The organism is Streptomyces sp. NPDC029169, from assembly GCF_055563935.1.
In genome coordinates, this window is sequence record NZ_JBVHXA010000021.1 from 1 (window position 1) to 56265 (window position 56265).

The following is a 56265-nucleotide window of genomic DNA, read 5'->3' on the forward strand; positions in this document are numbered from 1 at the left end:
CACCCGCACCAGCCACTTCGCACGACTTCGCCCCGCCGACCAAACGATCGACGGGGCGAAGAAGGCATAAGGCCCCGGATAAACCAACAGCATCCATCCCGCTCGGGGCCCCTTTCGCATGCGCTCATCTCAGTAGTGCTCGCCGTACTTGGCCGCCTCCAGCGCCCACCCGTCAACGATCTCCTGCGTGCTCATCGACTCCACCCCGGACGGCAGCTCCTTGCCCGACCTGGCCAGAGCCTCACGCCACAGCTCGATGTAGTCCGAGCGCGTCTTGACCGGCTCGGTGTGCACCGACACCGACGAGTCCTCCTGAGCGGCCCCGACCGTCACCGCCACGGCGCCACCTACGACGGCCAGCGCGCACACACCCATCACGATCCGCTTCATGCCCAGCATCGTGTCATGCGCATCCCGAAGTGGGAGCTGGGCAGGGTGTAGCTCTCGTAGAGGGACCGGGTTAATCAAGCGCAGGACGGCGTCGGGGCGGCCACGGCACGTTCCTGGGACCGGCGGGTCGGCAGGACTCACGGCCGGCCCGCCCCTCGGAGTCGACGCAGTTGCAGCACGACCCAGGACAGGACCAGGAAAAGCGGCAGGGCGATCCCCACGAGCAGCGCCCCGCCCGTGAACGCGCTCGCGAGGAACCGCCCGCCCAGATGCGCCACGCCCTCGTAGTAGAGGACGACCACGGCCATCAGCAGCACGTACCCCCCGAAGGCGGTGCCCACCACCTGACGGACCAGCCCCCGCCAGCCGCGCCCGGTCGCCCGCGGAGTCTCGGACGGCCGACGCCGCAGGATGCGCAGCCCGAGGGCGAGATACCCCATGACCAGCACATAGCCGGTCACCATGAGCGTGATGTTCAGCGATACGGGCAGCACGGCGGACTCCCTTCATCTCGGCGCGTCCTGGAGGAGGAAGTGCCAGCCCCGGACGAAGAAATGCCACCCGAACCACAGCCACAGCGCGAAGAGCGCCCAACGTCCGACGGGATAGCGCATGACAGCGCCCATGGCATCGCTGAGCGTGGGGAACTCGTCGCCTTCGCGCACCAGCCCGATGCCCTCCCAGGCGAAGATGGCCCCGAACAGCACGCCCCAGACGAGATACCCGACCACAGGGTGCTCCGCCACCGCGACCTCCGCCACTCCGTACCTGCGTGTGCCTCCGTACCCGCCCGATCATCCGCCACGCCCGCCCGCGCCCCCACGACGAACACACCCGAGCACCTCGGACGACCGGACGGAGGAACGAAGAAGTACCCCCCGCCCGTGGTGAGCAAGCACGTCGGGTCGGTTCATGTGACTCCGGATCCGCTGGACTGACTCAGTCGAGCCAGTCCAGCGGATCCTCCGAAGCGGTGTTGCCCTCCATGAGCGTCGTGAAGGAGACGGGCAGCCCGAGTGCGGCGAGCCGGTCGGCGGACTCGGCCGAGAGCGTCAGCCGCTCGTCTGCCTGCACGGTGCCCGCGATCGACACCTGGGCGAAGCAGCCGGCTGCGGACAGCGCCTTGATCTCGTCGAGGCGCGGCCCGACCTGAGAGGTCAGCGCCGCGATCTGCTCACTCGGATCGGCCGAGAAGTGCTCGTCGAGGGTGTAGGCCCACCAGCCCGGCCCGTGATGGACCGACGCGCCGGTCTGCTGCTCCGCGAGCCGGGCGAGGCCGAGGGAGCGGTCGACGGCCGAGGGGTCCAGACTGCTCCCGGTGAGGGCCAGGGAGGTGGTGATCGAGGTCCACATGGCGGTCACCGGTCGCTCGTGCTGGGGGCGAGGGTCAGGGGAACGCCGAGGCGGGCCACTCGGCGCATCTGCTCGGGGGTGAGGGCGATCTGCGAGTCGTTGTCCACGTATCCCCTGATGGTGAGTGTCACGGAAAGGCCGTCTGCCAGGAGTTCGCTCACAGCATCGGAGTGCGGCTCGACTGCCGTCAGGATGGTGTCGAGCTGTTCCGTGAACATCCTTGTGGAGCGCTCGTCGCATTGGAGTCGCCATTCCCCGTCGATATCTCCTGGTGGTCCCCACCGGCTGGGGCCGGGGCGCCGGGTTCCCGTCGGTTGGATATTCAGCTTCTTGGTCACTTCGTCCGGGTCGAGATCGGGTCCCCTGACGACGAGAGACACATCGGTCAGTACCCAAGTCGCGCCGTGCTGGTGATCCGCGCTCACTGCGCCGTTCCTTTCCTGGGTTCGAGTCCGCTCGTGCCTACGCGTCCTGCCATTCGAGCTCCCGGCAGGCCGCCCAGTGGTGGAACCCCGGCGCAGCCGCAGCGACACGCGAGGACCCCACCCGCGATCACGCGGGACAAACGGGGCGAACCAGCAAGCCGATCAAGCAATCACAGCCGCTGACGAATCGAGGCCGGCAATCGGATGTGCCGAAACCTTGGGGTGGGCAGAGCGCCGCGTCTTCATACCGCACTGAGCTGGCGGAACTCATGTGTAGCGCGGGAGAACTAAGGACGAGAGGATGTTCGACTGTAGCTCGACAAGGAGGATTGCTCCATTTGGCCCGGGACCCATCAGATGGGGTCATTCGCCCTCCGGTCCTCGCTTCGTGTCCAGGACAAGGCTTTGGATCTTCTCCCGCAGCTCGCTGTCCGTCAGGTCGCCGGGCTCTCTGAGTTCAGGGTCGGGTGTGTAGTCCTCAAGCACCATGAACACTCGATCGAGAAGATCGGCCAAGTCTCCGCTTGCCCGTTCGCCCTGAGAATGTGCGGCCCTCCGGGCTTCCCACCATCCGTCCGCGAATTCAGCTGCGGTGCATGTTCCCTGAGTAAAGGTGCTGAGCAGCGACATCAGGCGAGCTGAAGCAGTGCCCGGTGTGACATCGCTGGGGTGCGACCACGCTCTGTGTGCAGGCGGGTAGGTGATGGCGATCCTCTGAAGATTTGGCCACCGATTCTTCATCGCTCGTGCGTAGCGCCCGAATTGAGCCCGCGCCGCATCGACTCCTTCAGCCACTGCGCCGGTCAGGAACGCCTCAGTACCGGCAATCAGCGTGTATCCCGGTTCGGGAAACAGTACGGCTCCTTGCAGGTCCGGGGTGTACAGAATCGCAGGAGGCGCAATACCTGCGAGGCCGGTCTCGGTGGGCTGACGCGGTACCGCCGCGGCTGAAGTGACGTGGGCGACGGCCTCAGGCGGGGCGTCGAGAATGTACTGCGTGCCCACAGCCCGGCACCCTGCTTCGATGCGACGAATCATAACGGCGTCCAGGTGGGTGCCCGCGGGAGCAGGGGCCACGCTCTTGCCGGACAGCCACGCTTGCGCGAAGCCTCCGTCCGGTCCGAGCAATGGGCCTTCCCCCTCGGGCCAACCGTCATTATGTGATGGTGTCACCACAAGAACCCCTTATGAATGATTCCGTCGAACTGCTTGTCACTCAGGCGCCAAGCGGACCAGAAATTCCCGTCTGTATGGAGCATTACCATCTTCTGTGACGACGGATCGATGAACCCGACCGCCTGCCCCTGGTTTCGGTAGTTATATCGATAGATCTTTGCACCGTCGGAGGTCATGTGCTCCCGCATGCTCTCTTCGAACCGCTGCAGGTTCGCCTTGTTCAGGTTCCCTGGACTGTCCAAGAAGTCGCCGGCGTGGGCATGGAATTTCTTACTCATCACCTTTTGACTTGAGAAATCTGCCTTGTCCTCCCAGGCCCCCTTGGCGTCCTTCGGACACGGGGCGAGCCCCAGCGGGTCGCTCCACGTGTGCGGGTTGTCGACGTACGTCGCCGGGTTCGGGGCCGGTCCGAGGCCCAGGGGGTCCGGGGTGAGGTAGCGGGCCGATTCCGGGTCGTAGTAGCGGAAGTGGTTGTAGTGGAGGCCCGATTCGGGGTCGAAGTACTGGCCTGGGAAGCGGAGAGGGATGTAGGTCGAGGCCGATCTGTTCCAGGTTGTCGTGCCCCAGAGGGTGGTGCGGGTGCGCCAGGCCACGTCGCCCGATTCGGAGACGAGTTCCGTCGGGGCGCCGATCAGGTCCGTGACGATGGCGAAGAAGCGGTCGTCCGTGGAGTCCGTGCGGCGTTCTGTCTGGGCCAGGGGGCGTAGGCCCGCGTGGTCCCAGGTGAGGGTGACGTCCTCCGTCGTCTGTTCGCAGAGCGTCGTGCCGTCCCAGGTGAAGTGGATCTGCTCCAGGGCCGATTGCTTCGATATTCGGCGGCCCAGGGGGTCGTACACATACCGCCAGACCGTGCCGTCCGGGGTTGTCACCGAAGTCAGGCGGTCCTCCGCGTCCCACTCGTAGCGCCAGGTGTCCGGTTTCCGGGAGAGGCGCGTTTTCTGGCGGAGGACCGTGCGGCCCTGGGCGTCGTGTTCGTAGCGGGTCGCGCCCGCGCGGGTGATGCGGGTGCCCGTGTACGCGCGCGGGCCCGAAGAGGCGTGTTCGGCGTGGCCGACTGGCCAGGTCGCCTCCGTCTGGTTCCCCGCCTCGTCGTACGCGTACCGCTCCGTCCAGTCGCCGGCGTGGACCGCCGTGACGCGGCCCGCCCCGTCCAGGTCGAAGCGGCGCGTGCCCGAGAGGGTGTCCGTGACGCCGATGAGGTTGCCGTCGGGGCGGTAGGCGTACGTGCGCTGTTGGAGCCGATTCCCCCGTGACGTGACGTCCTGGGTCGTCAGACGGTCCATCTCGTCGAACGACGACATCAAGGAGACGAAGTCGCCTACCGTGCGCCCCACTTCACGGCCCGCCTCGTCGTACGTGAACGACAGCCGTTTGCCCGACGCCGTCAGTTCCGTACGTCGCCCCGCCGCGTCGTACGACCACGTGCTCGTCGAACCGCCAGGGGTCCTCCGGCCCGTTCGCCGTCCCACGGCGTCGTGTGAGAACGAGAGTGTCCGGCCGTTGACGGTCTCGGAGACGAGGCGGCCGTAGCGGTCCCGGAGGCGCTCCAGCGTCGCGTCCGGGCCGGTCGCCGCCGCCAGTTGGTCGAAGACGTCGTACTCGTAGGTGCTGACCGCTCCTTCGGCGTCCTTGCGGACGATCCGCCCCAGGCTGTCGCGGTCGAACCGGATCGTCTGGGCGAGGCCGTTCGTCCGGGAGACCAGACGGCCCGACGCGTCGTAGTTGTAGCTCAGTGCCCGGCCGTCGAAGTCCGTCTCCGTGGCCAGTCGGCCCGCCGCGTCGTAGGCGTAGTCCCAGGTCAGGCCCTGCGGGTTGGTCACCCGTGTCAGCCGCAGGTTCGTGTCGTGGGAGAACTCGTAGCGGACGCCGTCCGGGCCGGTGCGGGAGGTCAGCAGGTCGAAGTCGGTGTACGTGAAGCGGGTCGTGCCGCCCATCGCGTCCGTGTGACTGAGGCAGTTGCCCTCGCCGTCGTACGTCCAGGACTCCACCGTGCCGTCAGGCGCCGTCCGGCGGGACGGTCGGCCCTCCACCGTCCACTCCATCCGGGTCTCCGCGCCGAGAGCGTCGGTGATCCGGACCGTACAGCCGAAGGCGTCGTGCTCGTAGCGCGTCGTGGCGCCCAGGGGGTCTGTGATCTCGACGGGGAGGCCCCGGCGGTCCAGGACCAGGCGGGTGGTGGCACCGAGTGGGTCCGTCACCGCGGTGAGCCGGCCCGCCTCGTCGTACGCGAACTCCGTCGTCGCGCCCGAGGAGTCGGTCAGCGACGTGCGGTTGCCGCGCTCGTCGAAGGTCTGGCGCGTGACGTTGCCGTCCGTGCCGACGATCCGTATCGGCAGTCCGTTGTCGTCGTACTCGGCCCGCGCCTGCCGTCCGTCCGGGCGTTCCAGCACCGTCATGCGCCCGTGCTCGTCATAGGTGGAGCGGCTGACGTGGCCCAGCGGGTCCGTGCGTGACAGCTGGCGGTTGTGACGGTCGTACGCGAAGCGGGTCACCGCGCCCAGTGCGTCGATCTCCGCGACGACCTGTGCACGGTCGTTGATCAGATGACGCTCGGTCTGCCCCATGCCATCGGTCATGGTGGTCAGGCGGAGCCCGGTCGCCGGGTCGACATCGTCCCAGGTGAAGGTGGCTTCGAGGTGTCCGTTCGCGCCTGACTGGTAGGTGCAGCGGTCCTGGTCGTCGTAGACGTAGTCGTACCGGCTGCCGTTCGTGTCCGTCCACGACGTGATGCGGCCCTGCTCATCGCAGTCGAAGCGCAGGGGACGGCCGGAGGAGTTGGTGACCTCGGTCAGGTGGCCGTCGGTGTAGCCGTAGCGCAGGATCTCCTGGTCGGATCCGTCCGCCGCCGCCCCCGCGAGGTGGAGGGCGGTCACGCGGCCTTCGCTCGTGGTGAGCTTCAGGTGGTAGCCGCCGTGGTGGACGATCGCCGTCGGGGCGCCCGCCTCGTCGTGTTCGAAGGCGATCCAGCGGCCGTTGCGGTCGTCGATCTGGGCCAGGAGCGCGAGTTCGTCGCTGTGGTCGACGAAGTGCCACACCCTGCCGGTGCCGGGGTCGGTGAGCGTATAGCCGTCCTCGACCCGGTCCAGGGGCCACTGGCGGCCGTGCGTGGGCATGACCGGGACGCCGGGGGCGGGGTGCGGATAGGCGAGCAGGCTGCCCTGATCACAACTGAAGATGACGCCTTCCGAGTCGATCTCCAGCCTCTGGTCCACCGTCGACGACCACGTCGGGCCGAACCAGCGACCCGAGCGGCGCGAGGAGTCGAAGGTGCGCCGGAAGACGAGCGGCAGTGAGCCGGGCAGGGTGATGTCCGTCTGGGGCAGCAGCATGCGGCCCGTCGCGATGTCGATCGGGTCGTTCTTGCACGCCGTCTCGCCACACGTCTTGCCGTTGCTGTGCGGGTCCTTCTCGTGGTCTCCGCGGGTGCCGTCCGGCTTGCTCCCGTCGGGCAGGTGCCTGGTGCCGTTCAGGCCGGCCCGTAGACCGCCCCGGACCACCCCTGCGCCCTTGGTGCCGATCAGCTCGGGAAACAGGCGGCCGAAGAACTCCGACGGGTCCCCCTTCGCCGCCTCCCAGGCGTTCTTCAGCGCCCTGTCCGGGTTCGCCGCCGTGGACACCACACCGGCGAGCGTCATGTTGAGGCCCTTGTAGTACTCCGCCGGGTGGGTCAGGTTGTACACGTCCATCGGGTTGAGCGAGCGGACGAAGTTGATCAGGCCCGCCGTGCCCTTGATGATGCCGCCGCCGAAGTGGGCGAGCTCGATGCCCTGGCCCACGCCGTAGTCCATCAGCTCGAGCTTGGCCTTCTCGCGGCCCGTCGGCTCCTTCGGCGCGTGTGCCAGAGCGGCGTGCACCGCGGCCTTGGCGGTCTCGCCGGCCTCGTTCCGCGCGGTCCGGGCGTCGTGCAGGATCTCCCGCGCGCGCTGCCGCTTGGCCTTGCCCGGGTCGGAGAACGTGCCGGGATGGGGCAGCGGACTGTCCCCGTTGCGGGCCGCGTTGTAGGCGTCGACCTTCTTGTTGTGCGTGTCGACGGCCGTCTTGGAGTCCTTGTCGCCCTCCTTGTACAGCGCGATCGCCTCACGTGCCTTGCCCTGCGCGCTGACGATCGCCTTGGAGTACGTCTCCAGTGCCTTGGCCGCGTTCTCCATCGCGTCCGCCGCATGCAGCCAGTCGGTCGGCAGCGTCTGGAACTTCTCCCGGAACGCGTTGGCCGCCTCGCCCTTCCATTGGCTGGGGTCCAGCTTCTTCATCCCGCCGCCGACCAGGTCGAAAGCGCGTTGGAAGTCCCGCAGGTTCTTCACCGTCGCCGCTATCTGCTCCGGCTTGCCGTGGATCAGTTCGTTCGCTTCCTCGGTCTGCCCGAGCTGCTGTTCCCCGACCTCCGCACCAAGGGAGGAGGCGGTCTCGTCGCCCCAGTCCTCGACGACTTCGGCAAGGCCGTCATGACCGTAGTGCCGCAGGCCCTGACCGGCCTTGTCGGTCACATAGTCGACACCCTCGCCGACGATCTCCTTGCCCTTGTCGATGCCGTGATCGATCTTGTCGATCGCCTTGTCGGCCAGATCGCCCAAGTCCACCATCAGCGGCTCTCCCCCCACCGCGGCTGCTCTGCCTGATCGATCGTCGCCTGATCGGGATCGAGCATGTCCTTGAACTCCTCATCCATCCGGTCACGCGCCGCCGGATCGATCAGGCCCTGACGCTCCAGCGAGTCCAACTGCGCGTCCGTGACGTCGTAGCCCGTGTTCTTCCAGGTCTGCTTGACCTCCTGATGGGCCTGGGTGAACGACTCCGGGCTGTAGTCCGCGTTGTCCCACGTGTGCTGGTCACGGATGGTGTCCCAGCTCATCTGCTTGACCTCGTCCTCGGACAGATGCGGGTTTCCGTTGAGCGAGTTCACCCCGATCTTGAACGAGTCCTTGACGTACTGCTCCTGCTCCGCGAACGAGCCCGCCGACAGGCCGACGCCCTGTGCAAAACCGTTTCCCCGCAGGGTCAGCGCACGTACGCCCCACTCCCACCGGTTGCAGAACGTCTCGAACTCCGACGTCAGACCGCCGTGCCCCAACTCAAGCCCCGACAAGGCCAGATCGGAGAACCCGCGGCCCACCGACGCCTCGCCGATCATCCCGAGCTCCTTCAGCTCGGAATGCGCCAGATTGATGCCCTTCGCGATCTCCGCCAGCGCCGCCGCCGGCGCCGCGAGCACAGGCTCACTCCCACTCACTGCGTCCCCGTTCCCCCGAGATCCACTGCCACCTCATCCGGGACGATCCCCGCCACCGGCGGAAACACCATCCCGTCCGTACTGCCCGCATCCAGCGCCACCCCGCCCGGCCCGGGCAGCATCGGCACCATCACATCCAGCAGACGCGCACCCAGAATCGTCCGGTACGTCCACTCGCGCGTCGCGTCTCCCCGCGCCTCGGCGAACCGCGCCAACGCCTCCTCGTCCGAGAACGCGCAGATCCACCGGACTCCGTTGAAGTCCGCGGTCCACAGACTTCCGTAGTCGTCGAACGGCACCAGCACGGCAGTACGCCGGAATTCGCCGAGCAACCGCGCAAACTCCCGCCGAGCCGCCGCCACTTCGTCGGCCTGTTCCCCGTCCGGCACGGTCGGCGCCGGCACTGGCGGGGTCACCGGAACCGTCTCCGGCTCCCCCACCGGCGCAACCCCAAGCTCGGCCAGCTTCGAGACCCGTTGAGGCCTCGTCACATCGTCCCCGTTGTCAGTCACTTACGCATGCTGCCATGCGCACATTCACGCGAGCAACGAAGAAAGGGTCGACCCCTGTCGCCCCCTGTCGGCTCCACGGTCAGCCGAGCGGGCGGCGCGTCTCCTCGCGGACCTTGAGTGTGGTCCGGGCCGCCTTCGTCAGGTCGATGGACTCCGCGCTCAGGCCCGCTGATTCCGTCGTCATCTCGGCGACGGCGGCGTTGGTGTTGTCGTCCGCCCATGCGCACATGGGGTAGGTCACCCGGCCTCCGCCCGCCTGCTCCGTGGCGAGGACCTGGCATGTCACCGTCGTGTTCGCCCCGGACGGGGTGACGTCCTTCGGCGGGACGATCACGCTGGTGCCCTCCGCCTCGCGGGCGCCCTTGAGGATCTTCTCCCTGGCCAGGTCCGGATCCTTGATCCGCCCGTACAGACCGGAGACGACCAGGACCCCGGCCCCTTCCGCCCCGGCGGCCGTGTACTGGCCCATCACGCCCTTCGGGTCGCGGATGACGGCCTCGCTCGCGTTGTCGAGCCCGGCGTCAGCCTGGCCCGAGCGGTCGTCGGCGAGTGTGTACCGGCCGTCGAGAAGCGTCTTCGGGAGGGTCAGTCGGTGCGTCGCGGCGGGGTAGGCGGCTCCAGAGCCCGAGCCGCCGCGGAGGCCCCCGTTACCGATCCACGACAGCGTCAGAACGCCGACGATGGACGCGGCGACGATCCCGAGGATCAGGCCGGTCCGGTTCTTCGGCGGCGGCGGCGGGAGTGGCGGTGGGGGCGCGCCCCAGGCGCCCTGCGGCGGGTAGTACGGCGCTTGCGCAGGGCCGGGGCCGTACGCGTTCGGCTGCGGGTACGCCGGGGGCGGGGGGTTCTGGTGCGCGTACGGCCCTGGGGGTGGGGGGTTCTGGTGCGCGTACGGCCCTGGGGGTGGGGGGTTCTGGTGCGCGTACGGCCCTGGGGGCGGTGGCATGGACATGATCCACACCGTATGCCAGTCGCCATCGCGACCGGTCCTGTTCGGCCACCCGAACGCCCGCGCCCGCCGCCGCGTCCGTCCGCGTACGACGAAGGCCGCTTCCCCCTCACCGGAGGGGGAAGCGGCCCCACGTCAGTCCTTCTTCGGCTCCTCCAGGCGCGGGAAGAGCACCGCACCCTTCGTCACCGTCGTGCCTGCCGGGAGCCTGCCCCATTCGCCGGCCGCCGCAAGCGGCTGGGTGGCGAGGGTGCCGAGGGAGGCCTCCGCGCCCAGGGAGTCCCAGAGCTTCTGGGAGGTCTCCGGCATGATCGCGTTCAGCAGGACCGCGACGCCGCGCAGGGACTCGGCCGCCGTGTAGAGGATCGTCGCCAGGCGGGCGCGGCCCGCCTCCGACTCGTCCTTCGCGACCTTCCACGGCTCCTGCTCCGTGATGTAGCCGTTGACCTGCTTCACGAAGTCGAAGATCGCCAGGATGCCGCCCTGGAAGTCCAGCTCCTCGCCGATCTTCTGGTCCGCCGTCGCGACGGCCTTCGCCAGGCCCTCGTGGATCGCCTTCTCCGCGTCGCCGTCGGCCGTCGCGGCCGGCAGGGCGCCGTCGAAGTACTTGCCGACCATCGCCGCGACGCGGGACGCCAGGTTGCCGTAGTCGTTGGCCAGCTCGCTCGTGTAGCGGGCGGCGAAGTCCTCCCACGAGAACGAGCCGTCCTGGCCGAACGCGATCGCCCGCAGGAAGTACCAGCGGTACGCGTCCACGCCGAAGTGCGAGGTCAGGTCCTGCGGCTTGATGCCGGTCAGGTTCGACTTCGACATCTTCTCGCCGCCGACCATCAGCCAGCCGTTCGCGGCCACCCGCCCCGGCACCGGCAGGCCCTGGGCCATCAGCATCGCCGGCCAGATGATCGCGTGGAAGCGGAGGATGTCCTTGCCGATGAGGTGGACATTGGCCGGGAAGGTCTCGTCGAACTTCTCCGGGTTCTCGTTGTAGCCGACCGCCGTCGCATAGTTCAGCAGGGCGTCGATCCACACGTAGATCACGTGCTTGTCGTCCCACGGGACCGGGACGCCCCAGTCGAACGTCGAGCGCGAGATGGAGAGGTCCTCGAGGCCCTGCTTGACGAAGTTCAGCACCTCGTTGCGGGCGGACTCCGGCTGGACGAAGCCGGGGTTCGACTCGTAGAACTCGAGCAGCTTCGGGCCGTACTCGCTCAGCTTGAAGAAGTAGTTCTCCTCCTTGAGGATCTCCACCGGCTTCTTGTGGACGGCGCACAGCTTCGTGCCGTCCTCCACCTCGATGAGATCGCCCGGGAGCTTGTACTCCTCACAGCCCACGCAGTACGGGCCCTCGTACCCGCCCTTGTAGATCTCGCCCTTGTCGTACAGGTCCTGAACGAACTCCTGGACGCGGTCCGTGTGCCGCTTCTCCGTGGTGCGGATGAAATCGTCGTTCGCGATGTTCAGGTGCTCCCAGAGGGGCTTCCAGGCCTCCTCGACGAGCTTGTCGCACCACTCCTGCGGGCTGACGCCGTTCGCCTCCGCGGTGCGCATGATCTTCTGACCGTGCTCGTCCGTGCCGGTGAGGTACCACACCTTCTCGCCGCGCTGACGGTGCCAGCGCGTGAGCACGTCGCCTGCGACGGTCGTGTAGGCGTGGCCCAGGTGAGGAGCGTCGTTGACGTAGTAGATGGGGGTCGAGACGTAGTACGCCTTCGCCCCCTGCTTCTCGGATCCAGTGGCCGCCATGGTCGAAATCCTAACGGCCACTTCAAGATCCACTCACATCGATATGGGGGCGGGGGTGGGTGGAGGCGTTCGCGGAACGTTGGGGGCCGTGGAAAGCAGGGGGTGAGGGAGGGACGTATGCGCGTACTGGTCGCCGAGGACGTTCCCCGAGCTGGTGGCGAGTGTGCGGGGGCGGGGGCCTGGTGGTGACGGTGACGGTGACGTTTTCGCCGGTCACTGTCACCACCAGGACCTCAGGCTCTGGCTAGAGCTCCCAGCCGGAGAGCAGCCCGCGGTAGAACTCGGCGTGGGCGGTCTCGGACGGGGTCGCGCCGGCGAGGAAGGTGCCGGTGCGGGGGGCGGTGAGCTTACGGAGGTAGTCGAAGGCCTTGTTGTCCTCCTCGCCCCACGCGACGAACTGCCAGTGGATCGGGCGCTCGGCTGCCTCGGCGAGCGCCTGGGTGGCGGCCGTCCTGGACTCGGGGGCGCCGTCGGTCTGGAAGACGACGAGGGCGGGGCGGGTGGGGTCGGTCTTCTCGTGGTGGGCGAGGACCTCTTCGACGGCGCGGTGGTAGTTCGTACGGCCGAGGCGGCCGAGGCCCGCGTTGATCTCGTCGATGCGGCCGTCGATGCCGGCGGGGCGGAGTTCGGCGGTGCCGTCGATGTCGGTGGAGAAGAAGACGGCCGTGACGGCGGCGTCCTCGGTGAGGTGCGCGGCCAGCGCGACGGTCTGCTCGGCGATCCGCTGGACGGACCCGTCCTTGAAGTACCCGCGCATCGATCCGGACCGGTCGACCACGAGATACACGGAGGCCCGCGCCCCCGTGAGCCCCCGTTCCTTGAGTACCGTCCCGGCCGCCTCGTACGCCTCGACCAGCTGCGGGGCGTCGGTGAGGGGGGTGGGGGTGGGGGTGGGGACGGGTGCGTCGGCGCCGGGGGCGTCCTGCGTGGCCTCTACGCCGGTTTCGGCGGCGGCCGGGGCGTCGGCCTCGGGCTCGTCCGCGAGGGTCTCGGTCGCCGCTGCGGCGGGCTCCGGTACGGCCTCCGGCTCCGCCGCGACCGGCTCGGGCTCCTCGGCGGCCGGGGCTGCCTCGGCCTCGGGCTTCTTTGTCGCCTCAGCAGTGGTGTCGGCAATCGGCTCGTCCGCCTCGACCGCGGCGACGGGCTCGTCCGCCTCGGCCTGCTCGGCTTCCTCGGCGACGGGCTCGTCAGCGGCGGACGCCTCGGCGGTGTCATCGAGCTCTGCCGCCGGCGCGACCTCGGCGGCCTGCGCCTGCGGCGCGGACTCCTCCACCGAGGCGTCTGCCTCCGACGTGTCCGCGGCCTCGGCCTCGACCGTCGCCTCGCCGGTGGTGTCGGCGACGGCCTCCGCCTCGACAGCCGGGGTCGCCTCAGCCTCCGGCTCCGCCACCGCCTGCTTCGGGAGCTCGGCCACCTCCGCCGTCGGCTCGGCGGTCTTGTCCTCCGCCACCGCGACCGCGGCCACCGGCGTCGTCGAGGACGCGACCTCCGCCTCCGCCGCGGCCTGCTTCGGGAGGTCGGTCACCTCGGCGGCCCCGTCCTCCGCCACCGCCCCCGTCGCCTTGGACGGTGACGTTCTGGCCGCCGGGACCTTCGGGTTGTCGAAGGCCGCTGCCACCAGGTCGTCCGCCGCGCGCTTGGCCTCGTCGTCCGACGGGGGCGGTGTCGGCGCGGGGTCCTCCTGGCGGGACGGGGCCGCCTGGGGCGGGACGGAGGTTGCCGGGGAATCGGCGTGCCGTTCCGCACGATCGCGTCCGAACACCTTGCGCAGCAAGCTCCGAATGCCCATGGGCGAGGCCTTTCGCATGAGTTGGGTGCGGTGAATGTCCGTACTGGGAGGAATCATCCCTGGCCAGGGCGGACACGTAAGGTTAGCGGCCCCGGGTGTGTCGCTCCCGGCGCCCCAAGCGGAACCGGAATGCCCCCCGTACGGGCCCCTGAACGACCCCCTGAACGGGCCCCAAACGGACCCTCAAGCGGACCCTCAAACGGACCCCCCGAACGGACCCGAACGGACCCGAACGGACCCCTGAGCGACCCTTGAACGGCCCCCGAACCGTCCCCGAACGACCTCCCGAACGCCCCCCAACCGCCCCCCAACAGCCCCCCGTTCCCGCCCATTCATTCGGCGTTCATTCCAGCGCCGCCCCCGGGCAGATGTCCACACATAGCGTCACCGCCGAACGGATTTCCGACACGATGTCGGGACCATGGGGCGGCGCAGTCTGCGCCGGAGGAGGAACAAGTGCGCAAACTGCTGCCGCTGCTGAGCACCAACCCGCACGGAGGCGGCCGTTCCGCCCTTACCTGCCGGTTCCGTTGTGGTGACGCCTGCTTCCACGAGGTGCCCAACACCAGCGACAACGAGTACGTCGGCGACGTCATAGCCGGCGCCATCTCCCGCCGCTCCATGGTGCGCGCCGCCGCCGTCGTGACCGTCGCCGCGGCCGCCGGCAGCGCCGTCGTCGGCTCGGGCAGCGCCCCCGCCGTCGCCGCCACCGGCGACGCCGCCTCGGCCGCCGACGAGGGCCGGGCCCTTCTCGGCGGGGCCCGCGGCCTCCGCTTCACGCCCGTCGCACCCAACACCGCCGACCAGGTCACCGTGCCCGTCGGCTACGAGCAGAACGTCGTCATCCGCTGGGGCGAGCCGATCCTCCGCGGCGCCCCGGCCTTCGACGCCGACAAGCAGACCGCCGCTGCCCAGAAGGGCCAGTTCGGCTACAACAACGACTTCCTGAGCCTGCTCCCCCTCCGCGGCGAGCGCAACCGTCAGGTCCTCGTCGCCAACCACGAGTACACCGACGAAATCCTGATGTTCAAGGGTTACGACGCCGAGAACCCGACCCGCGAGCAGGTAGAGATCGCCTGGGCCGCCCACGGTCTCTCCGTCGTCGTGGTCCAGGAGGAGGACCGCTCCGGCAAGCTCACCCCCGTCACGCGGCACGAGCTCAACCGCCGTCTCCACACCACCAGCGAGTTCGAGCTGACCGGCCCGGCCGCCGGCAGCGACCTCGTCAAGACCTCCGCCGACCCGTCGGGCCGCAAGGTCCTCGGCACCCTCAACAACTGCGCCGGCGGCACCACCCCGTGGGGCACCACGCTGCACGGCGAGGAGAACTTCAACCAGTACTTCGCCAACGGCTCCAGCGCCACCGACAAGCGCTACGGCATCGGCGCCGGCGCCTCCGAGCGCAAGTGGGAGCGGTTCGACAAGCGCTTCGACCTCGCGCAGGAGCCCAACGAGGTGCACCGCCAGGGCTGGGTCGTCGAGCTCGACCCGTACGACCCCGAGTCGACCCCGAAGAAGCGCACCGCGCTCGGCCGCTTCAAGCACGAGGCCGCGCAGCCCCGCCTCACCGCGGACGGCCGCCCGGTCGTCTACATGGGCGACGACGAGCGCTTCGACTACTTCTACAAGTTCGTCTCCTCGAAGCGGATGAAGAAGGGCAGCTCCCGCGCCGCCCGCGAGCACAACCTCACCCTGCTCGACGAGGGCACGCTGTACGTCGCCAAGCTCACCGGCGACTCCCCGGGCGAGGTCGACGGCACCGGCAAGCTCCCCAACGACGGCGAGTTCGACGGCTCCGGCGTCTGGATCCCGCTGGCCACCGGCAATGTCTCGCACGTCGAGGGCATGACCGCCGAGGAGGTGTACGTCTTCACCCGCCTCGCCGGTGACAAGGTCGGCGCCACCAAGATGGACCGGCCCGAGGACGTCGAGCCCTCCCCGCGCACCGGCCGCGTCTACGTCGCGCTCACCAACAACAAGGACCGCGGCAAGGCGGGCAAGGCGCCCGCCGACGAGGCCAACCCCCGCAACGCCAACAAGCACGGCCAGGTCCTGGAGCTGGCCGAGCACTGGGACGACCCGTCCTCCGACGGCTTCGCCTGGCGTCTCTTCCTCGTCGCGGGCGACCCGAACGACCCGACGACGTACTTCGCGGGCTTCCCCAAGGAGAAGGTCTCCCCGATCTCCTGCCCGGACAACGTCGCCTTCGACCCGTACGGCAACCTGTGGATCTCCACCGACGGCAACCAGCTCGGCTCGCACGACGGCCTGTTCGGTGTCGCCACGCAGGGCGAGCGGCGCGGTGAGCTCAAGCAGTTCCTGACCGTTCCGAAGGGCGCCGAGACCTGCGGCCCGATCATCCAGGAGCGCCGCGTCGTCGTCGCCGTCCAGCACCCGGGCGAGCTCGACGGCGCGTCCGTCGAGAACCCGATGTCGGTCTGGCCCGACGGACCCGGCAAGATCGTCCGCCCGTCCGTCGTCTCCGTCTGGCGCAAGAACGGCGGCAAGATCGGCGCCTGAGTCGCTGACAGGGTGGTGGGGGGGGGGGGGGGGGGGGGGGGGGGGGGGGGGGGAGGGGGGGGGGGGGGGGGGCGGGGGGGGGGGGGGGGGGGGGGGGCCGCCCCCCCCCCCCCCCCCCCCCCCCCCCACCCCGAGGCCCTCCCGGAACCGCACGAACTGCTCCTCCGGATCCCCCGTGTACGACCACGGCACCCACGACGCGCGCGCCCCGAGCATCCCGAGCACCTCCCGCGCCACCTCCACCTGTCCCGCGTAACAGGCCGCGTGCGCCAGATAGTTGAGGTCGGGGACCTCCTCCGGCGTCACCGGGCCGCCCGGCTCCCGGCCGCCGATCCAGCGCTCGAAGGTGCGGCGCAGCTCGTCCACCGCCAGCTCGTGCTTCCAGTGCTGGTCGAAGCCGCGCACCGGGCCGCGTCCGAGCGCCCCGTCCGCGATGTAGCGGTACTCCTCCACCCGCGCCACCTGAACCAGGACCGGCAACGGCGACCCGGGCGGCGCCACGCCCGCCGCGTCCCGCGCGAAGTCGTACATCGCCCCGTGCGTGCCGTGCCACCGCGCCGACAGGTAGCGCATCACCTGGGCGTGACCCTCGGTGTTGTACGGGTCCCGGCGCCGCAACTCGTCGAACCAGCGCCGCAGTTCACGGCGCGGCACCCCGCCCTCGTACAGCCGGGCCACCGAGAGCAGCGAGACCCACGGCATCGGGTCGGCGGGCGCCGCCTCCGCGGCCTCCCGGCACGCGGCGACGGTCGCGTCGACCCGCCCCCGGTCCACGGCCGTGCCCCTGCCGGCCGCGATCGCCGTGTCGAAGACCCGTACGACCTCGGTCGCCGCCCGCAGCACCGCCGCGTCCGGGCTGTCCGGCTCGGCCGCCCGCCACGCCTCGACCGACGAACTGCCCGCGGCAGCGTGCGCGAGGAGCCGCACCCGGTGCGTCCGGCGCGCCCAGTCCTCGCCGGTGTCCCGCAGCAGATCCCGTACGCCCTGCCAGCGGCCGATCACGATGTCGTGCCGCGCCGCGGTGAGGGCGCGGTCGCCGAAGTCCGGGTCGAAGGCCGGGGTGAAGCGCGCCGAGCGCCCCGAGCGCGCCGACCGGCGGAAAGCGGCCATCCAGGTCCTCCCTCCGAAGTCAGGAGCCAGAAGTCAGGAGTCAGAAGTGTCAGGAGTCAGAAGTGTCGGGAGTCAGAAGTGTCGGGAGTCAGGCGTCAGAAGTCCGTGGCCAGCGATTCGTCCGCGCGGCGGGCGCGGGCGGTGCTCGGCGCGAAGGGTTCCGCGGCGGCCAGCGCGCGGGCCGCGTCGAGCCTCGCCGGCTGGTAATACGCGCTGCCCTTGCGCCAGTACACGAGCATCGGGACGACGCCGACGAACAGTCCGCCGAGGCCGATGACCAGCGCGGTCGTGGAGAGTTCGCCGAGCGACTCGGCGAACGCCCACAGCATGAACGAGGCGCCGAGCAGCGGCCAGGCCCCGCCGACCAGGAAGTTCCGTACGGAACTCAGCAGCATTCCCCGGTACGCGACGACCGCGGCGAGGCCGGCCAGGCCGTAGTAGAACGCGATCATCAGGCCGATCGCGGACACGGCATCGCTGAGGATCCGTCCCATCGAACCGGCCGCCGCCGCCGCGCAGAACATCAGCAGCGCCGCGCCCCCGACGGCGGCGATCGCCACCCACGGGGTGTTCCAGCGCCGGTGCACGGTCCCGAGCGCGGCCGGCATCGTGTGGTCGCGGCCCATGGCGAAGAGCGAGCGGGTCACCTGGATGAGGGTGGTCTCCAGGGTGGCGACCGTGGACAGCAGCACCGCCGCGATCAGCAGCTTGCCGCCGACGCCCGGCCAGATCTCCTGGCCGAGGACGGCCAGGACGTTCGCGCCGCCGGACTCGATCTGCCCGGAGGTCAGCAGCACGTTGACCGCGATCGTGAACGCCTCGAAGAGCAGGAAGACGACAGCGACGCCGACGAGCGCGGCAAGGCCGGCCGTGCGGCGGCTGTCGCGGGTCTCCTCGCTGAGGTTGCTGGTGACGTCCCAGCCCCAGTAGTAGAACGCGGCGATCAGCGCGCCCGAGGCGAAGCCGGCCGGACCGTCGAAGTGGCCGAAGCCGAGCCAGGACCAGTCGAAGGCGGTCGCGTGGCCGCGGTGCATCAGGGCGGCCAGGACGAAGACGACGAGGATGATCAGCTCGACGCCCGACATGAGGAGTTGGGCCCGTACGGTGAGCCGCGCGCCGCCCAGGACGACGAGCAGCATCATCAGGAACCAGCCGGCGCCGACGGCCGCCGCCAGGGGGGTGTTGCCGGCGAGTGCCGGGTCGATCAGGGAGAGCGTGAGCGCGCCGGCGGGGAGCGATCCGGCGACCATGAACACGGTCGCGGAGACGACGAGGGCCCAGCCGGAGAGGAAGCCGAGGAAGGGGTGGAGGGTGCGGCCCACCCAGGAGTATCCGGCGCCCGCGTTGACGTCGATCCGGCCGAGGCGCGCGTAGGCGAGGACGATGCCGAGCATCGGTATCGCGCAGTAGAGCAGCGCCGCCGGTCCCGCGAGGCCGACCGCGCCGAAGAGCACGGCCGTGGTGGCGGCGAGCGAGTAGGCGGGCGCACTGCCGGCGATGGCCATCACGATGGTGTCGAAGGTCCCGAGAACATTGGGCTGGAGCCCTCTGCCGGTGGTCGTGCGCATGGCGGATGTCCTTGGGGGGCACGGGGGGCGGTGCAGGACGGAGTGACCGTGCCGCCGCGTCAGTTGTTCGCGTGACCGCGCACGGATCAAGGTGAATCGAGCGCATCGTAGTCGCACACGCGGATTCCGGTAACGGCGGTATGGAGGGTTCCGTTCGGTGACCGCCGGTAAGGGCATCCGTACGCCCCCGATGAGGCGTTTAGCCCGTAGACGCGCGGGGAGTTGCGCGCGGAGTGGCGATGGCGCGGGCCGCCATGACCTCCTGGCGCAGCGGGGCGAGGACGCCCTCCTCGTCGCCGGTCAGCTCCGCCCGTACCTCCACCAGGACGTCGGTGCCGCGCAGTCCGTCGGCCAGCTCCCGCAACTGCCGCTCCACGGCGGCGACTTCCTCCGGATCGGGAGGCGGGGCGCCGTGGTCGACGCGCACCCGGGCGGCGGTCGTGGCGTCGACGATCCGCTCCACGGCGACGACCAGCGGCCACCAGGCGGAGGCCACGGTGCCGGTCGGCGGCGGCTCGGTCAGGGCGCGCTGGAACTCCGAGCGTACGGCCGACAGATCGCGGTACAGCTTCCGCCGGGCCCGCACGCGCGCGCCCGGGTCCTCCTCCTCGGGCGGGCAGAACGCCCGTGCCACATAGGCCGCGGAGTCGGCGACGGCGTCCGCGAGCCGGTCGCCGATCCGGCTGTGCCAGGACTCCGGCCAGAGCAGGTAGCCGGCGACCAGCGCGATGGCGCAGCCGATGAGGGAGTCGTAGAGCCGGGGGAGCACCAGGCCGAAGCCCTGCCGGTTGAGGAGGTCGGAGAGCAGCAGGATGACCGGGGTGATCGCCGCGGTCTGGAAGGCGTACCCCTTCGCGGAGAAGGCGGGGATCAGCGCGGCGAGCACCATCATGACGGGCACGTCCCACCACCCGCGGGGCACTTCGGCGAGGACCGGTGCGGCGACGACGAGCCCGGCGGCCGTGCCGAGCGCGCGGAGCACGGCCCGGGAGAAGACGGAGCCGAAGTCCGGCTTCATCACGAAGGTGATGGTGAGCGCGACCCAGTACGAGCGTGGTACGTCGATCAGCGAGACCAGTGCCTGGGCGAGACCGATGCAGAGCGCGAGCCGCAGCCCGTACCGCCAGGACGCCTCGGAGAACAGGACGCCGCGCGCCACGCGGCGGGCCCGTACGCGCAGGGCGGCGGGGCGGCCGAGGCGGTCGTCCACGTTGAAGGGGTTCGGCTCCGCCTTGTGGACGACGACCGCCGCGTGGCGCAGGGCGTGGTCGACGGCCTTCTCGGCGGGGCGCGTGGCGGGCGGGAGGTCCAGGACCGGGGTGCCGGTGCGGCCCTCCTCGACGGCGTCGGCGAGTTCGCGCACGGCGGCGGGGATCGCGGGGGGCAGGGAGCGGTGGAAGCGGCGGGCGGCGAGGTGGGCGGCCGGGGCGGCCTCCACGAGCGGGATGACGACGTTGAGCTGGGCGAGCAGCCGGACGAGGACCGGAGCGCGGCCGTGCTCGCGGGCGCGGCGGGCGAGGACGAGGTCGTACGACTGGTTGAGCGAGGTGGTGACGGCCTGCCGCCGCTCGTCGTACGTGTCGCTGCCCGCGGCCTGGAGCAGGTCGGCGAGGGCCCGGTAGGTACCGGCCACGGCCGCCCGCTCGGGGGCGAGGCCGCGCAGCGGCCAGCCGAGCAGGGTGAGGACGAGGACGAGGGCTCCGCCGAGGCCGAGCAGCAGGGGCGGCTTCCACCACGGCTCGGGCATGGGCAGTCCGGCGCCGACGACCGCGTTGAGGAGCAGCAGCAGACCCGACACGGAGGCGACGGCGCCGATCGAGGAGATCATCCCGGAGACGAGCGCGATGACCGTGAGCACGACGACGGCGACCCATCCGTCGCCGAACACGAGGCTGCCGAGGGTGACGCCGAGGGCGCCGAAGAGCTGCGGGACGGCGATGTTGTAGAACCGCATCCGGTATGCGTCGGCGGTGTCGCCGATGACCCCGGACAGGGCGCCCATGGAGACCAGGGCCCCGTAGACGGGCTGCCCGACGGCGAACCCGACGGCGAGCGGAGCGGACAACGCGACGGACGCCCGCCCCACGGCGGCCCACGGCACAGGCGCGGCAACGGGCCGCAGCCCGGCGGTGAGCCAGGCCGGCGGACTGATCCGAGCGGGTCGTGCCATGCGCCTACGGTACGTGCGCGGCGGGCCTTTGCTCCCCTGGATCTGGCGTCAGCTGCGGTAGCCCTCTACCTCGGCCGCTGGGCGGACCGCTGCCGTGTCGGGGTCCTCGCCGAATTCGGCCTTCGCGCGGCGCTGGCGCAACAGGTCCCAGCACTGGTCCAGTTGGACCTCCAGCTCGGCGAGGCGGGTCCGTTCCTCCGGGAGCAGGCCGCCCATGCGGCGGCGCAGGGCTCGCTCCTCCTCGACGAGGGCGCCGATGCTCGCCAGGATCTGCTCGTCGTCGTACATCTGCTCCATGGTTCCAGCGTCCCCGATCAGCGCCCGGCGTGCAGGTCGAGCTCGGTCAGGACCGCGCGGTGGTCCGACCCCGGCAGGTCGAGGAAGCGCACGTCGCGCACCCGGAAGTCGTCGCTGACCAGCACGTGGTCGATCTGGACGTACGGCGGCAGGGACAGCTCCCGCGGCCAGGTCGGGGTCCGGGCGGAGTTCGCGAGGCGGGCGGCGTCGTGGAGGCGGCCGGCGTCGAGGAGGGAGCGGAAGGCGGCGTGGTCCTGGGAGGCGTTGAAGTCGCCGGCCAGGATCACGGGGCCCTCGTCGCGGTGCGCCGCGGCGAAGTCCGCCACCCGCCTCAGCTCGCGTTTCCATCGGCCGACCTGGCCCGGGACCGGCGGCATCGGGTGCGCGAGCTGGAGCCGTACCGTCCTGCCGCCGATCAGGGCGGTCGCGCCGGGCATCCCCATCGCGGCCGGGATCGGAGGCCGCTCGGTCAGCGGGTACGCGCTGAGGATCACCGAGCCGGTCGAGCCCTCGCCGTCCACGACGGCCTGGTGGGGGAGGGCCGTGGAGAGGGCGCCGGCGCAGGCGCGGTCGCACTCGGAGACGTACACGAGCTGCGGCCGTTCCCGGCGTACCGCCTCGACGAGGGCCGTCGTCGCCTCGCCGAACTCGACGTTGAAGGTGAGGACACGGAGCCGTTCGACCACCGGGCCACGGGCAGTCGTCGTGTCCGGGCCGTACGGGAGCGTGTACCAGGCCGTCGCCAGGACGACCAGGACCGACCATCCGGCAAGCAGTCGGCGCCTCGCCGCCAGCGCCAGAAGCGCCGCAAGCGCGGCCGGGAGCGTGAGCCAGGGCAGGAACGACAGCGACTGCGGTACGGGAGTGAACGCGTCGGTGCCGACGAGCCGGCAGCCGGCGACCAGGCTCGGTACGGCGACCAGCAGCGCGGCGGCCCAGGCGGCGGGGCGCGGCCTGGGCCGTACGCGTACGACGGGCGGTGCGGGTTCGGTTGCGGTACGGACAGGCTCCACGCCTGTCAGTGTCGCAGGGCCCGCGCGATCTCCGCGGTGATGTTTCCCGACAGGGTGCGATTGCTGCGCGCCGTCCCGGTCTTGGACTTCCCCGGCTCGACGGCGTCGATGGTGACGACCGTCGCGTCGAGCAGATTGCCGCCGCTGTCACGGAAGTTGACCATTATCGTGTAGTCGGCGTTCTTGTCCCTGGGGTTGGTGGCGGTGATCTCGGCGATGGTCCGGTCGCCGTCCGTCTTCGTCGGACCCGCCTTCACGTCGCCGGTGGCGTTCACCCCGTCCTTGACCTCGTCCATCTTCTCCTCGGCGGCCGAGGCCGCGGCCGCCGTCGCGGAGGCGACGATGTCCTCGGCCTTCTGCCGGTCCTCCTCGGTGCAGCCGGTGACGGCCAGGGCGAGAAGGGCTGCCACGGTGGCGAGTGTTCGTGTGCGGGTCACGCCGCGTCCTTGCCGTAGGACTCGTCCGTCGCCAGAGCCCAGATCACGAAGATCGAGATCGCCATGGAGAACAGCGCCCACCAGGGGTGGTACGGCAGGAAGAGGAACTGGGCGATGATGTTCAGGGACGCCAGGGCGATGCCGGCGATGCGGCCCCACTCGGCGCCCTTGAGGATTCCGGCGCCGGCGATGGCGACGACGACGCCGAGGCAGAGATGGATCCAGCCCCAGCTCGTGAGATCGAACTTGAAGACGTAGTCGCCCACACGGGTGTAGACGTCGTCCTCGGCGATGGCGGCGATGCCCTGAAGGATGTCCAAGATGCCGATGACCAGCATCAGGACACCGGCGAAGAGGGTGCCGCCGGAGGCCCAAGCGGCACTCGTGCTCGACCTGGGGGGTGCGGTGTTCTGGCTCATGGGCTCATCGTGCGGCGGTTGGTCCAGGACCGAACGTTGAGTTGCGCCGGACGAGTGGCTCAGAGGGGTCAGAGGGGTCAGAGGGTGTCGAGGAACGCTGCCAGCGCCGCGTCGAACTCCTCCGGCCGCTCCAGATTCGGCATGTGGGCCGCCCGTTCGATGACCACGAGCGTGGAGTCGGGAAGCGCCGCGTGCATCGCTTCCGCGTCCGCCACCGGGGTGTAGGTGTCGTCGCGGCCGACGACGACCAGGGCCGGTACGGAGACGGTGGTGAGCAGTTCGCGGTAGTCCGGACGCTCGGCCCGCCCGCGCAGGGCGGCCGCCGCGCCCGCCGGATCGGTGGCGCACATCATGCGGTGGACGTGCGGCGCGGCGTGCGTGTTGTACGGGGCGACCATCCGGTCCAGGACCTCGTCCGCGTACCCCCGCATCCCCTCGCGCAGCAGCCGCTCGGCGAGCGCGCGCCGGCCGGCCTTGCCCTCCTCGGTCTCGGCGGCCGGGAACGTGTCGGCGAGGACCAGGCCGCGGATCCGGCCGGGGAAGAGGCGGTAGCACTCCATGACGATCTGGCCGCCCATGGAGAGGCCGCCGAGCACGAACTCCTCGATGCCGAGGTGGTCGAGGAGCGCGGCGAGGTCGGCGGCGAAGACGGAGAGCGGGGTGGTGCCGGAAACGACGGTGGTGGCGCCGTAGCCCCGCAGGTCGGGGGCGACGACCCGGTGCGTGGCGGAGAAGCGGTCGATCTGGGGCGCCCACATCGTGCGGTCGAAGGGGTGGCCGTGGACGAGGACGAGCGCGGGGCCCGTGCCCTTGTCCTCGTAGCCGATCGTCAGGCCGTTGATCTCTGCGGAAGGCATGATCGGAGCCTAAGAGGGCGCTCTGTCTCGGTGCAATGGGATCCTTTGCTTTCGGTGCAATGAGGGCACAGGGGGCTTGGGTGGAGGAGTACCGCAGGATCGCCGATCGGGTCGCTAAGGCGATCGCCGACGGGCGGCTGCGCCCCGGCGACCGGCTGCCGCCACAGAGGGTCTTCGCGCGCCGCCACCGGATCGCCAACTCCACCGCGATCCGGGTGTACGGAGAGCTGGCGCGCCGTGGCCTGGTCGTGGGCGAGGTGGGCCGCGGCACGTTCGTACGGGCGGCTCCGCCGCCGCCCGGCGCCGCGCTCGCGCTCGCCGAGGCGACCGGGGGCACGCCGGTCGACCTCCAGCTCAACTACCCGGTGGTGGAAGGGCAGTCGGAGCTGATGGCGCGGGCGCTCGCGGCCCTCGCCCGCGCCGACGTGCTCGGCGCGGCGACGAGCCGTCCGGCAGCCGCCACGGGCACGGCGGAGGCGCGCGCCTCCGCGGTCCGGGTCCTCGCGCGGCCGGGCTGGGAGCCCGACCCCGACCGGGTGCTCTTCTCCGGCAACGGCCGCCAGGCGATCGCGGCGGCGCTCTCCGCGCTCGTACCGCCCGGAGGTGCGCTGGGCGTCGAGGCGCTGACGTATCCGCTGGTCAAGGAGGTGGCGGAGCGGCTCGGGGTACGGCTGGTGCCGATCGGGCTCGACGGGGAGGGGATGCGGCCGGACGCGCTGGCGGCGGCCCATCGCGCAGGCCCGCTCGCGGCCGTGTACGTCCAGCCGACCCTGCACAATCCGCTGTCCCTGACGGCGAGTTCACGGCGACGGGCCGAACTGGCGGGCGTACTACGGGAGTCGGGGCTCACCGCCGTCGAGGACACCACGTGGGCCTTCCTGGTCCCGGACGCCCCGGCGCCGCTGGCCGCCCACGCCCCGGAGCGGGTGGTGCTCGTGGACAGCCTCTCCAAGCGCCTCGCGCCCGGTCTGACCGTGGGCCATCTCGTCGCGCCGGAGGGCCGCGACGTGGACGACTTCGCGCGGGCGCTGCGCTCCGGCGCGTGGACGGCGAGCGGCCTCGCGCTCGCGGCGGCGACCAGGTGGGCGATGGACGGCACGGTCGCCGAGGTCGTGGCGGCGAAGCGTGCGGACGCGGCGGCCCGGCACGCGCTGGTGCGGCGGCACCTGGGCGCGTACGAGATCCGTACCTCGCCGCACGCGTACTACTGCTGGTGGGAGCTGCCGGATCCCTGGCGGGCCGAGACCTTCGTCGCCGCCGCGGCCGAGCGCGGGATCGCGGTGACCCCGGGCACGGCCTTCGCGGTGGGCGGGCGCGGGGGCGGGGGCGGTCGTGGGTACGCGGGCGGGCGCGGGGCGGCGGACGCGGTGAGAGTGGGTCTGGCGTCGCCGCCGGTACGGGTCCTGGACCGGGCGCTCGCGCGGCTCGCGGCGCTGGCGGAGTGCGGACCTGGCGGAGTATCGGGCGATATCGCGTTGCGGCGCTGATCCTGGATGTCTAGTATCCAGAATCATGAGGATGAACGAGGGCGTCGAGTGGGCGCTGCACAGCTGCCTCAACCTGGCCTGGATCGGGCCGGAACGGGCGGTCACGGCGGCGCGGCTCGCGGCGTACCACGAGCTGCCCGCCGCCTACCTCAACAAGCAGCTCCAGGCCCTCTCCCGGGCCGGCATCGTCAGCTCGGTCTCCGGCCCCAAGGGCGGCTTCCGGCTGGCGCGACCGCTCGACCGGATCACTCTGATGGACGTCGTGACCGCGATCGAGGGCCCGGAGGAGGCGTTCCGCTGCTCCGAGATCCGGCAGCAGGGCCCCGGCGCGGGACCGGCCGGGAGTTACGCCGCCGAGTGCGCGATCGCGGGAGCGATGGGCGCGGCAGAGCTGGCCTGGAGACGGGAGCTGGCGGCCCGGACGCTGGACGACGTACGGGAGCGGGCGGAGCGCCAGGCGCCCGCGGCCCCGGACCGTATCCGCCACTGGTTCGCCAACGCCTGAGCCGATCGACCCGGGGTGGCCGTCCCCCCTCGGGCCGTAATTCTGGATGTTAAGTATCCAGGTCACCCCCACGCTCACTCCACGGAAGGACCCCACCCATGAGCACCGACCAGCGCACGATCACCAACCCGGCCACGCTCCACGACCCCACCCCCTTCGGCTACAGCCACGCGGCCTCCGCCCCCGGCGAGCTCGTCTTCATCGGCGGCCAGTACGCCTCCGACGAGACCGGCGCCCCCGTCCCCGGGGACTTCGCCGCCCAGGTCGAGCTGGCCTTCACCAACCTCCGGCACGCCCTCGAAGGCGTCGGCCTCGGCTTCGAGCACGTCGTGCGCCTCGGTACGTACATCGTCGATCACGACCTCGCGAAGCTGGAGGTGCTGGGCAAGGCGCTCTACGGCGCCTTCGGCTCGCGGCTGCCCGCGCAGACGCTCAGCGGCGTCGCCGCCCTGGCGCTGCCCGGGATGCTCTTCGAGATCGACGCGGTCGCCGTCCGTCCGGCGGCCTGATCCAGTTGCGGGGGCAGGGGCTCCGGGTGTGCCCTTGAGGGTGCACGGGTGCGTGGCTGCAAGCGCGCACCGGTGCAAGCGTGCAGGGGGGCGAGAGTGAAGGAGCTCCTGCCATGGCCGCACACGCAGCATTGCCCACCCGGATGCACCCGAGTACGCACGGCTGGGGTCTGCCCCTCACACTGGGCTTCGCCTACGGCTTCTACGCGGCGGCCATCCAGCGCGAAGGCGGCGTCATCACCTGGGGCCAGGTCCTGCTCGGAGTGGTCTCAGGCGCGGTGCTCGCCGGGGCGGTGTACGCGCTGCGGCAGTGGGGCAGGGCCCTGCCGAGGGAGCTGCGCGCAACCGCCTGGGCCGTGCTCGCCGGCTGCGCGATCGGCTTCCTGCTCAGCGTGTCCGACGCCAGCATCCTGTCCGGGGTGGTCCTGGGCCTCGTGGTGGCCGGGCCCACGTTCCTGGCCACGTTCTACTGGTTCTACACGCACGAGGACGTGTCCGGCCGCCCCACGCCCCCGGGAGCGGACCGCACCCCTGCCCGCCGCCAGTAGTACGCGAACGCGGCGGCCGTGAGCAGCGGGGCCCAGGCGATCAGCGGCAGGTAGCAGGCGTGGAACAGGACTCCTGGCCGCGCGCGGAGACGGGGAGGAACGGGCCGTCCCCGCTCAGCGGCCCGAGCTCCCCACCCGTACGCGGAGAACGGAATCGTCCCCTGGCATCCGGGCCACGCCCGTCGGAGACTGGGTGGAACGGACCCGCATCCGGCAGCCCGGGGAGGCACCCGCATGACCGACCTCGCCATCGAGACCGAGGGCCTGGTCAAGGTCTTCGGCACGAACCGGGCCGTCGACGGCATCGATCTGCGTGTCCCGGCCGGCACCGTCTACGGCGTCCTCGGCCCCAACGGCGCGGGCAAGACCACCGCCGTGAAGATGCTGGCCACCCTCCTCAGACCCGACGGCGGCCGGGCCAGCGTCTTCGGCAAGGACGTCGTCAAGGACGCCGACACCGTACGCGGCCGGGTCAGCCTCACCGGCCAGTACGCCTCCGTCGACGAGGACCTCACCGGCACCGAGAACCTCGTCCTGCTCGGCAGGCTCCTCGGCCACAGCCGGCCAGCCGCCCGGGAGCGTTCGGCGCAGCTGCTCGCCGCGTTCGGGCTCGCGGAGGCCGCCGACAAGCAGATCAAGAACTACTCGGGCGGCATGCGGCGCCGTATCGACATCGCCGCGTCCATCCTCAACACCCCCGACCTGCTGTTCCTCGACGAACCGACCACCGGCCTCGACCCGCGCAGCCGCAACCAGGTCTGGGACATCGTCCGGGCGGTCGTCGCCCAGGGCACGACCGTCCTGCTGACGACCCAGTACCTGGACGAGGCGGACCACCTGGCCTCCCGTATCGCCGTCATCGACCACGGGAAGGTGATCGCGGAGGGGACGAAGGGCGAGCTGAAGGCGTCCGTCGGCTCGGGATCGGTGCACGTACGGCTCCGGGACCCCGAGCAGCGCCCGGAGGCCGAGCGGGTCCTCGCGGGCTGCCTGAAGGCCACCGTCCAGCTCGACCCGGACCCGGTCGCGCTCACCGCCACCGTGAACGGCCACGGCACGGACCTCGGCGCCGCCGAACAGGCCGCGCGGGCGCTGGCGGAGCTGGCGCGGGCCGGGATCACGGTCGACAACTTCGGGCTCGGGCAGCCCAGCCTCGACGAGGTGTTCCTGGCACTGACGGACAGGCCCGCCGACGGGAAAGGGCTGACGGACCGTACCGCCGACGGGAAAGGCGAGAAGGGGCTGACGGACCGTACCGCCGACGGAAGTGACCCGAAAGGAACGACCGCATGACCACCGTCACCACCGGCAAGGACACGCGGACCGCCGACGCCCTCGACTTCGTCGCCCCGAAGCCGGACGAGCTGGCTTCCCTCCTCATCGGCCAGGAGCGCCCGCCGCGTCCCAGCGCGCTCTCCGCGTCGCTGACCTTCGGCTGGCGGGCCATGCTGAAGATCAAGCACGTGCCGGAGCAGCTGTTCGACGTGACGGCGTTCCCGATCATGATGGTGCTGATGTACACGTACCTCTTCGGGGGCGCGCTGGCCGGCTCGGTCTCGGCGTACATCCAGTTCCTGCTGCCGGGCATCCTCGTGATGAGCGTCGTGATGATCACGATGTACACGGGCGTCTCGGTCAACACCGACATCGAGAAGGGCGTCTTCGACCGCTTCCGTACGCTGCCGATCTGGCGGCCCGCACCGATGGTCGGCTATCTGCTCGGCGACGTCGTCCGCTATCTGATCGCCTCGGCGGTCATGCTGACCGTCGGCATGATCATCGGCTACCGGCCGGACGGCGGCGTCGTAGGCGTGCTGCTCGGGGTCGCGCTGCTGCTGGTGTTCTCGTTCGCGTTCTCGTGGATCTGGACCATGTTCGGGCTGATGCTGCGCAGCGAGAAGTCGGTCATGGGCGTCAGCATGATGGTGATCTTCCCGCTCACCTTCCTGTCCAACGTCTTCGTGGACCCGAGCACGATGCCGGGCTGGCTGCAGGCGTTCGTCAACAACAGCCCGGTGACGCATCTGGCGACGGCAGTACGGGAGTTGATGGCCGGGAACTGGCCGGCGGCCGACATCGCCTGGTCGCTGGGGTGGTCGGCCCTGTTCGTGGTGGTCTTCGGGGCGGTCACGATGCGGCTCTACAACCGCAAGTGACGAGAAGCGGCCCGCTCGGGGCCACCCGGCGGGGAGGATGATCAGTAGGATGGGGGGCATGAGCGAGCCTACCGGTAAGTACTCGATCACCATGCCCCGCGACATCGCCGAAGCCGCCCGCGCGCGCAGCGGTCCTTCTGGGCTGTCGGCGTACGTTGCCGCGGCTGTCGCCCGGCAGATCGAACGGGACAACCTCAACGAACTCATCGCGGTCGCCGAGGCCGAGCACGGACCCATCGGGGAGGAAGAGATCCAGGCCAAGCGCGATCAACTCCAGCGCGCCCGCGAGGCTCAGGGCCGCCGCGGGGCGGACGCCGCGTGACGCCCTCGTCCGCCTCGTCCGCCCTGCCGGGCGGCACGTTGGTCCTCGACAGCGAGGGACTGGCCAAGGCCGTCCTGCGCGACCGGGACGTGACGGGCTGGCTTGCCTTGGCCAGGGCCGAAGACCTGCGCGTGATCACGAGCGCGGCCACGCTCGTCGAAGTCGTCCATCCTCGGATCAAACGTCCGGCCCTCGAGTGGACGCTGTCGCGCATCGTCGTCGAACCGGTCAGCGAGTCCGTCGCCCGCCGCGCCGCCGCTCTCCTCGCCGACGCGGGGCTCCATGGGCACAAGTACGCCATCGACGCGATGCTCTCCGCGACCGCCCTCGCCGCCCCCGGGCCCGTGACCGTCCTCACCTCCGACCCGGAGGACCTCACGGCCCTGTGCGGAGACCGTGTCACCGTGATCAAGGTCTGAGGCGTCGGCTCAGCCGAAACGGTCAGCGCACGGCGGGGTGGAGCGGGGCGGTCTCCGGGACGCCGGCCGACCGCAGGCTGGCGAACTCCTTGCGCAGGACGGGGACGACCTCCTCGCCGAGGATGTCGAGCTGCTCCAGGACGGTCTTCAGGGGCAGTCCCGCGTGGTCCACCAGGAAGAGCTGACGCTGATAGTCGCCGACGTACTCCCGGAAGGACAGGGTGCGTTCGATGACCTCCTGCGGGGAGCCGACGGTCAGCGGGGTCTCCCGGCTGAACTCCTCCAGGGACGGACCGTGGCCGTAGACGGGCGCGTTGTCGAAGTACGGGCGGAACTCCCGTACCGCGTCCTGGGAGTTCTTCCGCATGAAGACCTGCCCGCCGAGGCCCACGATGGCCTGCTCGGGGGTGCCGTGGCCGTAGTGCGCGTACCGCTGGCGGTAGAGGCGGACCATCTTCTCGGTGTGCTGCTTGGGCCAGAAGATGTGGTTGGCGAAGAAGCCGTCGCCGTAGTACGCGGCCTGCTCGGCGATCTCCGGATAGGGGTCTCCCCTGCTCGAGCGGAGCCGAGAGCTTGGGGAAGGATGGAGCCGTGCCAGACGAACGGCGGGACGCCGTCCAGCGGGCGGGGGGTGGAGGTGAAGCCCTGGAGGGCGGTACGGAACTTCCCCTCCCAGTCGACGACGTCCTCCCTCCACAGCCTGTGGAGGAGCGCGTAGTTCTCGATGGCGAGCGGGATGCCCTGGCGGATGTCCTGGCCGAACCACGGATACACCGGGCCGGTGTTGCCGCGGCCCATCATCAGATCGACGCGCCCGTCGGCGAGGTGCTGGAGGGTGGCGTAGTCCTCGGCGATCTTCACCGGGTCGTTGGTGGTGATCAGCGTCGTGGAGGTGGAGAGGATCAGTCGCTCCGTGCGGGCCGCGATGTGCCCGAGGAGGGTGGTCGGGGAGGACGGCACGAACGGCGGGTTGTGGTGCTCGCCGGTCGCGAAGACGTCGAGACCGACCTCCTCGGCCTTGAGCGCGATGGCGACCGTGTTCTTGATCCGCTCGTGCTCGCTGGGGGTGCGGCCGGTCGTGGGGTCGGTCGTCACGTCGCCGACGGTGAAGATCCCGAACTGCATCGTGCTCACCTCTCGCCTGGGGGTTTTGGGCTCCCCTTGTGGTTGAATCGTAAACTACCTGTGGGAACGGTGCGCCTCCCTGCCCTATTCCCGCCCCGTACGCTGGTGTCCATGTCCGACTACGAGCGCTGGAAAGAACGCGGCGTCCTCCTGCGCGTCTTCGTGTACGTCTTCGCCACGCACGCCTTCGCGGGCTTCGTCTGGCTGCTCTTCTACGTGGGTCAGAACGCCCAGAAGTAGCCGCTCCCAAGGGCTCCCGAGGGCTCCCGTAGAGTTCGCGGACGTGAGTACCGTTCCTCCCGCCCCTCCCGCTGCGATATCGGTCGTCGGCATCGGCGCGGACGGCTGGGACGGCCTTCCCGCGCTTTCCCGCCGCGTCCTGTGCTCCGCCGAGGTCCTGATCGGCGGCCCCCGACAGCTCGGCCTGCTGCCCGCCGCCGAGTGCCCCGGTGAGCGGATCCCCTGGCCGTCACCGCTCCGGCCCGCCGTGCCGGGGCTCCTCGCCGCCCACGAGGGTCGGCGGATCGCGGTCCTCGCCAGTGGGGACCCGATGTTCTACGGGATCGGCCGCACGCTCGTCGAGACGGTGGGCGCCGACCGGCTCGACGTCCTGCCGCACCCCTCCTCCGTCTCGTACGCCTGCGCCCGCCTCGGCTGGCCCGTGGAGGCCGTGCAAACGGTCTCGCTGGTGGGCCGGGCCCTCGCCGGGCTCTCCGCGTCTCTGCACGACGGCTGCCGACTGCTCGTCCTGAGCGCCGACGGTACGACTCCCGCCGCCGTCGCGGGGCTGCTGCGGGAGAAGGGCTTCGGCGAGACCCGGATGCGGGTCCTGGAGCAGCTCGGCTCGGAGCGCGAGCGGATCGTGGACGGCACGGCGGAGACCTGGTCCCACGACCGGGTCGACCCCCTCAACGTCATCGCCCTCGACCTCGTGCGCTCCCCCGACGCGCTCCGGCTCGGCGCCGTACCCGGTCTTCCGGACGAGGCGTACGAGCACGACGGCCAGCTCACCAAGCGGTACGTACGGGCAGCGACGCTCGCCGCGCTCGCGCCCGCGCCCGGGGAGCTGCTCTGGGACATCGGCGGCGGCTCGGGTTCGATCGGCATCGAGTGGATGCGTACGGACCGGTCCTGCCGGGCGATCGCCGTCGAGAAGTCCCCTGAGCGGGCCTCCCGCATCGCCCGCAACGCCGCCGCCCTCGGCGTCCCCGCGCTCCAGGTCGTCACCGCGGCGGCCCCCGAGGGTCTCGCCGCGCTCCCCACCCCCGACGCGGTGTTCATCGGCGGCGGGCTGACGGCACCCGGCCTGCTCGACGCCTGCTGGGACGCGCTGCCGGTCGGCGGCCGGCTGGTCGCCAACACGGTGACGCTGGAGTCCGAGGCGCTGCTCGCGCGGTGGTACGGCGAGCACGGCGGGGAGCTGGTCCGGCTCGCCGTCGCCCAGGCCGTCCCCGTGGGCGGCTTCACCGGCTGGCGCCAGGCCATGCCCGTCACGCAGTGGTCCGTAACGAAATCGGGAGTTCGAGCATGACCGTCTACTTCATCGGCGCGGGCCCGGGCGCGGCCGACCTGATCACCCTGCGGGGCGCCCGTACGCTGGCGGCCTGCGGCGTGTGTCTGTACGCGGGCTCTCTGGTGCCGCGCGAGCTGCTCGCCGAGTGCCCGCCGGACGCGCGGCTCGTCGACACGGCGGACCTGGACCTGGACCGGATCGTCGCCGAGATCGTCCGCGCCCACGAGGCCGGGCAGGACGTGGCGCGGCTCCACTCGGGCGACCCGTCGGTCTTCAGCGCGGTCGCGGAGCAGATGCGGCGCCTCGACGCGCTGGACATTCCGTACGAGGTCGTGCCGGGCGTCCCGGCGTTCGCGGCGGCGGCCGCGGCGCTGAAGCGGGAGCTGACCGTCCCGACCGTGGGCCAGACGGTCATCCTGACCCGCATCGCCCAGCAGGCCACCCCGATGCCGGAGGGCGAGGACCTGGCGACCCTCGGCCGCAGCGGGGCGCTCCTGGTGCTGCACCTGGCGGCGCGGTACGCCGACCGGGTGGTCGCCGAGCTGCTGCCGCACTACGGCGCGGACTGCCCGGCGGCGGTCGTGGCGATGGCCAGCCGCCCGGACGAGGTGGTGCTGCGGGGCACGCTGGAGGACATCGCTGCGCAGATGAAGGAAGCCGGCATCACGAAGACGGCGGTGATCCTGGTCGGCCGCACGCTGGCGGCCTCGCAGTTCCGCGACAGCCACCTCTACGACCCGGCGCGGGAGCGGCACGTCTGCTGACGACCGAGGCCGGGCCCACGCGGGACCGGCCGCGCCACGTCTGCTGACGACCGAGGCCGGGCCCCTCGCGGGACCCGGCCTCAGTCACCACCACGTCTCAGGCGTTGGGCCGCTTCCCGTGGTTCGCCTTCTTCTTCTTGCGGGCCCGCTTCTTGTTGCCACGCTTCGCCATGGGACTCCCTCTCGATCGGGGTTGCGCCGTGGCAAGCCTAGGTTCGCGGGGGTGCGGGCCGCATCCGCTGAACGGCTGTCGGTGGCGTGGGCTTAGATGGCCGCGTGACCGTACATGACGTGGCCCGGGCGCTTCCGGGCATCGGTGAGCTGCGAGACCACTGCCGGGCCTTGGCGCTTCTGGACGCCGTCCTGAGCCCGGAGTGGGACGGCAGGTACTACTCCTTCGACTCCCGGTGGTCCGAGACCGAGGAGATGGCCTCGATGCGGGACGGTCAGGGTAGCGAGTACGCGATCGTCTTCTCCCCGGCCGGGGCGTACATACGCGGCTTCGACCACAGGTCGCCCATGAGCCCCTACGCGCTGTTCACGGAGCCCCGGCCCTGGCCGGGCGTGCTCGAGTCGGTGCCCGAGGTGTTCCGGCCGTACGTGGACGAGCCGGCGTTCTCGGACGAGAACGGCGTCCCGGTCGTGACCGCCTGCCTCTGGCGGGAGACGGCGGACACGGCCTGGCACGCGGGCGCGATCGACTTCCCCGGCGAGGGGGACGGCGAACCGGACGGCTCGGACGTCCTCTTCGAGCTGCTCCTCGACCGCTCGGCCGAGGCGTACGCGGAGTGGGCCACGGACTACTACGAGACGCCCGTCGCCCTCGACGCCGTACGGCACGTCATGGCGCTGCGCCCGCTGACGAAGGATCTCGTCGCCGCCCTCAATCCGGAGACCGAGCTGGCCGAACTTTCCGACGACCTCGCGGAGATCGGCTACCCGACCGCCTGACTGATCGAGGACGGCCGGGGCCTGTGAGGTGGGGGCGTTACGGGCCCGCCACCGAGGAGCGGCCTACCACCGTGCCCGCGCGGTCGATGCAGATGACGTCGACCGCGACCGGGGCGCCGCGGAGGACCGTGAGGGCCTCGTCGCGGGCTCGGGCGGCCACCAGGTCGCCGAGGGGGACGCCTGCGGACTCGCAGAGGCGGAGGGCCGCCAGGCCCGTGTTCGCCGTGGCGATCTCCGCCGCCAGAGGCTCCGACGCGCCGCCCGTGCGGGCCAGGTCCGCGAGGAACGGCTTGTCGACCTGGGAGCGGGCCGAGTGGAGGTCCAGGTGGCCCGCCGCCAGCTTGGAGAGCTTGGCGAAGCCGCCGCAGATCGTGAGCCGGTCGACCGGGTGGCGGCGGATGTACTTCAGGACCGCGCCCGCGAAGTCGCCCATGTCGAGCAGGGCGATCTCCGGCAGGTCGTAGAGCGTCGTCACCGTCTTCTCCGAGGTGGAGCCGGTGCAGCCCGCCACATGCGTCAGGCCCGCCGCGCGGGCCACGTCCACGCCACGGCGGATGGAGTCGATCCAGGCCGAGCAGGAGTACGGCACGACGATCCCGGTCGTTCCCAGGATCGACAGGCCGCCGAGGATCCCGATCCGCGGGTTCCAGGTGGAGCGGGCGATCTCCTCGCCGTGGTCGACCGAGACCGTGATCTCCACGTCGCCGCCGCCCCCGTGCGCCGCCGCGACCTCCGCCACGTGCTCGCGCATCATCTGCCGCGGGACCGGGTTGATCGCCGGTTCGCCGACCTCCAGGGGCAGGCCCGGCAGCGTCACCGTACCGACGCCGGGACCGGCCCGGAACACGACGCCGGAGCCCGCCGGGAGGATCCGTACCGTCGAGCGGATCAGCGCGCCGTGCGTGACGTCCGGGTCGTCGCCCGCGTCCTTCACGATCGCCGCCATCGCGTGGCCCGCCGTCAGCTCCTCGGCCGCCAGCGCGAACGCCGGACGCCCGCCCTTCGGCAGCGTGATCGTCACCGGGTCGGGGAACTCGCCCGTCAGCAGCGCCGTGTACGCGGCCGTCGTCGCCGCCGTCGCGCAGGCACCGGTCGTCCAGCCGGGGCGCAGACCGGTGTGCTTGAGTTGTGCGTCGCGCCCGCCGCCTGCACTCATGAAAGGGCTCCCGTGCACGTACTCATTCTCGGCGGGACCACCGAGGCCCGCGCCCTCGCCGAGCGGATCCATACGAACGTACGCGTCACCAGTTCCCTCGCCGGCCGCGTCGCCGCCCCCCGGCTGCCCGCCGGGGAGGTCCGGATCGGCGGGTTCGGCGGCGTCGAGGGGCTCGTGGACTGGGTGCGCGAGCACCACGTGGACGCGGTCATCGACGCCACCCATCCCTTCGCGGAGAACATCAGTTTCAACGCGGCCGCGGCGGCCGCCACCGCCCATGTTCCCCTGCTGGCCCTGCGCCGCCCCGGCTGGGTCCCGCAGGCCGGCGACGACTGGCACCTGGTGGCCTCCCTCGCGGAGGCGGCGCGGGCCCTGGACGGCCTGGGTGAGCGGGTGTTCCTGACAACCGGGCGGATGGGACTCGCGGCCTTCGCCGACTGCCTCCAGTGGTTCCTCGTACGGTCCGTGGACGCCCCCGAACCCCCGGTGCCCGCCCGCACCGAAGTCCTCCTGGACCGGGGCCCGTTCACCCTCGACGGCGAGCGGGATCTGCTCGGCCGGTACGCCATCGACGTCCTGGTTACGAAGGACAGCGGCGGCGCGGCGACGGCCCCCAAGCTGACGGCCGCGCGGGAGGCCGGCATCCCGGTCGTGGTCGTCCGCCGCCCGCCCGTCCCGGAGGGCGTCCCCGTGGCGGCGACCCCCGAGGAGGCCGCCGCCTGGGTGGCCGGACTCGTTACTCGGTAGGAGGCGCGCCCAGCTCGGTCACCTGGACCCAGGACACGTCGTTGATGTCCGTGGCCAGGGTGTTGCCCCACTCGTCCACGGCCGCGAGGGCGAACATGACCGTCTCGCCGTCGGGCGTGGCCGGGTAGAGGTGGGAGGTCTGATCCTTGCCGATGTACGCGACCTGACGGAAGATCCACACACCGCCGCCGGGGGACTCGTCGTCCGGGTACCAGTCGCCGCGGTAGAGGTCGTACCGCCGCAGGTCGGGCTCCGTGTTCGGCTCCCACTCCAGAAGCACGCCGTCCTCGCGCGCCGTCGCCTTCAGGCCGGTGACGGGCGCCGGGGCGACGAGGTCGCCGTCGGTCGTGGCGGAGGCCGACGTGGAGACGGGGGACTCGTTGCCCGCCCGGTCCACGGCGCTCACCGTGTACGTGTACGTGGTTCCGTGAGCGACCATCATGTCCGTGTAGGAGCTGCTCTGGAGGGCCATGTCGTGCCGGTACGGGTAGCCGTTGCGGTAGAGGCGGTACCCGACAACGTCCGTGCTCGTTGACGGCGTCCACTGGAGGGCGATGCCATTGCGCGGCTCGAACACCGCCGTCAGGCCCGTCGGCGCCGCAGGCGCGTAGTCGCCGCGCGTCGCGGACACCGTGGACCGCGACGAGGCGTTCCCGGCCGCGTCCACTGCGGAGACCCAGTAGGTGTAGCCGGTCCGCTCGGTGGCGGAAGTGTCCGTCCAGGCGGGGGTGGTGACCGTGGCGACCTGGGTGACGGGCTCGGGCACGTCGGACGTCGTCTGACGCTGCCGGAAGACGGCGTACTTCGCCGCCCCGGACACCGGTTGCCACGCCAGTGCCAGCCCGCTCTGCGCGTCGGTCGCCGTCAGCCCGCCCGGCGCCGCCGGTGCCGTCCGGTCCACGCTCGCGACCGTCAGGTCCGCGCTGCCGACCGACTCCAGGCCCGCCTTGTCGACGGCGCGGACCTCGTAGAGGAACGATTCGCCGGTGGCGGGCGGGTAGTTCACGTACGAGGTGCCCGTGACCAGGCCCGTACCGCTGACCTTCGCCCAGGACGTCGTGGCCAGGCGGCGGTAGACGCGGTAGCCGGCGAGGTCCATCTCCTTGTTCGCGGCCCACCGCAGCGTCGCCTTGTTGGCGACCCGGTCGTACGCGACCGAGGCGCCGGTCGGTGCGAGGGGCTTGACCGTGTCGACGGTGGCCGCGGTGCGCGGTGCGTAGGAGAAGCTGACGTTCGCGTTGCCCGTCCAGGCCACGTAGTCCACGCGGATGGTGTGGCGTCCGGCCGGGATGGAGAGGTTGACGGTCTTGTACTGCGTCGTGGAGACGTTCCGCCACAGGTCGATCTTGCGCACCCCGTCGACGTACACGCGGATGCCGTCCTGCGTCGCGGCGGAGAACGCGAACGGTCCGCCGGAGCCGAAGTCGCGGGTGACGGACCAGCGGACGGAGAAGTCGTCCCTGGGCAGGGTGACGCCGGCCGGGTCGCCGGTGCCGTAGTTCTCGGCGATGGCGGCATCGCAGGCGGTCAGCTTGGGTGTGCCGCTGAACGAGGTGTTGGCGTAGTACTGCGCCGTCCAGACCGGGGACGTGCAGGTGACGGCCGCGGAGGCCGGGGTGGCGGTGAGCAGACCGCCGGCGGCGGCGAGCGCGGCCGTCGTGGCCAGCGCGCTCAGCCGGGTACGAGTCATCACAGAGAGAAGGGCCCTTTCCGGACCGACACGAAACGAATGAGGTGTGGGGGAAGGGGAAGGGAAGGCGGTGCGGGTGGGGCCGGTGATCCGCCGGAGGGGGACTCTACCGCCCTCGACCGGGCCGCGACCAGGGGTTTCGGCGGGGGCGCGGCCCCCTGGCGTACTCCTCGAATTCCCGGGAAGGCGCCGAAGAGGAAACCGAACCGATGCGAAGCGAACCGAGGTGCACGATGAGCACTCTCGAAGAGCAGATCGATGTCGACGCGCCGATCCAGGCGGCATGGGACGGCCTTCACCGCGTGGAGGCGTATCCGCAGTTCCTCGAAGGAGTCCGGGAGGCGCGCCCGGAGGGCGAGACCCGGGCGCGCCTGAGTACGGACATGGGCGGCCGGACGCAGGAGATCGAGGCCGAGATCACCGACCGTGACGAGGAGCGCACGATGCGGTGGAAGACCACGAGTGGTCCCGAGATGTCGGGATCCTTCTCGCTGCTGCCCATCGACAAGGAGCACACCCGGGTCCAGGCCCGGGTCGAGTACGACCCGGGCACCGTCAAGGACGCCTTCGGCGGACCGAAGGGCTTCGCCCAGGTGCAGGCGATGGAGCGGCTCGTACGGAGCGACCTGGAGCACTTCAAGGAGCTGGTGGAACAGAAGCGGTGACCTGAGCCCTACGCCTCCGGGTAGCGACCTACGCCTCCGGGAGTGACCTACGCCTCCGGGTAACGCCTCGGCGTCCAGGTGATCGTGCGCCCGTCGCCTCGCTCGACCGCGCGGGTCTGGGACGAGCCGATCAGGAGCAGCGTGCGCATGTCGACCTCGCTCGGCTCCAGGGTCTTCAGGGTCACCACCCGCACCGACTGCTCGGGCCCGCCGACGTCCCGTGCCACGACCACCGGGGTCTCGGGTGAGCGGAGTTCGAGCAGCAGGTCGCGGGCGGCCGCCACCTGGTGCGTACGGGACTTCGAGCCCGGGTTGTAGAGCGCCAGGACCAGGTCCGCCTCCGCGGCCGCGCGCAGCCGGGTGGCGATGACGTCCCAGGGCTTGAGGCGGTCGGAGAGCGAGATGGTCGCGTAGTCGTGGCCCAGCGGCGCGCCCGCCGCGGCCGCCGCCGCGTTCGCGGCCGTCACGCCCGGCAGGACCCGTACCGGAACGTCCGCGTACCGCTCCTCCGACGCCACCTCCAGGACCGCCGTCGCCATGGCGAAGACCCCCGGGTCGCCGCCTGAGACGACCGCCACCCGGCGGCCGCGCAGGGCCAGGTCGAGCGCGAACTCGGCGCGCTCGGACTCGACCTTGTTGTCCGAGCCGTGCCGGCGCTGGCCGGGGCGGAGCGACGGGACCCGGTCGAGGTAGGTGGTGTAGCCGACGAGGTCGTCGGCGTTGACCAGCGCGCCGCGCGACTCCGGGGTCAGCCAGGGTGCGCCTGCCGGGCCGGTGCCGACGACGACGACCTCGCCCCGCTCGCGGGACTCGGGGGTCACAGCGTCGATACGGGAGGGGAGGACCGCCACCGAGAAGTACGGGACCGTCTCCGGGTCCACCTCGGCGAGCTCGGAGGTCCGCTCGCCCGCCATGAACGCCCGCTCCACATACCGCGCGTCCTCGAGCCGGCCCGCCCGCTCCAGCGCGCGCCGGACGGTCGGGAACGTCCGGCCCAGCTTCATCACGACCGCCGAGTCCGTGCCCGCGAGCCGGGCCGTCAGCTCGTCCTCCGGCAGCGTGCCGGGGATGATCGTCAGGACCTCCTCCGCCTCGCACAGCGGCTCCCCGAGCCGTGCGGCGGCCGCGCTGACCGAGGTGACACCGGGGATGACGGTGGTGTCGTAACGGTCCGCGAGCCGCTTGTGCATGTGCTGGTACGAGCCGTAGAAGAGCGGGTCGCCCTCGGCGAGCACGGCGACCGTGCGGCCCGCGTCCAGGTGGGCGGCGAGGCGGGCCGCCGCCTCCTCGTAGAAGTCGTCGAGCGCGCCCCGGTAGCCGCCGGGGTGGTCCGTGGTCTCCACCGTGAGCGGGTACATCAGCCGCTCCTCGATGTGGTCCTCGCGGATGTGCTCGGCGGCTATGGACCGGGCGATGGAGCGGCCGTGCCGGGCGGAGTGGTACGCGATCACGTCGGCGGCGGCGATGGCCTTCACGGCCGCCACCGTCATCAGGTTCGGGTCGCCGGGGCCGAGGCCCACGCCGTACAGCTTTCCGGTCACTGCTGGATCTCCGCTTCGTGAGCGATCGCGTTGATCGCGGCGGCGGTCATCGCGCTACCGCCGCGCCGGCCCCGTACGACGAGGTAGTCGAGGCCCAGTTCCTGGGCGGCGAGGGCGTCCTTGGACTCGGCGGCGCCGATGAAGCCGACCGGGATGCCGAGGACGGCCGCGGGGCGGGGGGCGCCCTTCGCGATCATCTCCAGGAGGTGGAAGAGGGCGGTGGGCGCGTTGCCGATGGCGACGACGGAGCCTTCGAGGCGGTCGCGCCAGAGTTCGAGGGCGGCGGCGCTGCGGGTGGTGCCGAGCTCGGCGGCGAGCGCGGGCACGGAGGGGTCGGAGAGCGTGCAGACCACGTCGTTGTCGGCGGGCAGCCGCCTGCGGGTGACGCCGCTCGCGACCATCTGCGCGTCGCAGAGGATGGGCGCACCGGCGCGCAGGGCGGCGCGGGCGCGCGAGACGACCTGCGGGGAGTAGGCGATATCGCGTACGAGGTCGGTCATGCCGCAGGCGTGGATCATGCGCACCGCGACCTGGCTGACGTCGGCGGGCAGGCCCGCCAGATCCGCCTCGGCGCGGATCGTGGCAAAGGACTGGCGGTAGATCTCCGCGCCGTCCTTCTCGTAGTCGAACATCGTGTCGTTCTCGCTCATCTCGTGGTTGCTGGGGGGACGCGGGCCGTCGCGACGGCGTCGGGGAGTTCGGTACGGGGGGTGGGGCGCCCGTCCACGAGGTAGGCGCCCTCGCCGGTGGCGACGACATCGACCCACGTAGGGGCTTGAGGATGGCCGCAGCGGCGCTCGCACCCGGAGAAATGGACGGGGAGGCCGCCGTCGCCCGGGGTGGCGTCCGCCCGGACGTCGGCGAGGGACTTGGAGCAGCCGGGGCGCCCGGTGCAGGCGCCGACGCCGTTCCAGGGGTCGTCGGGGCGGGTGATCAGCCCGGCGCCCGCGAGCGCGTCGAGCCGCTCGGGCGCGACGCCGGTCACGACGACGCCCCGCCAGGGGGTCAGCCGTACCTCGTCGGCCGTGGCGGCGAGGGCCCGCAGCTGGGCGGCGGTCAGTCGGCCGAGTGGCGCGAGGACGTGCAGGGCGGTGTCGCCGAGGAGCCCGGGCGCGGGCGGCGCGCCCCGGGGGACCTCTGTCGTGGATACGGGCTCCGCCACGACCCCGGCCCGGGCGAGGGCCCCGGCCAGGTCAGGCCGGCACCCCTCAGGCAGCTCCCGCACCCGCCAGGCCCCGTTCCCGGCGTCCCGCGCGGCGTCGAGAAAGGCCAAGGCGGCGGCGAGCGCGGCGCGGGGCGCGTCGGCGTGAGCGACCCGAAAGACCTGGGCGCCGACGCGGAGCAGCGCGACGGATGCGCCGCACGCGGGCCGACCGGCCGCCGACGTGGCCGCGCTGCCGACCCGCGGCGCGTCCGGGTCCTGGACCCCGTCCGGGTCCTGGACCCGGGCCGCGGGCAGCCCGGCCGCCGACGTGGCCGCGCTGCCGGCCCGCGACGCGTCCGGGTCCCGGATCCCGTCCGGGTCCTGGATCCCGTCCGGGTCCTGGACTCCGGCCGCGGGCCGCCCGGCCGGCGGCGTCGCCGCACCCCCGCCACGCGGCACGTCGGGCTCCCGGACCCTGGCCGTACCCTCGCCGTCCGCCCAGGACGCCGCTGCGATCAAGGTCACATCTCCGCCGAGCCCCGCCACGTCCCCGCGGCCGTCGTCGAGGGCGAAGAGGAAGCGGCCCGAGAGGGCGGCCGCGGCGGGCTCCGCGCACAGCAGCGCGTCCAGTTCGCGGGCCCACAACTGCACGTCACCGCAGCCGAGTCCGTCCAGTCCGGCCGCCGGGGAGGCGACGATGTTCCGGACACGCTCATGGGTCGGGGAGGGCAGCAGACCGGCCCCCGCGAGCAGCTCCGCCAGCTCCGCCCCGCAGCCCTCGGCGAGGCCGCGCAGCTCCACGTTCCCCCGGGAGGTGACGCTGACGCGCCCGTCGCCCAGGTCCTCGGCCGCGCTGGCCAGGATCTCGGCCTGACGTGCCGTCAACAAACCTGCAGGCAGGCGCAGTCGGGCCAATCGCCCGTCGTCGGCGGCGTGCAGCCGAAGCGCCCCGGGGCAGGCGTCACCGCGGTCCCGTATGACGGGTTCGCCCCGGTTGGGCGTGGTGCGCGGGTCGGTCGGCATGGCGGCGAGCATACCGACGTGGATCCGGGCGACCACCGAGTGTGATCCGGCCAACCCCCCGCCTGGCCGAGGGCACGCTCTACTATGCAGATCGGCATGGGGTCCCAGGACCCCGGGGAGGAAGCCCGGTGAGAATCCGGCGCGGTCCCGCCACTGTGAGCCGGGTCCCGGAAGGGGCCGGGTGAGTCAGGAACTCCTGCCGTCCACACGACCACCCGGGGCGCGGACAACCCCGAGGAAGGCCTGCGCACGCATGCGAATTCTGTTGCTGTCGCACTCCGACACCGACCTGCTCAGCGCCCGCGCGGCCGGCGGCCCGGTCGAGTACCGGTTCGCCAACCCCTCCCGTCTCGCCCTGGACGACCTCCCGGGGCTCCTCGACGGCGCCGACCTCGTTCTCGTACGTCTCCTCGGCGGGCTGCGGGCCTGGGAGGAGGGCCTGGACGCGCTGCGTGCCGCCGGCCGGCCGCTGGTCGTGCTCTCCGGCGAACAGGCCCCGGACGCCCAGCTCATGGAGGCCTCCACGGTCCCCGTCGGCGTCGCCACCGAGGCCCACGCCTACCTCGCGCACGGCGGCCCCGCCAACCTGGAGCAGCTCGCCCGCTTCCTCTCCGACACCGTGCTGCTCACCGGTCACGGCTTCGAGGCCCCGGCCCCCGCCCCCACCTGGGGCCCCCTGGAGCGCACTCCCCGTACGGAGACCGGACCGACCGTCGCCGTGCTCTACTACCGCGCCCACCACATGAGCGGGAACACCGCCTTCGTCGACGCGCTCTGCGAGGCGATCGAGGACGCCGGCGCGCAGGCCCTCCCGCTCTACGTCGCCTCCCTGCGCGCCCCCGAGCCCGAGCTGGTCGACACCCTCCGCCGCGCGGACTCCATCGTCACCACCGTCCTCGCCGCCGGCGGCACCAAGCCCGCCGAGGCGCAGGCCGGCGGGGACGAGGACGCCTGGGACGCGGGCGCGCTCGCCGCCCTCGACGTACCGATCCTGCAGGCGCTCTGCCTCACCGGCTCGCGCTCCGCCTGGGAGGAGAACGACGAGGGGCTCTCCCCGCTGGACGCCGCCAGCCAGGTCGCCGTGCCCGAGTTCGACGGCCGGCTCATCACCGTCCCGTTCTCCTTCAAGGAGATCGACGAGGACGGCCTCCCGGCCTATGTCGCCGACGCCGAGCGCGCGGCCCGGGTCGCCGGGATCGCCGTCCGCCACGCCCGTCTGCGGCACATCCCGAACGCCGAGAAGAAGCTCGCCCTGGTCCTCTCCGCGTACCCGACCAAGCACTCCCGGATCGGCAACGCGGTCGGCCTCGATACCCCCGCCTCCGCCGTCGCGCTGCTGCGCCGACTGCGGGCAGAGGGGTACGACTTCGGGCCCGTGGAGGAGATTCCCGGTCTCGTCTCCGGTGACGGCGACGAGCTGATCTACGCCCTGATCGAGGCCGGCGGCCACGACCAGGACTGGCTCACCGAGGAGCAGCTCGCCCGCAACCCGGTCCGTATCCCGGCCGCCGACTACAAGCGCTGGTACGCGACCCTGCCGGAGGAACTGCGTACGCACGTCGAGGAGCACTGGGGCCCGGCGCCCGGCGAGATGTTCCTCGACCGCTCCCGCAACCCCGAGGGCGACATCGTCCTCGCCGCCCTGCGGCGCGGGAACCTGCTGATCCTCATCCAGCCGCCGCGCGGCTTCGGCGAGAACCCGATCGCGATCTACCACGACCCCGATCTCCCGCCCTCCCACCACTACCTGGCCGCCTACCGCTGGATCGCGGCGCGCGCCGAGGACGGCGGCTTCGGCGCGGACGCGATGGTCCACCTCGGCAAGCACGGCAACCTGGAGTGGCTGCCGGGCAAGAACGCGGGCCTGTCGGCCGCGTGCGGCCCGGACGCGGCGCTCGGCGATCTGCCGCTCGTCTACCCGTTCCTCGTCAACGACCCGGGCGAGGGCACGCAGGCCAAGCGGCGCGTGCACGCGACCCTGGTCGACCACCTGGTGCCGCCGATGGCGCGCGCCGACTCCTACGGTGACATCGCGCGCCTGGAGCAGCTGCTCGACGAGTACGCGCAGATCTCCTCCATGGACCCCTCCAAGCTGCCCGCGATCCGCGCGCAGATCTGGACCCTGATCCAGGCGGCGAAGCTCGACCACGACCTGGGGCTCGAGGACCGGCCGGAGGACGACGGCTTCGACGACTTCCTGCTGCACGTCGACGGCTGGCTCTGCGAGGTCAAGGACGCGCAGATCAGGGACGGCCTGCATGTGCTGGGCGGGGCGCCGGTGGGCGAGGCGCGGGTCAACCTCGTGCTGTCGATCCTGCGCGCCCGGCAGATCTGGGGCGGTACGCAGGCGCTGCCGGGTCTGCGCGAGGCCCTGGGCCTGGACGAGTCGGCCGCGACCCGGACCACCGCCGACGAGGCGGAGGCGACGGCGCGCGAGCTGGTCGAGGCGATGGAGGCGGCGGACTGGTCCGTGGACGCGATCCCGGCCGTCGCCGACGGGTACGGCCCCGACGTCGTCGCCGTCCTTCGGTTCGCCTGCGAGCAGGTCGTCCCGCGTCTGGCTGCCACCACCGACGAACTCACCCACGCCGTCCACGCGTTGAACGGCGGCTTCGTGCCCGCGGGCCCCTCCGGCTCGCCGCTGCGTGGCCTGGTCAACGTGCTGCCGACCGGCCGGAACTTCTACTCCGTCGACCCCAAGGCCGTCCCCTCCCGCCTCGCGTGGGAGACCGGCCAGGCGCTCGCCGACTCGCTCCTGGAGCGCTACCGCTCCGACAACGGCGACTGGCCGACCTCCGTCGGTCTCTCCCTCTGGGGTACGAGCGCGATGCGCACCGCCGGCGACGACGTGGCCGAGGCCCTCGCGCTGCTCGGCATCCGCCCCACCTGGGACGACGCCTCACGCCGCGTGAACGGCCTGGAGGCGGTCCCGCTGGCCGAGCTGGGCCGTCCGCGCATCGACGTCACGCTGCGCATCTCGGGCTTCTTCCGGGACGCGTTCCCGCACGTCATCGGGCTCCTCGACGACGCCGTACGGCTCGCCGCCGCGCTCGACGAGCCGGCCGAGGACAACTACGTACGGGCGCACGCGCAGGCCGACCTGGCCGAGCACGGCGACGAGCGGCGGGCCACCACCCGTATCTTCGGCTCGCGGCCGGGGACGTACGGCGCGGGCATCCTCCAGCTGATCGACTCGCGCGACTGGCGGACGGACGCGGACCTCGCCGAGGTGTACACGGTGTGGGGCGGGTACGCCTACGGCCGCGGTCTCGAAGGCCGCCCGGCGCGTACGGAGATGGAGACGGCGTACAAGCGGATCGCCGTCGCCGCGAAGAACACGGACACGCGCGAGCACGACATCGCCGACTCCGACGACTACTTCCAGTACCACGGCGGCATGGTGGCGACCGTCCGCGCGCTCACGGGCACCGCCCCCGAGGCGTACATCGGCGACTCCACCCGCCCGGAGACGGTCCGCACCCGGACGCTGGTCGAGGAGACCTCGCGGGTCTTCCGGGCCCGGGTGGTCAACCCGAAGTGGATCGAGGCGATGCGCCGCCACGGCTACAAGGGCGCGTTCGAGCTCGCGGCGACGGTCGACTACCTCTTCGGCTACGACGCGACGACCGGGGTGGTCGCCGACTGGATGTACGACAAGCTCACCGAGACGTACGTCCTGGACCCGGAGAACCAGGCCTTCCTGAAGGAGGCCAACCCCTGGGCCCTGCACGGCATCGCGGAGCGCCTCCTGGAGGCCGAGTCGCGCGGCATGTGGGAGAAGCCGGACCCGGAGACCCTCGCCGCGCTGCGCCAGGTGTTCCTGGAGACCGAGGGCGACCTGGAGGGTGACGACTAGCGCGTCATCACAGGGGCCGGGGTCAGGTCGAGCCGCCGGCCCCGGAAGCCCGTGCGGATGCGGCGGTCGTGGGTGACGATCATCAGGGTGCCGGGGTAGTGGGCGAGGGCGGCCTCCAGTTCCTCCACGAGGCCGGGGGCCAGGTGGTTGGTCGGTTCGTCGAGGAGGAGCAGGTCCGCGGGGCGGGTGACCAGACGGGCCAGTTCCAGCTTCCGGCGCTGGCCCGTGGACAACTCCCGTACGGGTACGGACAGATCGGCCGCCGCGAAGAGCCCGAGCCGCAGCAGCTCGTCCTCCCTGTCCGCCCCGAAGGCCTCGGCCACGGTGCGGTCGTCGTCCGCCGAGGCCGTGTCCTGGCGGAGCATCCCGACCCGGGGCGGGGTCGTCACCGTCCCGCCGTCCGGGGCCAGTTCGCCCGCGAGGACCTTGAGTAGCGTGGTCTTCCCGGCGCCGTTCGGACCGGTGACCAGGAGGCGTTCGCCGGCGGCCAGGTGCAGGGCGTCCAGGCGCAGCCGCCCCTCCACCCGTACGTCGGTCAGGGCGACCGCGCCCGCCGCTCGGCCCTCGATGTGCGCCGTGAAGTGCAGCGGCTCCAGGGGCGCGGCGACCGGGTTCTCGGTGAGCCGGTGGAGTTTCTCCCGGGCGGCCCGGATCCTGCTCATCGCACCGTGCGCCCGTGACCGGGCCCGGAAGGCGCCCGCCCCGCTGAAGGCCGCCGGGGCCTTGCGCGGGATCGCGGAGAAGCGGTCGATGTTCGTGTCGGCGAGGGCCGCGTACCGGGCCGTCTCCGCCCGCCACTCCTCGTACTCCCGCTCCCACCGGGCCCTTTCGGCGGCCCGGCCGGTCAGATAGCCCGCGTAGCCGTTGCCGTACCGGCGTACCGTCCGCAGGTCGTGGTCGATCTCCAGGACGGCTGTGGTGACCCGGTCGAGGAAGGTCCGGTCGTGGGTGACGGCGACGACCGTCCCCCGGTGGGCGCGCAGCCGCTCCTCCAGCCAGGTGACGGCCTCGTCGTCGAGGTCGTTGGTCGGCTCGTCGAGCAGCAGCAGTTCGGGGTCGGCGGCGAGGGTCGCGGCGAGCGCGAGACGGGAACGCTCTCCTCCGGAGAGCGTGCCGAGCGGGCGGGCGCGGTCGAGCGGTTCGCGTTCGCCGAGCTGCCGAAGGGCCGTCTCGACCCGCCGGTCGGCGTCCGCCCCGCCGCGCGCCTCGTACGCGGCGAGGAGTCCGGCGTACCCGTCGAGGTCCCCGGTCTCATGGAGCTCCGCCTCCGCGGCCCGGATCGCCCGCTCCAGCTCCCGTACGTCGGCGAGCGCAAGGTCGACCGCGTCGCCGACGCTCGCCGTGCCCGGGAGCTCCAGGGTCTGGGCGAGGTGGCCGAGACCGCCGGGGGCGTCGACGGCGACCGTGCCGTTGTCGGGCTGCTCCAGTCCGGCGAGGAGCCGGAGGAACGTGGACTTCCCGGAGCCGTTGTCGCCGACGACGCCGACGCGTTCGCCGGGCCGGACGGTGAGGGAGACCCGGTCGAGGACGAGCCGGTCGTCGTAGCGCTTGGTGACGTCGGTGAGTTGGACACGGAACAAGGGCGACCCCCAATGGGCTGCGAGACGAGACGTCTCGTTCTGCGTCCCCGACCGTAGAGCCTCGCCCGGCGTTACGCAAGACGCAGCGTCTCGTCAGTTCACGCGGAAGCGATCCGCAGGACCAGCGCGGCGCCGGAGAGCAGGGTGAGCACCACCGCCGGTGCCATCGCGTAGTCCTTCACCCGTATGTGCGCGATCACCGCGCCGAGGAAGTAGAGCACCAGGCCGATCGCCGCCGCGATGCCCAGCGCCGACACCGCGAGCCCGGCGAGGAGTCCGAGCGCGCCCGCGATCTTGGCCGCGCCGAGCCACGGAAGCCAGGAGTCGGGGACGCCGACCTTGGTCATGTTCTCGGTGACCTGCGGATTCCGCGTGAGCGTCATGAAGGCGGAGCCGGACAGGGCAAGGGCGAGGAGGGCGGCGACGACGGCGTAAGCGATGAACATGGCGGTGCTCCAATAGTATGGGGACTAGAATCGTTGAAGGGTATCAACGATTTACCCGTCTCCACAATGGAGCCACTGTTACGGTGTGTGTCATGGCAGCTCTTCCGTCCGACCGCCTCGGCTTCCTGCTCTCCTGGCGCGGGGAGCTCACCAGCGCGCGCATCCGCGCCGCGCTCGGCGTCGCCGGGCTGCACCCGCGCAACGCGATGACCCTCATGCAGCTCGCCCCGGGCGCCATGAGCCAGCGCGACCTGGCGGCCGCCCTGGAGGTCGACCCGAGTCAACTCGTCGCCATCCTCAACGAGTTGGAGGACGCGGGGCTCGCCGAGCGGCGACGCGACCCGGCCGACCGGCGCCGGCACATCGTGCGGATCACGGAAGCGGGCGCGGCGGCCCTCGACCTGGTGGACGCGGCGGTGAGCGAGGCGGAGCGCGAACTGTTCGCGAACCTGACCGCAGCCGAACAGGCCGTCCTCAGGGGCCTCCTGGACCGGGTGGTCGTCGATCCCGGCGAACACGAATGCGGCGCCGACTAGCCCCTCGCGATTTCCTTGTCGTGAAGCGATGAGTTCCGGGGACGCCCACGGTCTTCCTTCATGAACAGCGCGACGACCGAGGAGACCGAGAGCCATGACCGCGACCGACACCCGCACCCTCGACACGACCGGTGCCACCGTGACGTACGACATCCGTCCCGGCGGCGCGGGTGCCGAGCGTCCTCTCTTCCTGATCGGTTCGCCCATGGATGCCACCGGGTTCACCACCCTGGCGTCGCACTTCACCGACCGGACCGTCATGACCTACGACCCACGGGCTGTCGGCCGCAGCGTCCGTACCGACGGGGCGGCGGAGACGCGGCCCGAGGAGCACGCCGACGATCTGCGGCGGATCGTCGAGGCGCTCGGCCTGGGCCCGGTGGACATGTTCGCGAGCAGCGGCGGCGCCATCAACGCGCTGGCCCTGGTGGCGGACCACGGGGACCTGGTCGGGACGCTCGTCGCGCACGAGCCGCCGTCGGCGCAGGTCCTGCCGGACCGGGAGGCGGCGCTCGCGGTCTGCGAGGACGTCCACGCCACGTATCTGCGCGAGGGGATGGGACCGGCGATGGCCAAGTTCATCGCGGTGACCAGCCGAAAGGGCCCCTTCCCCGCGAACTGGGCCGACGAGCCCGCCCCCTCGCCCGCCGACTTCGGGCTGCCGACCGAGGACGACGGCACGCGCGACGACCCGCTGCTCGGCCAGAACATGCGCGGCTGCACCGGCTACCGCCCGGACTTCGCCGCCCTGCGCGCCGCGTCGACCCGGATCGTCGTCGCCGTCGGCGAGGAGTCCGAGAGGGAGTTCGCCCACCGCGCCGGAGTGGAGATCGCCAAGGGGCTCGGCACGGAGCCGGCGGTGTTCCCCAGCCACCACGGCGGGTTCCTGGGCGGCGAGTACGGCCAGCAGGGTGCACCGGCCGAGTTCGCGAAGGCCCTGCGCGAAGTCCTCGACCGTTGAGGCGACTCGGCCGCTGAGGCTCCTCGGCCGCTGAGGCTCCTCCAGCGCTGAGGCGCCTTACTGCCGTCCGCGCTCGCCCAGGACCCGTACCGCCTCGATGATCAGCTCCCAGAAGCCCGGGACGTCGACCTCCATGCCTACGTCCACGGTGGCCGGGCGGCCCGTCACTCCGTGCAGGTCCACCACCGTCGCGCCCCGCGTGTACGTGCCCGTCAGCTCGACCGACACCGCCGCCCGCACGAGGCTGACCAGCGACGGGTCGATCAGATGCGCCACGGTCAGCGGGTCGTGCAGCGGCGGCGCCTCCAAGCCGTACACCTCACGGTAGGTGGAGGCGAAGTAGGTCAGCAGCTGGACGCAGAGCCTCGCGAGCGGGGTGCCGAGGGCCGCGATCCGGGAGATGACGTCGGGCGTCGCCTGGACCTGATGGGTGGCGTTGAGGCCGAACATCGTGATCGGCAGCCCGCTGGAGAAGACGATGTCCGCCGCCTCCGGGTCGCAGAGGATGTTGAACTCCGCGGCCGGGGTCGTGTTCCCGCGCGCGGTGGAGCCGCCCATCAGCACGATCCGCTCGATCCGGGGGATCAGCTCGGGGTGGGCGAGCAGGAAGGTGGCGATGTTCGTCAGCGGCCCGGTCGGGACGAGCGTCACGGGCGCGGGATGGGCAAGCAGGGTGTCCCGGATCAGGGTGCGGGCGTCGCGCGGGTCCTGCGGGACGTCCGGCTCGCCGTCGCCGAAGCCGGGGCCGTCGAGGCCCGAGCCGCCGTGGATGTTCTCGCCGACGATCGGCGTTCCGTGCAGCGGGCGGTCCCGGCCGGCCGCGATCGGCACCCCGCGGATCCCGGCGACCGCGCACACCCGGCGGGCGTTCAGGGTGGTCTTGTCCACCGTCTGATTGCCCGCCACGGTGGTCACGGCCAGGAGGTCCACGGCCGGATGGGCGGCGGCCAGCAGGATGTTGAACGCGTCGTCGTGACCGGGATCGCAGTCGAGGATCACGGGTACGGGCATACGTCCACGGTCCCACAAGGCCCGCCCCGCCGTCACGAGCGCTGGGCCCGACCCGCGTCACGAGCCGCTGGTGTCCTGCACCGCCGGCACCGCCGCCGCGTCCACGGCGCCGTGGCGTCCCGTAACGGCGTCAGCCCAGCACCCGTACCGGCGTCCCCGTCAGGAACGCCTCGATGTCCTCCACCGCCTGGCCGAAGTAGCGGCCGTAGTTACCCCGCGTCACATACCCAAGGTGCGGCAGCGCCAGGACGTTCGGCAGGGTGCGCAACAGGTCGCCGGCCGGGAGCGGTTCGGTGGCGAAGACGTCGAGGCCGGCCCCCGCGATCCAGCCCTCGCGCAGCGCCCGCAGCAGCGCCTCGCCGTCGACCAGGCCCGCCCGTGACGTGTTGACGAGATACGCGGACGGGCGCATCGCCCGCAGTTCGGGCTCCCCGATCAGCCCCCGGGTCCGCTCTGACAGCACCATGTGCAGCGACACGAAGTCCGCGCGCTCCATCAGCTCCCGCCTGCTCGACGCGTACGCGACCCCGTGTTCCGCGGCCCGCTCCTCCGTCAGGTTCGGGCTCCAGGCGAGGACCTCCATGCCGAAAGCGAGCCCCACGCGGGCGACCCGGCCGCCGATCTTGCCGAGGCCGACGAGCCCGAGCGTGCGCCCGGCCAGGTCCGTGCCGACCGTCGTCTGCCAGGGCCCGCCCTCGCGCAGCGCCTGCGCCTCGGCGTGTACCTGTCGTGCCAGGCCCAGGATCAGCGCCCAGGTCAGCTCGGCGGGCGGCTCGGAGCTGCTGGCCGTGCCGCAGACCGTGATCCCGAGTCCGGCCGCGGCAGCGAGGTCGATGGAGGCGTTGCGCATCCCCGACGTCACCACGAGCCGCAGTCTCGGCAGCCGCTTCAGCAACTCCGCGTCCACCGGCGTCCGCTCCCGCATGACGACGAGGATCTCGCAGTCCTCGACCGCCGCGACGAGCGCGTCCCGGTCGGCCAGATGCTCGCGCAGGACGCGGACGTCGACACGGTCGGCGAGCGGACCCCAGTCGGCGGAGGCGAGGGCGACGCCCTGGTAGTCGTCGAGTACGGCGCAGCGAAGCTTCAGGACCATGCGGCCATGATCGCGCGGCCCGTGATCCTACGACAGAGGTTCCGGCCCTGCGTCCCGGTGCCGCGGCACCCGGGTGACGGGGCCCGTTCGAGGCGACAAACCCACCGGCCGCTTCGAGAATTGGCCTGATTCATCCCATTTCAGGGGAACGTTCAGGAGACCGGAGGGCGCATGAGTTCCACGGACGTCCCCGCCGAGGTACCCCGACAGGTGGCCCCGGACAAGGTCGACGACTTCGATGAGAGCGTCGCCGACCTCATGACCGACGAGACGGTACGCCGATGAGCTCCCCAGGCTCCCCGGGCGCCGACGGCGAACTGGACGCGCTCCGGGCGCGCATCGCCGCGCTGGAGGCCGAGGCCGATGCGGCGAAGGCCCGGCCGCCCCGGCACCGCGTGCGGTCCTTCTTCGCCGCGCTGCTGATCGTCGTCGGCTGCGTCCTCGCCCCGCTGGGCCTCGTCGCCGCCTGGACGGCCGACGAGGTCGGCGACACCGACCGTTACGTCTCCACGGTCGCCCCGCTCGCCTCCGACCCGGACGTCCAGGCCGCCGTCGCCAACCGGGTCACCGGCGCGGTCATGGAGCACATCGACCTCAAGGACCTCCTCGAGGGCGTGGCCCCCGAGCAGCGCCCGCTCCTGGAGAAGGCCCTCGGCCGGCTCGGGAGCTCCCTGGAGAGCGCGGTCCAGAGCTTCGTCCACGACAAGGCGGAGGAGGTCGTCGCCTCCGACGCCTTCGAGACGGTCTGGACCGATGCCAACCGCGCGATCCACACCTCCGTCGTCCGCGCCCTCACCGGCAGCGGCGAAGGCGCGGTACAGATCAAGAACGACACGGTGACGCTCGACCTCGCGCCGGTCATCGAGCGGGTCAAACAGCGCCTCGTCGACTCCGGCCTCACGGTCGCCCAGAAGATCCCCGAGGTGCACACCGACTTCACGGTCCTCAAATCCGACGACATCGGGAAGGTGAAGACCGGCTTCCGGCTGCTCCAGCTCATGGGCCTCTGGCTGCCGGTCCTGGCCGTCCTGCTCGCCGCCGCCGGGGTCCTGCTCTCCGCCCACCGGCGCCGCTCCCTGATCGCCGCGGCCCTCGGCTTCGCCGCCGCGGCCCTGATCCTCGGCATCGGCCTGACCGTGTTCCGTACGGTCTATCTCAACGCCCTGCCGGAGACGGTCTCGCAGGCCGCCGCCGGCTCCGTCTACGACGCCATGATCCGGCTCCTGCGGCTGACGATCCGGATGGTCATCGTCCTCGGTGTGGTCCTCGCCCTCGCGGCCTGGCTCTCCGGGCCCGGCCGGTCCGCCACGGTGGTCCGGCGGCTGTGGCACTCGGGCATCGGGGCCACGCGCGCGACGGCCGACCATGTGGGCCTGCGCACGGGCCCGGTCGGCCCGTTCGTCGCCCGCCACCGGACGTGGATCACCTGGATCCTGGTGGCCGCGGCGGTCGTGACGTACGTCCTCTGGAGCTATCCGACGGCCTGGGTGGTGCTGGGCCTGGCGCTGGCGCTGCTGTTCGCGCTGGCGGTGACGGAGTTCCTGGCGGAGGAGCCCGAGCGGGAGCCGGAGCCCGAAGGGGAGGCCGAGAGGGAGCCGACGTAAGGCCCCCGGGTCTCAGTCCCCGATCCGGACGAGGGCGAGGGTGATGTTGTCTGGCCCGCCGGCCTCGATGGCGGCCTTCCACAGCTCGAAAGCCGCCTTGCCGTCGTCGTGGACCCTCAGCAGCCCCTCGATCTCCTCGTCGGGCACCGGGTCGGTCAGCCCGTCGCTGCACACGAGGTAGCGGTCGCCGATGGAGAGCGGGAACGTGGCGACGTGCGGGGTGACGGCGTCGTACGCGTGGCTGCCGCCGAGGGTCTGGGTGACGGCCGACGTGGTTCGGTGCCCGGGCGCGGGCGGCGGACTGTCGTCCACGCTGACCTGGCGCAAGCCGTCCCCGGACGCGCTGTAGACCTTGCTGTCGCCGACGTTGAACGACAGCAGCGACCCCATCAGGACGAGGGTGCCCGCGACCGTGGTCCCCATGGTGGTCAGCTCGGGGCGGCCGTCGGCGGCGGCGTACACGGCCCGGTTGCAGGACTCCAGTGCCTCGCCGACCTTCTCCGTACCGTCGAGCACGGGTCCCAGCATGGCGAGCCGGCGGACGACCAGGGAACTGGCCACCTCACCGCCCGGCTGCCCGCCGAGCCCGTCGGCCACGGCGACGAGGAGCGGCCGGTCGAGGGGGAACAGCATCGTCTGGGGGCTCTCGGTCACCGTCCCGCACAGCGTCCACGGCCCGACGACGAGGCTGTCCTCGTTGTGGTCGCGCATCAGCCCGGCGTGGCTGAGGGCGGTCACGGCAATGTAAGGCGCCACGGAACACCGCCTCCTCACCCCCATTGTCCCGCGTCGAGCCCTGTCGTCCCGGGTCGGTCGTCGTCCCGGGCGGACGCCCCGGCATGCGGCGAGTGCTGTGCCGTCGCACGCTGGACCTGAGCCGCCTGTGCCGCCGGGGAGGCCCGGGGAAGGCCGAGGAAGGCCTGAGGAAGGGACGTCCGACGATGTTCGCGAGGCTGAGCACCTACCAGGGGTCACCGGTTCCGCCGGGCGGTGACCTGGCCGCCAAAACGGAGGCGATCGTCAAGCAGGTCGAGAACCTCCCGGGCTTCCGGGGCGCGTACTACCTCGTGGACCGGGCGACGGGGAGTGCGAGGTCGCTGACCCTGTGGGAGGACGAGGCCGCGATGGTGGCGAGCGAGGAGCAGGCGGCCCGGCTCCGGGACGAGTCGTCCCAGCGGGAGGGCCAGCGGGTGGTCGCGGTGGAACGCTTCGAGGTGGCGTTCGTCCGCCTGGCCCCGTAGACGGACGAGATCGCGGGGCGTGTCAGGTGCCACCTTCAAGGTGACGGTCTCGAGGGAAGTCATGACCGTCACGCTGGTTACGGGGTCGCCAGCCGTGCTTCTCGATTCCTGACCGGTCGCGTCACCTGTTTCGCCACGCACGACGGCAGCTCGGGCGCACCGTCCGCCGCGCGGCGCCGGTAGACGCTGGGCGCCATGCCGACGAGCTCGGTGAAGCGGGTGCTGAACGTGCCGAGCGACGAGCAGCCGACCTCGAAACAGACGTCGGTCACGCTGAGGTCGCCACGGCGCAGGAGCGCCATCGCGCGCTCGATGCGCCGCGTCATCAGATACGAGTACGGCGACTCTCCGTAGGCCTGCTTGAACTGGCGGCTGAGGTGCCCCGCCGACATGTTCACGCCGCGGGCGAGCGCCTCGACATCCAGCGGCTGCCTGTACTCCCGGTCGATCCGGTCGCGGACGCGGCGCAGCCGCGCGAGGTCGCTGAGGCGCTGGGCGGCTGTGAGTGCGCTCATCCATGCAGGATGGCACATGGGAGAGCTCCCTTCCCCTTGGTCACGGAGTCCCGGAGTCCCGGAGTCCAGGGCTCCCGACCCCCGGACTCAGCGAAGCTCCTGGATGCGGATGAGGTTGCCCGCGGGATCGCGGAAGGCACAGTCGCGTACGCCGTACGGCTGCTCGGTCGGCTCCTGGACGACCTCGGCGTCCGCGGCCTGCACCTTCTCGAAGGTGTCGTCGAGATCGCGGGTGGCCAGCAGGATCCAGCCGTACGTGCCCTTGGCCATCATCTCGGCGATGATGCGGCGCTCGTCCTCGGTGATCCCGGGGTCGGCGGCGGGCGGCGCCAGGAGGATGGAGGTGCCGGGCTGGCCGACGGGCCCGACCGTGATCCAGCGCATCCTGCCCTGCCCGACGTCGCTGCGGACCTCGAAGCCGAGGGTGTCCCGGTAGAAGGCCAGGGAGGCGTCGGGGTCGTCGTGCGGGAGGACGGTGGTGTGAATGGTGAGGTCCATGCTCATCACGTTAGTTGGGCCCCCCGTCCGGTGCTTCTCGATTCCTGACCGGAGGAATGGCTCCCATCGGGGCCGGCCCATAAAATTGAGATGCGCCACATGGACGCTGTGGACGCCATGGACGCCATGAATCAGCGCTGGGAAGGCGGCCGTCATGGCCGTGACGGGCGATCTCGAACGTGGCCGGGCAGCCTGCGCCGTACGGGCGTGGGCCGATGCCTACAAGGCTCTGGAACTCGCCGATCACGTGGCCCCGCTGGGCGCGGAGGACCTCGAACTCCTCGCCACATCCGCCCACATGACCGGCCGCCACGAGGACATGGTGAGCGCGCTGGAGCGGGCGTACGGCTCGTACCTGGAGAGCGGCCTGGCGCTGAACGCGGTGCGCTGCGCCTTCTGGGCGGGGATGGATCTGGCGTTCAGAAGGGAAATGGGCCGCGCGACCGGATGGTTCGGGCGGGCGCAACGGCTGGTCGAGGCCGAAGAGGGCGCCTGCGCCGAGGAGGGCTATCTGCTCATGCCCGCCGTCATGATGCAGCGGGCCGGCGGTGACTACGCCGGCGCTTACGACACGGCGGCCCGGGCGGTCGTGATCGCGGAACGGTTCGGGGACGCGGACCTGCTCGCCCTCGCCCTGCACGAGCAGGGGCACGCGCTGGTGAGGGAGGGCCGGGTCGAGGAGGGGCTCAGGCTCCTGGACG

The 56265-nt window shown here is 71.7% G+C and carries 53 protein-coding genes, 2 pseudogenes and 1 riboswitch (1 of these 56 only partly in view); of the genes and pseudogenes, 21 read left to right on the forward strand and 34 right to left on the reverse strand.

Annotated elements, in window-relative coordinates; genetic code table 11:
• Positions 1-129: 129 nt before the first annotated feature.
• The 12 genes from ACZ4VI_RS30520 to ACZ4VI_RS30575 form a co-directional block, all read right to left on the reverse strand.
• A complete protein-coding gene (locus tag ACZ4VI_RS30520; protein ID WP_468004453.1) occupies positions 130-390 on the reverse strand; it encodes a hypothetical protein in 261 nt (86 codons plus the stop codon).
• Positions 391-527: 137 nt separating this feature from the next.
• The gene (locus ACZ4VI_RS30525) at positions 528-884 is read right to left on the reverse strand and encodes a DUF6256 family protein (RefSeq protein ID WP_468004455.1); all 357 of its coding nucleotides are present in this window, start codon (positions 882-884) and stop codon (positions 528-530) included.
• Positions 885-896: 12 nt separating this feature from the next.
• Positions 897-1136, reverse strand: coding sequence for a DUF6186 family protein (locus ACZ4VI_RS30530; protein WP_468004457.1), 240 nt, complete (start codon positions 1134-1136; stop codon positions 897-899).
• A gap of 193 nt (positions 1137-1329) precedes the next feature.
• Positions 1330-1743 (reverse strand): DUF4279 domain-containing protein, encoded by a 414-nt coding sequence (locus ACZ4VI_RS30535; protein WP_468004722.1) that lies wholly within the window; start codon positions 1741-1743, stop codon positions 1330-1332.
• Positions 1744-1748: 5 nt separating this feature from the next.
• The gene (locus tag ACZ4VI_RS30540; RefSeq protein WP_468004459.1) at positions 1749-2276 is read right to left on the reverse strand and encodes a DUF4279 domain-containing protein; all 528 of its coding nucleotides are present in this window, start codon (positions 2274-2276) and stop codon (positions 1749-1751) included.
• A gap of 255 nt (positions 2277-2531) precedes the next feature.
• Positions 2532-3173, reverse strand: coding sequence for a colicin immunity domain-containing protein (locus ACZ4VI_RS30545; protein WP_468004461.1), 642 nt, complete (start codon positions 3171-3173; stop codon positions 2532-2534).
• 164 nt (positions 3174-3337) lie between these two features.
• A complete protein-coding gene (locus tag ACZ4VI_RS30550) occupies positions 3338-7924 on the reverse strand; it encodes a putative T7SS-secreted protein (protein ID WP_468004462.1) in 4587 nt (1528 codons plus the stop codon).
• On the reverse strand, positions 7924-8571 hold the full coding sequence (locus ACZ4VI_RS30555; protein ID WP_468004464.1) for a hypothetical protein: 648 nt from the start codon (positions 8569-8571) through the stop codon (positions 7924-7926). Before ACZ4VI_RS30555 ends, ACZ4VI_RS30550 begins: the two co-directional genes overlap by 1 nt.
• Positions 8568-9083 carry an SseB family protein gene (locus ACZ4VI_RS30560; RefSeq protein ID WP_468004466.1) on the reverse strand — a complete coding sequence of 172 codons (516 nt, stop codon included), beginning with the start codon at positions 9081-9083 and terminating at the stop codon, positions 8568-8570. The genes ACZ4VI_RS30555 and ACZ4VI_RS30560 overlap by 4 nt, the downstream gene beginning before the upstream one ends.
• A 79-nt stretch (positions 9084-9162) precedes the next feature.
• Entirely contained in the window at positions 9163-10035 is an 873-nt protein-coding gene (locus tag ACZ4VI_RS30565; protein WP_468004468.1) for a hypothetical protein, read from the reverse strand.
• A gap of 132 nt (positions 10036-10167) precedes the next feature.
• Positions 10168-11775 carry a methionine--tRNA ligase gene (gene metG, locus ACZ4VI_RS30570; protein ID WP_468004470.1) on the reverse strand — a complete coding sequence of 536 codons (1608 nt, stop codon included), beginning with the start codon at positions 11773-11775 and terminating at the stop codon, positions 10168-10170.
• 244 nt (positions 11776-12019) lie between these two features.
• Entirely contained in the window at positions 12020-13564 is a 1545-nt protein-coding gene (locus tag ACZ4VI_RS30575; RefSeq protein WP_468004472.1) for a VWA domain-containing protein, read from the reverse strand.
• Between the two features lie 456 nt (positions 13565-14020).
• Between ACZ4VI_RS30575 and ACZ4VI_RS30580 the strand changes: the two genes are divergently transcribed.
• Entirely contained in the window at positions 14021-16084 is a 2064-nt protein-coding gene (locus tag ACZ4VI_RS30580; RefSeq protein ID WP_468004474.1) for a PhoX family protein, read from the forward strand.
• A 126-nt stretch (positions 16085-16210) separates the two neighbouring features.
• Here ACZ4VI_RS30580 and ACZ4VI_RS30585 read toward each other — a convergent pair.
• From ACZ4VI_RS30585 to ACZ4VI_RS30620, 8 genes and pseudogenes are all read right to left on the reverse strand, one after another.
• Positions 16211-17194: pseudogene (locus ACZ4VI_RS30585) on the reverse strand (hypothetical protein); the annotation flags it as partial.
• A 95-nt stretch (positions 17195-17289) separates the two neighbouring features.
• Positions 17290-18762: an APC family permease gene (locus ACZ4VI_RS30590; RefSeq protein ID WP_468004476.1), complete on the reverse strand. Its 1473-nt coding sequence runs from the start codon at positions 18760-18762 to the stop codon at positions 17290-17292.
• Positions 18763-18961: 199 nt separating this feature from the next.
• Positions 18962-20932 (reverse strand): FUSC family protein, encoded by a 1971-nt coding sequence (locus ACZ4VI_RS30595; RefSeq protein ID WP_468004478.1) that lies wholly within the window; start codon positions 20930-20932, stop codon positions 18962-18964.
• 48 nt (positions 20933-20980) lie between these two features.
• Positions 20981-21220 (reverse strand): DUF2630 family protein, encoded by a 240-nt coding sequence (locus ACZ4VI_RS30600; RefSeq protein ID WP_468004724.1) that lies wholly within the window; start codon positions 21218-21220, stop codon positions 20981-20983.
• A 26-nt stretch (positions 21221-21246) separates the two neighbouring features.
• Positions 21247-22242 (reverse strand): endonuclease/exonuclease/phosphatase family protein, encoded by a 996-nt coding sequence (locus tag ACZ4VI_RS30605; RefSeq protein ID WP_468004479.1) that lies wholly within the window; start codon positions 22240-22242, stop codon positions 21247-21249.
• A 5-nt stretch (positions 22243-22247) separates the two neighbouring features.
• Entirely contained in the window at positions 22248-22679 is a 432-nt protein-coding gene (locus ACZ4VI_RS30610; RefSeq protein WP_468004481.1) for a hypothetical protein, read from the reverse strand.
• Positions 22676-23098, reverse strand: a complete 423-nt coding sequence (locus ACZ4VI_RS30615; protein WP_468004483.1) for a DUF7144 family membrane protein — start codon at positions 23096-23098, stop codon at positions 22676-22678. The genes ACZ4VI_RS30610 and ACZ4VI_RS30615 overlap by 4 nt, the downstream gene beginning before the upstream one ends.
• Before the next feature lie 77 nt (positions 23099-23175).
• Positions 23176-23955 (reverse strand): alpha/beta fold hydrolase, encoded by a 780-nt coding sequence (locus ACZ4VI_RS30620; RefSeq protein WP_468004485.1) that lies wholly within the window; start codon positions 23953-23955, stop codon positions 23176-23178.
• Positions 23956-24035: 80 nt separating this feature from the next.
• Between ACZ4VI_RS30620 and ACZ4VI_RS30625 the strand changes: the two genes are divergently transcribed.
• The 8 genes from ACZ4VI_RS30625 to ACZ4VI_RS30660 all read left to right on the forward strand — a co-directional run bounded on the left by ACZ4VI_RS30625 (position 24036) and on the right by ACZ4VI_RS30660 (position 29901).
• On the forward strand, positions 24036-25442 hold the full coding sequence (locus ACZ4VI_RS30625) for an aminotransferase-like domain-containing protein (protein ID WP_468004487.1): 1407 nt from the start codon (positions 24036-24038) through the stop codon (positions 25440-25442).
• Positions 25443-25473: 31 nt separating this feature from the next.
• The gene (locus ACZ4VI_RS30630; protein ID WP_468004726.1) at positions 25474-25947 is read left to right on the forward strand and encodes an RrF2 family transcriptional regulator; all 474 of its coding nucleotides are present in this window, start codon (positions 25474-25476) and stop codon (positions 25945-25947) included.
• A 98-nt stretch (positions 25948-26045) separates the two neighbouring features.
• Positions 26046-26456: a RidA family protein gene (locus ACZ4VI_RS30635; protein WP_468004488.1), complete on the forward strand. Its 411-nt coding sequence runs from the start codon at positions 26046-26048 to the stop codon at positions 26454-26456.
• 113 nt (positions 26457-26569) lie between these two features.
• Positions 26570-27004: a hypothetical protein gene (locus ACZ4VI_RS30640; protein ID WP_468004490.1), complete on the forward strand. Its 435-nt coding sequence runs from the start codon at positions 26570-26572 to the stop codon at positions 27002-27004.
• Between the two features lie 234 nt (positions 27005-27238).
• Positions 27239-28297, forward strand: coding sequence for an ATP-binding cassette domain-containing protein (locus ACZ4VI_RS30645; RefSeq protein ID WP_468004492.1), 1059 nt, complete (start codon positions 27239-27241; stop codon positions 28295-28297).
• The gene (locus ACZ4VI_RS30650; protein ID WP_468004494.1) at positions 28294-29160 is read left to right on the forward strand and encodes an ABC transporter permease; all 867 of its coding nucleotides are present in this window, start codon (positions 28294-28296) and stop codon (positions 29158-29160) included. The genes ACZ4VI_RS30645 and ACZ4VI_RS30650 overlap by 4 nt, the downstream gene beginning before the upstream one ends.
• Positions 29161-29218: 58 nt before the next feature.
• Entirely contained in the window at positions 29219-29482 is a 264-nt protein-coding gene (locus ACZ4VI_RS30655; RefSeq protein ID WP_468004496.1) for a CopG family transcriptional regulator, read from the forward strand.
• Positions 29479-29901 carry a PIN domain-containing protein gene (locus ACZ4VI_RS30660; RefSeq protein ID WP_468004498.1) on the forward strand — a complete coding sequence of 141 codons (423 nt, stop codon included), beginning with the start codon at positions 29479-29481 and terminating at the stop codon, positions 29899-29901. Before ACZ4VI_RS30655 ends, ACZ4VI_RS30660 begins: the two co-directional genes overlap by 4 nt.
• A gap of 22 nt (positions 29902-29923) precedes the next feature.
• Here the strand turns inward: ACZ4VI_RS30660 and ACZ4VI_RS30665 are convergent.
• Positions 29924-31026, reverse strand: a pseudogene (locus tag ACZ4VI_RS30665) (LLM class flavin-dependent oxidoreductase).
• A 111-nt stretch (positions 31027-31137) separates the two neighbouring features.
• On the opposite strand from ACZ4VI_RS30665, the gene ACZ4VI_RS30670 reads away from it, so the two are divergent.
• From ACZ4VI_RS30670 to cobM, 3 genes are read left to right on the forward strand one after another with little or no spacing between them, the layout of a single operon-like run.
• Entirely contained in the window at positions 31138-31266 is a 129-nt protein-coding gene (locus ACZ4VI_RS30670; RefSeq protein WP_329118674.1) for a DUF6126 family protein, read from the forward strand.
• Positions 31267-31309: 43 nt separating this feature from the next.
• Positions 31310-32557, forward strand: a complete 1248-nt coding sequence (cbiE, locus tag ACZ4VI_RS30675) for a precorrin-6y C5,15-methyltransferase (decarboxylating) subunit CbiE (RefSeq protein ID WP_468004500.1) — start codon at positions 31310-31312, stop codon at positions 32555-32557.
• The gene (gene cobM / locus ACZ4VI_RS30680; protein ID WP_468004502.1) at positions 32554-33303 is read left to right on the forward strand and encodes a precorrin-4 C(11)-methyltransferase; all 750 of its coding nucleotides are present in this window, start codon (positions 32554-32556) and stop codon (positions 33301-33303) included. Before cbiE ends, cobM begins: the two co-directional genes overlap by 4 nt.
• A gap of 97 nt (positions 33304-33400) precedes the next feature.
• Here the strand turns inward: cobM and ACZ4VI_RS30685 are convergent, their stop codons facing one another.
• Positions 33401-33475, reverse strand: coding sequence for a 50S ribosomal protein bL37 (locus ACZ4VI_RS30685; protein WP_099895366.1), 75 nt, complete (start codon positions 33473-33475; stop codon positions 33401-33403).
• 104 nt (positions 33476-33579) lie between these two features.
• Between ACZ4VI_RS30685 and ACZ4VI_RS30690 the strand changes: the two genes are divergently transcribed.
• Positions 33580-34254, forward strand: coding sequence for a hypothetical protein (locus tag ACZ4VI_RS30690; protein WP_468004504.1), 675 nt, complete (start codon positions 33580-33582; stop codon positions 34252-34254).
• 37 nt (positions 34255-34291) lie between these two features.
• Here ACZ4VI_RS30690 and ACZ4VI_RS30695 read toward each other — a convergent pair whose 3' ends face one another.
• The gene (locus tag ACZ4VI_RS30695; RefSeq protein ID WP_468004506.1) at positions 34292-35410 is read right to left on the reverse strand and encodes a cobalt-precorrin-5B (C(1))-methyltransferase; all 1119 of its coding nucleotides are present in this window, start codon (positions 35408-35410) and stop codon (positions 34292-34294) included.
• A 12-nt stretch (positions 35411-35422) separates the two neighbouring features.
• On the opposite strand from ACZ4VI_RS30695, the gene ACZ4VI_RS30700 reads away from it, so the two are divergent.
• The gene (locus ACZ4VI_RS30700) at positions 35423-36157 is read left to right on the forward strand and encodes a cobalt-precorrin-6A reductase (protein ID WP_468004508.1); all 735 of its coding nucleotides are present in this window, start codon (positions 35423-35425) and stop codon (positions 36155-36157) included.
• Here the strand turns inward: ACZ4VI_RS30700 and ACZ4VI_RS30705 are convergent.
• Entirely contained in the window at positions 36147-37847 is a 1701-nt protein-coding gene (locus ACZ4VI_RS30705) for a fibronectin type III domain-containing protein (protein ID WP_468004510.1), read from the reverse strand. The two genes, ACZ4VI_RS30700 and ACZ4VI_RS30705, sit on opposite strands and share 11 nt — an antisense overlap.
• A gap of 233 nt (positions 37848-38080) precedes the next feature.
• On the opposite strand from ACZ4VI_RS30705, the gene ACZ4VI_RS30710 reads away from it, so the two are divergent.
• Complete coding sequence (locus tag ACZ4VI_RS30710) at positions 38081-38512, forward strand: SRPBCC family protein (protein WP_468004511.1); 432 nt, start codon at positions 38081-38083, stop codon at positions 38510-38512.
• Positions 38513-38559: 47 nt separating this feature from the next.
• Here ACZ4VI_RS30710 and ACZ4VI_RS30715 read toward each other — a convergent pair whose 3' ends face one another.
• The 3 genes from ACZ4VI_RS30715 to ACZ4VI_RS30725 are packed head-to-tail and all read right to left on the reverse strand — an operon-like array spanning position 38560 to position 42232.
• Positions 38560-40053: a precorrin-2 C(20)-methyltransferase gene (locus ACZ4VI_RS30715; RefSeq protein ID WP_468004512.1), complete on the reverse strand. Its 1494-nt coding sequence runs from the start codon at positions 40051-40053 to the stop codon at positions 38560-38562.
• A complete protein-coding gene (locus ACZ4VI_RS30720) occupies positions 40050-40685 on the reverse strand; it encodes a precorrin-8X methylmutase (protein WP_468004728.1) in 636 nt (211 codons plus the stop codon). The genes ACZ4VI_RS30715 and ACZ4VI_RS30720 overlap by 4 nt, the downstream gene beginning before the upstream one ends.
• 14 nt (positions 40686-40699) lie before the next feature.
• Positions 40700-42232, reverse strand: coding sequence for a cobalamin biosynthesis protein CobG (locus ACZ4VI_RS30725; RefSeq protein WP_468004730.1), 1533 nt, complete (start codon positions 42230-42232; stop codon positions 40700-40702).
• Positions 42233-42299: 67 nt separating this feature from the next.
• A riboswitch (cobalamin riboswitch) is annotated at positions 42300-42434 on the forward strand.
• A gap of 39 nt (positions 42435-42473) precedes the next feature.
• On the opposite strand from ACZ4VI_RS30725, the gene cobN reads away from it, so the two are divergent.
• On the forward strand, positions 42474-46076 hold the full coding sequence (gene cobN / locus ACZ4VI_RS30730) for a cobaltochelatase subunit CobN (protein WP_468004514.1): 3603 nt from the start codon (positions 42474-42476) through the stop codon (positions 46074-46076).
• Here cobN and abc-f read toward each other — a convergent pair.
• Positions 46073-47656, reverse strand: a complete 1584-nt coding sequence (abc-f, locus tag ACZ4VI_RS30735; protein ID WP_468004516.1) for a ribosomal protection-like ABC-F family protein — start codon at positions 47654-47656, stop codon at positions 46073-46075. The two genes, cobN and abc-f, sit on opposite strands and share 4 nt — an antisense overlap.
• A 98-nt stretch (positions 47657-47754) precedes the next feature.
• A complete protein-coding gene (locus ACZ4VI_RS30740; protein WP_468004518.1) occupies positions 47755-48102 on the reverse strand; it encodes a DoxX family protein in 348 nt (115 codons plus the stop codon).
• A 92-nt stretch (positions 48103-48194) separates the two neighbouring features.
• On the opposite strand from ACZ4VI_RS30740, the gene ACZ4VI_RS30745 reads away from it, so the two are divergent.
• Both ACZ4VI_RS30745 and ACZ4VI_RS30750 read left to right on the forward strand, forming a co-directional pair.
• A complete protein-coding gene (locus tag ACZ4VI_RS30745) occupies positions 48195-48638 on the forward strand; it encodes a MarR family winged helix-turn-helix transcriptional regulator (protein WP_468004520.1) in 444 nt (147 codons plus the stop codon).
• A 94-nt stretch (positions 48639-48732) separates the two neighbouring features.
• Positions 48733-49599, forward strand: a complete 867-nt coding sequence (locus ACZ4VI_RS30750) for an alpha/beta fold hydrolase (RefSeq protein WP_468004522.1) — start codon at positions 48733-48735, stop codon at positions 49597-49599.
• Positions 49600-49656: 57 nt separating this feature from the next.
• On the opposite strand, the gene ACZ4VI_RS30755 is transcribed toward ACZ4VI_RS30750, so the two are convergent.
• Positions 49657-50610 (reverse strand): nucleoside hydrolase, encoded by a 954-nt coding sequence (locus tag ACZ4VI_RS30755; protein WP_468004524.1) that lies wholly within the window; start codon positions 50608-50610, stop codon positions 49657-49659.
• Positions 50611-50740: 130 nt separating this feature from the next.
• Positions 50741-51700, reverse strand: a complete 960-nt coding sequence (locus ACZ4VI_RS30760) for a D-2-hydroxyacid dehydrogenase family protein (protein WP_468004732.1) — start codon at positions 51698-51700, stop codon at positions 50741-50743.
• A gap of 287 nt (positions 51701-51987) precedes the next feature.
• Here ACZ4VI_RS30760 and ACZ4VI_RS30765 point away from each other — a divergent pair, with 287 nt between their 5' ends.
• The gene (locus ACZ4VI_RS30765) at positions 51988-53310 is read left to right on the forward strand and encodes a hypothetical protein (protein WP_468004526.1); all 1323 of its coding nucleotides are present in this window, start codon (positions 51988-51990) and stop codon (positions 53308-53310) included.
• Positions 53311-53322: 12 nt separating this feature from the next.
• On the opposite strand, the gene ACZ4VI_RS30770 is transcribed toward ACZ4VI_RS30765, so the two are convergent.
• Positions 53323-54021: a PP2C family protein-serine/threonine phosphatase gene (locus ACZ4VI_RS30770; RefSeq protein ID WP_468004734.1), complete on the reverse strand. Its 699-nt coding sequence runs from the start codon at positions 54019-54021 to the stop codon at positions 53323-53325.
• Positions 54022-54251: 230 nt separating this feature from the next.
• Here ACZ4VI_RS30770 and ACZ4VI_RS30775 point away from each other — a divergent pair, with 230 nt between their 5' ends.
• The gene (locus tag ACZ4VI_RS30775) at positions 54252-54551 is read left to right on the forward strand and encodes a hypothetical protein (RefSeq protein WP_468004528.1); all 300 of its coding nucleotides are present in this window, start codon (positions 54252-54254) and stop codon (positions 54549-54551) included.
• A gap of 77 nt (positions 54552-54628) precedes the next feature.
• On the opposite strand, the gene ACZ4VI_RS30780 is transcribed toward ACZ4VI_RS30775, so the two are convergent.
• Together ACZ4VI_RS30780 and ACZ4VI_RS30785 are read right to left on the reverse strand one after the other, a co-directional pair.
• Positions 54629-55066 (reverse strand): helix-turn-helix transcriptional regulator, encoded by a 438-nt coding sequence (locus tag ACZ4VI_RS30780; RefSeq protein ID WP_468004530.1) that lies wholly within the window; start codon positions 55064-55066, stop codon positions 54629-54631.
• 87 nt (positions 55067-55153) lie between these two features.
• The gene (locus ACZ4VI_RS30785) at positions 55154-55564 is read right to left on the reverse strand and encodes a VOC family protein (RefSeq protein ID WP_468004532.1); all 411 of its coding nucleotides are present in this window, start codon (positions 55562-55564) and stop codon (positions 55154-55156) included.
• A 154-nt stretch (positions 55565-55718) separates the two neighbouring features.
• On the opposite strand from ACZ4VI_RS30785, the gene ACZ4VI_RS30790 reads away from it, so the two are divergent.
• Positions 55719-56265 carry the beginning of a LuxR C-terminal-related transcriptional regulator gene (locus ACZ4VI_RS30790; RefSeq protein ID WP_468004534.1) on the forward strand. 1103 nt of this gene lie beyond the right edge of the window, so 547 of the gene's 1650 nt are visible here — the first part of the coding sequence; it begins with the start codon at positions 55719-55721; the stop codon falls past the right edge of the window.

Coding starts and splice junctions, on each gene's coding strand:
- ACZ4VI_RS30670 (WP_329118674.1), top strand. CDS start 31,138: ATGTCCGACTACGAGCGCTGGAAAGAACGCGGCGTCCTCCTGCGCGTC.
- ACZ4VI_RS30600 (WP_468004724.1), bottom strand. CDS start 21,220: ATGTACGACGACGAGCAGATCCTGGCGAGCATCGGCGCCCTCGTCGAG.
- ACZ4VI_RS30765 (WP_468004526.1), top strand. CDS start 51,988: ATGAGCTCCCCAGGCTCCCCGGGCGCCGACGGCGAACTGGACGCGCTC.
- ACZ4VI_RS30720 (WP_468004728.1), bottom strand. CDS start 40,685: ATGTTCGACTACGAGAAGGACGGCGCGGAGATCTACCGCCAGTCCTTT.
- ACZ4VI_RS30745 (WP_468004520.1), top strand. CDS start 48,195: ATGGCAGCTCTTCCGTCCGACCGCCTCGGCTTCCTGCTCTCCTGGCGC.
- ACZ4VI_RS30755 (WP_468004524.1), bottom strand. CDS start 50,610: ATGCCCGTACCCGTGATCCTCGACTGCGATCCCGGTCACGACGACGCG.
- ACZ4VI_RS30565 (WP_468004468.1), bottom strand. CDS start 10,035: ATGTCCATGCCACCGCCCCCAGGGCCGTACGCGCACCAGAACCCCCCA.
- cobM (WP_468004502.1), top strand. CDS start 32,554: ATGACCGTCTACTTCATCGGCGCGGGCCCGGGCGCGGCCGACCTGATC.
- ACZ4VI_RS30770 (WP_468004734.1), bottom strand. CDS start 54,021: ATGCGCGACCACAACGAGGACAGCCTCGTCGTCGGGCCGTGGACGCTG.
- ACZ4VI_RS30740 (WP_468004518.1), bottom strand. CDS start 48,102: ATGTTCATCGCTTACGCCGTCGTCGCCGCCCTCCTCGCCCTTGCCCTG.
- ACZ4VI_RS30780 (WP_468004530.1), bottom strand. CDS start 55,066: ATGAGCGCACTCACAGCCGCCCAGCGCCTCAGCGACCTCGCGCGGCTG.
- ACZ4VI_RS30635 (WP_468004488.1), top strand. CDS start 26,046: ATGAGCACCGACCAGCGCACGATCACCAACCCGGCCACGCTCCACGAC.
- ACZ4VI_RS30650 (WP_468004494.1), top strand. CDS start 28,294: ATGACCACCGTCACCACCGGCAAGGACACGCGGACCGCCGACGCCCTC.
- cobN (WP_468004514.1), top strand. CDS start 42,474: ATGCGAATTCTGTTGCTGTCGCACTCCGACACCGACCTGCTCAGCGCC.
- ACZ4VI_RS30655 (WP_468004496.1), top strand. CDS start 29,219: ATGAGCGAGCCTACCGGTAAGTACTCGATCACCATGCCCCGCGACATC.
- ACZ4VI_RS30620 (WP_468004485.1), bottom strand. CDS start 23,955: ATGCCTTCCGCAGAGATCAACGGCCTGACGATCGGCTACGAGGACAAG.
- ACZ4VI_RS30695 (WP_468004506.1), bottom strand. CDS start 35,410: ATGAGTGCAGGCGGCGGGCGCGACGCACAACTCAAGCACACCGGTCTG.
- ACZ4VI_RS30590 (WP_468004476.1), bottom strand. CDS start 18,762: ATGCGCACGACCACCGGCAGAGGGCTCCAGCCCAATGTTCTCGGGACC.
- ACZ4VI_RS30640 (WP_468004490.1), top strand. CDS start 26,570: ATGGCCGCACACGCAGCATTGCCCACCCGGATGCACCCGAGTACGCAC.
- ACZ4VI_RS30550 (WP_468004462.1), bottom strand. CDS start 7,924: ATGGTGGACTTGGGCGATCTGGCCGACAAGGCGATCGACAAGATCGAT.
- ACZ4VI_RS30630 (WP_468004726.1), top strand. CDS start 25,474: ATGAACGAGGGCGTCGAGTGGGCGCTGCACAGCTGCCTCAACCTGGCC.
- metG (WP_468004470.1), bottom strand. CDS start 11,775: ATGGCGGCCACTGGATCCGAGAAGCAGGGGGCGAAGGCGTACTACGTC.
- ACZ4VI_RS30750 (WP_468004522.1), top strand. CDS start 48,733: ATGACCGCGACCGACACCCGCACCCTCGACACGACCGGTGCCACCGTG.
- ACZ4VI_RS30535 (WP_468004722.1), bottom strand. CDS start 1,743: ATGTGGACCTCGATCACCACCTCCCTGGCCCTCACCGGGAGCAGTCTG.
- ACZ4VI_RS30705 (WP_468004510.1), bottom strand. CDS start 37,847: ATGACTCGTACCCGGCTGAGCGCGCTGGCCACGACGGCCGCGCTCGCC.
- ACZ4VI_RS30725 (WP_468004730.1), bottom strand. CDS start 42,232: ATGCTCGCCGCCATGCCGACCGACCCGCGCACCACGCCCAACCGGGGC.
- ACZ4VI_RS30520 (WP_468004453.1), bottom strand. CDS start 390: ATGAAGCGGATCGTGATGGGTGTGTGCGCGCTGGCCGTCGTAGGTGGC.
- ACZ4VI_RS30575 (WP_468004472.1), bottom strand. CDS start 13,564: ATGGGCATTCGGAGCTTGCTGCGCAAGGTGTTCGGACGCGATCGTGCG.
- ACZ4VI_RS30645 (WP_468004492.1), top strand. CDS start 27,239: ATGACCGACCTCGCCATCGAGACCGAGGGCCTGGTCAAGGTCTTCGGC.
- ACZ4VI_RS30710 (WP_468004511.1), top strand. CDS start 38,081: ATGAGCACTCTCGAAGAGCAGATCGATGTCGACGCGCCGATCCAGGCG.
- ACZ4VI_RS30785 (WP_468004532.1), bottom strand. CDS start 55,564: ATGGACCTCACCATTCACACCACCGTCCTCCCGCACGACGACCCCGAC.
- ACZ4VI_RS30775 (WP_468004528.1), top strand. CDS start 54,252: ATGTTCGCGAGGCTGAGCACCTACCAGGGGTCACCGGTTCCGCCGGGC.
- ACZ4VI_RS30595 (WP_468004478.1), bottom strand. CDS start 20,932: ATGGCACGACCCGCTCGGATCAGTCCGCCGGCCTGGCTCACCGCCGGG.
- ACZ4VI_RS30615 (WP_468004483.1), bottom strand. CDS start 23,098: ATGAGCCAGAACACCGCACCCCCCAGGTCGAGCACGAGTGCCGCTTGG.